The 57,395-nt window shown below is 56.8% G+C and carries 53 protein-coding genes and 1 pseudogene (2 of these 54 cut by a window edge); 27 read left to right on the top strand and 27 right to left on the bottom strand.

Annotated elements, in window-relative coordinates:
• The 5 genes from KZ772_RS05505 to KZ772_RS05485 form a co-directional block, all read left to right on the top strand.
• Positions 1–23, top strand: the final stretch of a protein-coding gene (locus KZ772_RS05505; RefSeq protein ID WP_290538828.1) for a hypothetical protein. 637 nt of this gene lie to the left of the window's left edge; only the last 23 of its 660 coding nucleotides appear in the window; its start codon lies off the left edge, out of view; its stop codon occupies positions 21–23.
• A 1-nt stretch (position 24) separates the two neighbouring features.
• Positions 25–978, top strand: a complete 954-nt coding sequence (locus KZ772_RS05500) for an SUMF1/EgtB/PvdO family nonheme iron enzyme (protein WP_290538827.1) — start codon at positions 25–27, stop codon at positions 976–978.
• Positions 979–1,411: 433 nt separating this feature from the next.
• Positions 1,412–2,389: a transposase gene (locus KZ772_RS05495; protein ID WP_290538817.1), complete on the top strand. Its 978-nt coding sequence runs from the start codon at positions 1,412–1,414 to the stop codon at positions 2,387–2,389.
• A gap of 3 nt (positions 2,390–2,392) precedes the next feature.
• Complete coding sequence (locus tag KZ772_RS05490) at positions 2,393–2,848, top strand: hypothetical protein (protein ID WP_290538826.1); 456 nt, start codon at positions 2,393–2,395, stop codon at positions 2,846–2,848.
• Positions 2,839–3,492 (top strand): hypothetical protein, encoded by a 654-nt coding sequence (locus KZ772_RS05485; protein WP_290538825.1) that lies wholly within the window; start codon positions 2,839–2,841, stop codon positions 3,490–3,492. Before KZ772_RS05490 ends, KZ772_RS05485 begins: the two co-directional genes overlap by 10 nt.
• Before the next feature lie 56 nt (positions 3,493–3,548).
• On the opposite strand, the gene KZ772_RS05480 is transcribed toward KZ772_RS05485, so the two are convergent.
• A complete protein-coding gene (locus KZ772_RS05480; protein ID WP_290538814.1) occupies positions 3,549–4,394 on the bottom strand; it encodes an SUMF1/EgtB/PvdO family nonheme iron enzyme in 846 nt (281 codons plus the stop codon).
• 192 nt (positions 4,395–4,586) lie between these two features.
• Positions 4,587–5,530, bottom strand: a protein-coding gene (locus KZ772_RS05475; protein WP_290538824.1) for an IS5 family transposase whose coding sequence is annotated in 2 segments (ribosomal slippage) — positions 4,587–4,973 and positions 4,976–5,530 — 942 coding nt in all. Because the reading frame shifts where the segments join, the coding sequence is not laid out codon by codon here.
• 189 nt (positions 5,531–5,719) lie between these two features.
• Between KZ772_RS05475 and KZ772_RS05470 the strand changes: the two genes are divergently transcribed.
• The 3 genes from KZ772_RS05470 (at position 5,720) to KZ772_RS05460 (ending at position 8,107) form a co-directional block, all read left to right on the top strand.
• Positions 5,720–6,622, top strand: a complete 903-nt coding sequence (locus KZ772_RS05470; RefSeq protein WP_290538813.1) for a PhzF family phenazine biosynthesis protein — start codon at positions 5,720–5,722, stop codon at positions 6,620–6,622.
• A 739-nt stretch (positions 6,623–7,361) separates the two neighbouring features.
• Positions 7,362–7,679, top strand: a complete 318-nt coding sequence (locus KZ772_RS05465; protein ID WP_290538823.1) for a hypothetical protein — start codon at positions 7,362–7,364, stop codon at positions 7,677–7,679.
• A 254-nt stretch (positions 7,680–7,933) separates the two neighbouring features.
• Complete coding sequence (locus tag KZ772_RS05460; protein ID WP_290538822.1) at positions 7,934–8,107, top strand: hypothetical protein; 174 nt, start codon at positions 7,934–7,936, stop codon at positions 8,105–8,107.
• 1,151 nt (positions 8,108–9,258) lie between these two features.
• Here KZ772_RS05460 and KZ772_RS18590 read toward each other — a convergent pair.
• Both KZ772_RS18590 and KZ772_RS05455 read right to left on the bottom strand, forming a co-directional pair.
• Positions 9,259–9,435 carry an SUMF1/EgtB/PvdO family nonheme iron enzyme gene (locus KZ772_RS18590; protein ID WP_365871176.1) on the bottom strand — a complete coding sequence of 59 codons (177 nt, stop codon included), beginning with the start codon at positions 9,433–9,435 and terminating at the stop codon, positions 9,259–9,261.
• Positions 9,436–9,801: 366 nt separating this feature from the next.
• On the bottom strand, positions 9,802–10,083 hold the full coding sequence (locus KZ772_RS05455) for a hypothetical protein (protein ID WP_290538821.1): 282 nt from the start codon (positions 10,081–10,083) through the stop codon (positions 9,802–9,804).
• Between the two features lie 393 nt (positions 10,084–10,476).
• Between KZ772_RS05455 and KZ772_RS05450 the strand changes: the two genes are divergently transcribed.
• From KZ772_RS05450 to KZ772_RS05425, 6 genes are all read left to right on the top strand, one after another.
• Entirely contained in the window at positions 10,477–10,758 is a 282-nt protein-coding gene (locus KZ772_RS05450) for a hypothetical protein (RefSeq protein WP_290538820.1), read from the top strand.
• 894 nt (positions 10,759–11,652) lie between these two features.
• The gene (locus tag KZ772_RS05445) at positions 11,653–11,925 is read left to right on the top strand and encodes a hypothetical protein (RefSeq protein ID WP_290538819.1); all 273 of its coding nucleotides are present in this window, start codon (positions 11,653–11,655) and stop codon (positions 11,923–11,925) included.
• The gene (locus KZ772_RS05440; RefSeq protein WP_290538818.1) at positions 11,922–12,845 is read left to right on the top strand and encodes an SUMF1/EgtB/PvdO family nonheme iron enzyme; all 924 of its coding nucleotides are present in this window, start codon (positions 11,922–11,924) and stop codon (positions 12,843–12,845) included. The genes KZ772_RS05445 and KZ772_RS05440 overlap by 4 nt, the downstream gene beginning before the upstream one ends.
• A gap of 464 nt (positions 12,846–13,309) precedes the next feature.
• Positions 13,310–14,287 carry a transposase gene (locus tag KZ772_RS05435; protein ID WP_290538817.1) on the top strand — a complete coding sequence of 326 codons (978 nt, stop codon included), beginning with the start codon at positions 13,310–13,312 and terminating at the stop codon, positions 14,285–14,287.
• A 3-nt stretch (positions 14,288–14,290) separates the two neighbouring features.
• Positions 14,291–14,776, top strand: coding sequence for a hypothetical protein (locus KZ772_RS05430; protein ID WP_290538816.1), 486 nt, complete (start codon positions 14,291–14,293; stop codon positions 14,774–14,776).
• Between the two features lie 208 nt (positions 14,777–14,984).
• Entirely contained in the window at positions 14,985–15,395 is a 411-nt protein-coding gene (locus KZ772_RS05425; RefSeq protein ID WP_290538815.1) for a hypothetical protein, read from the top strand.
• A gap of 56 nt (positions 15,396–15,451) precedes the next feature.
• Here KZ772_RS05425 and KZ772_RS05420 read toward each other — a convergent pair whose 3' ends face one another.
• Together KZ772_RS05420 and KZ772_RS05415 are read right to left on the bottom strand one after the other, a co-directional pair.
• Positions 15,452–16,297: an SUMF1/EgtB/PvdO family nonheme iron enzyme gene (locus tag KZ772_RS05420; RefSeq protein WP_290538814.1), complete on the bottom strand. Its 846-nt coding sequence runs from the start codon at positions 16,295–16,297 to the stop codon at positions 15,452–15,454.
• A 194-nt stretch (positions 16,298–16,491) separates the two neighbouring features.
• Positions 16,492–17,433, bottom strand: coding sequence for an IS5 family transposase (locus tag KZ772_RS05415; protein ID WP_064782570.1), 942 nt, complete (start codon positions 17,431–17,433; stop codon positions 16,492–16,494).
• Between the two features lie 189 nt (positions 17,434–17,622).
• On the opposite strand from KZ772_RS05415, the gene KZ772_RS05410 reads away from it, so the two are divergent.
• Positions 17,623–18,525, top strand: a complete 903-nt coding sequence (locus tag KZ772_RS05410) for a PhzF family phenazine biosynthesis protein (RefSeq protein WP_290538813.1) — start codon at positions 17,623–17,625, stop codon at positions 18,523–18,525.
• A 238-nt stretch (positions 18,526–18,763) separates the two neighbouring features.
• Here the strand turns inward: KZ772_RS05410 and KZ772_RS05405 are convergent.
• From KZ772_RS05405 to KZ772_RS05380, 6 genes and pseudogenes are all read right to left on the bottom strand, one after another.
• A pseudogene (locus tag KZ772_RS05405) lies at positions 18,764–19,807 on the bottom strand (3-deoxy-7-phosphoheptulonate synthase).
• Between the two features lie 547 nt (positions 19,808–20,354).
• The gene (locus KZ772_RS05400; protein WP_290538812.1) at positions 20,355–20,975 is read right to left on the bottom strand and encodes a hypothetical protein; all 621 of its coding nucleotides are present in this window, start codon (positions 20,973–20,975) and stop codon (positions 20,355–20,357) included.
• A 64-nt stretch (positions 20,976–21,039) separates the two neighbouring features.
• Positions 21,040–22,806 (bottom strand): DUF1302 domain-containing protein, encoded by a 1,767-nt coding sequence (locus tag KZ772_RS05395; protein ID WP_290538811.1) that lies wholly within the window; start codon positions 22,804–22,806, stop codon positions 21,040–21,042.
• Between the two features lie 526 nt (positions 22,807–23,332).
• Positions 23,333–24,535: an acetyl-CoA C-acyltransferase gene (locus KZ772_RS05390; RefSeq protein WP_290538810.1), complete on the bottom strand. Its 1,203-nt coding sequence runs from the start codon at positions 24,533–24,535 to the stop codon at positions 23,333–23,335.
• A gap of 127 nt (positions 24,536–24,662) precedes the next feature.
• Entirely contained in the window at positions 24,663–25,583 is a 921-nt protein-coding gene (locus KZ772_RS05385) for an SDR family oxidoreductase (RefSeq protein ID WP_290538809.1), read from the bottom strand.
• 109 nt (positions 25,584–25,692) lie between these two features.
• A complete protein-coding gene (locus KZ772_RS05380) occupies positions 25,693–26,160 on the bottom strand; it encodes a MaoC family dehydratase (protein WP_290538808.1) in 468 nt (155 codons plus the stop codon).
• Positions 26,161–26,375: 215 nt separating this feature from the next.
• Between KZ772_RS05380 and KZ772_RS05375 the strand changes: the two genes are divergently transcribed.
• Entirely contained in the window at positions 26,376–27,005 is a 630-nt protein-coding gene (locus tag KZ772_RS05375) for a TetR/AcrR family transcriptional regulator (protein ID WP_290538807.1), read from the top strand.
• Positions 27,006–27,159: 154 nt separating this feature from the next.
• Here the strand turns inward: KZ772_RS05375 and KZ772_RS05370 are convergent, their stop codons facing one another.
• Positions 27,160–27,936, bottom strand: a complete 777-nt coding sequence (locus KZ772_RS05370) for an enoyl-CoA hydratase-related protein (RefSeq protein ID WP_290538806.1) — start codon at positions 27,934–27,936, stop codon at positions 27,160–27,162.
• A 179-nt stretch (positions 27,937–28,115) separates the two neighbouring features.
• On the opposite strand from KZ772_RS05370, the gene KZ772_RS05365 reads away from it, so the two are divergent.
• From KZ772_RS05365 to KZ772_RS05345, 5 genes are all read left to right on the top strand, one after another.
• On the top strand, positions 28,116–28,793 hold the full coding sequence (locus tag KZ772_RS05365) for a histidine phosphatase family protein (protein ID WP_290538805.1): 678 nt from the start codon (positions 28,116–28,118) through the stop codon (positions 28,791–28,793).
• 51 nt (positions 28,794–28,844) lie between these two features.
• A complete protein-coding gene (locus KZ772_RS05360; protein WP_290538804.1) occupies positions 28,845–30,053 on the top strand; it encodes an acyl-CoA dehydrogenase family protein in 1,209 nt (402 codons plus the stop codon).
• An 81-nt stretch (positions 30,054–30,134) separates the two neighbouring features.
• Entirely contained in the window at positions 30,135–31,181 is a 1,047-nt protein-coding gene (locus tag KZ772_RS05355; protein ID WP_290538803.1) for a phosphotransferase family protein, read from the top strand.
• 146 nt (positions 31,182–31,327) lie between these two features.
• Complete coding sequence (locus KZ772_RS05350) at positions 31,328–32,092, top strand: SDR family oxidoreductase (protein WP_290538802.1); 765 nt, start codon at positions 31,328–31,330, stop codon at positions 32,090–32,092.
• Between the two features lie 242 nt (positions 32,093–32,334).
• Complete coding sequence (locus tag KZ772_RS05345; protein WP_290538801.1) at positions 32,335–33,105, top strand: SDR family NAD(P)-dependent oxidoreductase; 771 nt, start codon at positions 32,335–32,337, stop codon at positions 33,103–33,105.
• Between the two features lie 243 nt (positions 33,106–33,348).
• On the opposite strand, the gene KZ772_RS05340 is transcribed toward KZ772_RS05345, so the two are convergent.
• The 3 genes from KZ772_RS05340 to KZ772_RS05330 form a co-directional block, all read right to left on the bottom strand.
• Entirely contained in the window at positions 33,349–35,397 is a 2,049-nt protein-coding gene (locus tag KZ772_RS05340) for a TonB-dependent receptor (protein ID WP_290538800.1), read from the bottom strand.
• Between the two features lie 199 nt (positions 35,398–35,596).
• The gene (locus tag KZ772_RS05335; protein ID WP_290538799.1) at positions 35,597–36,535 is read right to left on the bottom strand and encodes a metal-dependent hydrolase; all 939 of its coding nucleotides are present in this window, start codon (positions 36,533–36,535) and stop codon (positions 35,597–35,599) included.
• A 193-nt stretch (positions 36,536–36,728) separates the two neighbouring features.
• The gene (locus tag KZ772_RS05330) at positions 36,729–38,153 is read right to left on the bottom strand and encodes an aldehyde dehydrogenase family protein (RefSeq protein WP_290538798.1); all 1,425 of its coding nucleotides are present in this window, start codon (positions 38,151–38,153) and stop codon (positions 36,729–36,731) included.
• Positions 38,154–38,441: 288 nt separating this feature from the next.
• On the opposite strand from KZ772_RS05330, the gene KZ772_RS05325 reads away from it, so the two are divergent.
• Together KZ772_RS05325 and KZ772_RS05320 are read left to right on the top strand one after the other, a co-directional pair.
• Entirely contained in the window at positions 38,442–39,242 is an 801-nt protein-coding gene (locus tag KZ772_RS05325; protein ID WP_035250286.1) for an IclR family transcriptional regulator, read from the top strand.
• Positions 39,243–39,267: 25 nt separating this feature from the next.
• Positions 39,268–39,723, top strand: coding sequence for a PaaI family thioesterase (locus KZ772_RS05320; protein WP_290538797.1), 456 nt, complete (start codon positions 39,268–39,270; stop codon positions 39,721–39,723).
• Positions 39,724–40,041: 318 nt separating this feature from the next.
• Here the strand turns inward: KZ772_RS05320 and KZ772_RS05315 are convergent, their stop codons facing one another.
• The 11 genes from KZ772_RS05315 to KZ772_RS05265 all read right to left on the bottom strand — a co-directional run bounded on the left by KZ772_RS05315 (position 40,042) and on the right by KZ772_RS05265 (position 52,809).
• Positions 40,042–40,488 carry a chemotaxis protein CheX gene (locus KZ772_RS05315; protein WP_290538796.1) on the bottom strand — a complete coding sequence of 149 codons (447 nt, stop codon included), beginning with the start codon at positions 40,486–40,488 and terminating at the stop codon, positions 40,042–40,044.
• Between the two features lie 10 nt (positions 40,489–40,498).
• Positions 40,499–41,323 (bottom strand): protein-glutamate O-methyltransferase CheR, encoded by an 825-nt coding sequence (locus KZ772_RS05310; protein ID WP_290538795.1) that lies wholly within the window; start codon positions 41,321–41,323, stop codon positions 40,499–40,501.
• Positions 41,320–42,435 (bottom strand): chemotaxis response regulator protein-glutamate methylesterase, encoded by a 1,116-nt coding sequence (locus KZ772_RS05305; protein ID WP_290538794.1) that lies wholly within the window; start codon positions 42,433–42,435, stop codon positions 41,320–41,322. Before KZ772_RS05305 ends, KZ772_RS05310 begins: the two co-directional genes overlap by 4 nt.
• A complete protein-coding gene (locus KZ772_RS05300; protein ID WP_290538793.1) occupies positions 42,432–42,824 on the bottom strand; it encodes a response regulator in 393 nt (130 codons plus the stop codon). Before KZ772_RS05300 ends, KZ772_RS05305 begins: the two co-directional genes overlap by 4 nt.
• A 15-nt stretch (positions 42,825–42,839) precedes the next feature.
• Positions 42,840–44,183: a methyl-accepting chemotaxis protein gene (locus tag KZ772_RS05295; RefSeq protein ID WP_290538792.1), complete on the bottom strand. Its 1,344-nt coding sequence runs from the start codon at positions 44,181–44,183 to the stop codon at positions 42,840–42,842.
• Positions 44,117–44,857, bottom strand: coding sequence for a group 1 truncated hemoglobin (locus KZ772_RS05290; RefSeq protein ID WP_290538791.1), 741 nt, complete (start codon positions 44,855–44,857; stop codon positions 44,117–44,119). The genes KZ772_RS05295 and KZ772_RS05290 overlap by 67 nt, the downstream gene beginning before the upstream one ends.
• Before the next feature lie 26 nt (positions 44,858–44,883).
• On the bottom strand, positions 44,884–45,357 hold the full coding sequence (locus KZ772_RS05285; RefSeq protein WP_290538790.1) for a chemotaxis protein CheW: 474 nt from the start codon (positions 45,355–45,357) through the stop codon (positions 44,884–44,886).
• Positions 45,347–47,578, bottom strand: coding sequence for a chemotaxis protein CheA (locus tag KZ772_RS05280; protein ID WP_290538789.1), 2,232 nt, complete (start codon positions 47,576–47,578; stop codon positions 45,347–45,349). Before KZ772_RS05280 ends, KZ772_RS05285 begins: the two co-directional genes overlap by 11 nt.
• Before the next feature lie 56 nt (positions 47,579–47,634).
• On the bottom strand, positions 47,635–48,030 hold the full coding sequence (locus tag KZ772_RS05275; RefSeq protein WP_290538788.1) for a response regulator: 396 nt from the start codon (positions 48,028–48,030) through the stop codon (positions 47,635–47,637).
• A 394-nt stretch (positions 48,031–48,424) separates the two neighbouring features.
• A complete protein-coding gene (locus KZ772_RS05270; RefSeq protein WP_290538787.1) occupies positions 48,425–51,556 on the bottom strand; it encodes an efflux RND transporter permease subunit in 3,132 nt (1,043 codons plus the stop codon).
• Between the two features lie 56 nt (positions 51,557–51,612).
• On the bottom strand, positions 51,613–52,809 hold the full coding sequence (locus tag KZ772_RS05265; RefSeq protein WP_290538786.1) for an efflux RND transporter periplasmic adaptor subunit: 1,197 nt from the start codon (positions 52,807–52,809) through the stop codon (positions 51,613–51,615).
• 159 nt (positions 52,810–52,968) lie between these two features.
• Between KZ772_RS05265 and KZ772_RS05260 the strand changes: the two genes are divergently transcribed.
• The 4 genes from KZ772_RS05260 to KZ772_RS05245 form a co-directional block, all read left to right on the top strand.
• On the top strand, positions 52,969–53,613 hold the full coding sequence (locus KZ772_RS05260) for a TetR family transcriptional regulator (protein WP_290538785.1): 645 nt from the start codon (positions 52,969–52,971) through the stop codon (positions 53,611–53,613).
• A 318-nt stretch (positions 53,614–53,931) separates the two neighbouring features.
• A complete protein-coding gene (locus KZ772_RS05255) occupies positions 53,932–55,623 on the top strand; it encodes a long-chain fatty acid--CoA ligase (protein ID WP_290538784.1) in 1,692 nt (563 codons plus the stop codon).
• A gap of 138 nt (positions 55,624–55,761) precedes the next feature.
• Positions 55,762–56,625: a branched-chain amino acid ABC transporter permease gene (locus KZ772_RS05250; RefSeq protein WP_290538783.1), complete on the top strand. Its 864-nt coding sequence runs from the start codon at positions 55,762–55,764 to the stop codon at positions 56,623–56,625.
• Positions 56,625–57,395 carry the 5' portion of a branched-chain amino acid ABC transporter permease gene (locus tag KZ772_RS05245; RefSeq protein ID WP_290538782.1) on the top strand. Its footprint extends 294 nt past the window's final position, so 771 of the gene's 1,065 nt are visible here — the first part of the coding sequence; it begins with the start codon at positions 56,625–56,627; its stop codon lies off the right edge, out of view. Before KZ772_RS05250 ends, KZ772_RS05245 begins: the two co-directional genes overlap by 1 nt.

The raw sequence follows: 57,395 nt of genomic DNA, 5'->3' as shown, positions 1-57,395 counted from the left end.
ACCCTTACGCACACAGGAGATAGCATGAAGTGCTCATTGATGGCCGTGCTGACGGCGTTACCGCTTGGCGCGTGCGCTGATGCCGGTCAACTCAAGACTGAAGTGACAATCAATGAAACGCTCCCGGAAGAGGTGCAAACGGTATTGCGTCGTTCCGTCGAAAATCTGGTTTTTGTGGAGGGGGGGGGCTTTCAGATGGGTGATGTTGGTGCCTACATTACGAATAAAAGTTTCAATGAGGGGCCATTAGGCTCTTATGAATTTGTTGATAAAAACCACCCCGATGCCATGTGGATGCCTTGGGTATTTCAGGCTGCAGGAGAAAAACGCACTGCAGAACCCGTCCACAAAGTCACCCTTTCCAGCTATTCCATGGGGAAGTATGAAGTGACGTTTGAAGAGTTTGATGTTTATACCCAATTTACAGAGAAGCCGCTGCTGGTCGAACGTAAGTTGGGAAAAAGAAGCCGAAAACCTGCAAAACCGGTTCGCTATATGACATGGCAGCAAGCCCGCGATTATTGCTTTTGGCTGGGAGAAAACACGGGCCTTAATATTGACCTCCCCACAGAAGCTCAGTGGGAATATGCGGCGCGCAGCCGGGGCAACAAGGTGGCGTATGGCACGGATACCGGCATGCCGAAAAAGGGAACCAATATCGGGTCTGGTCTCGGTGTGGAAAAAGTTGGATCTTATCCGCCGAATCCACTCGGCTTGTATGACATGAGTGCTAACGTCAAAGAGTGGGTTCTGGACTGGTTCGACCCGGATTATTACGCCAATTCTCCCGAAGTGGACCCACAGGGGCCGGAAAGCGGCACTGAGAAATCAGTACGAGGTGGCAAGGTGGTTTTGCAGCGCTACCACGAACCACCAAAAGCCGCCCCCAGAATCACCGAGGAATTTGGCTATGAAGGGCATCCCTATGTCGGCTTCCGCTGCGTGGTTAATGAAGACAAGCCTATTATCCTGAAATAATTGTCTGTGAAGGAAACATAATAGCGCTTCGAGTCACGTTAGCTTTTCCCGCCACAGAGGAATGCACTGAAACCTATGCCCAACAGGGCGGCCAGGGGCGCCTTGTCTTCGACCACAGAGAACAAACTCATGGCGAGGTCAGTCCTCCCCTGCGCGACAGTGCCCGCATCCTGCGCACCTGTCTGAACGAAGGGCCGGATCAAGCCCTTATCCTGGGCTAAGCTCCTGCCGTGAAGTCCGCTTCAAGGGTGACGTCAACATGCGGAAGAAAGCAGACAAAGGACACGCACCGAATAAACACAAACGCACCGAATAACGAATAAAGGACACGCACGACTTGGAGAATCTCTTACACTGAGCGGAGCAAATTGCTGATTTTGTACTGATTATTTGGTCAGTATTGTCGAGTCATGGATATGCAAGGAGGCAACCCATGACCCGTGCTCGTTATACCCAGGTATCCCTGGACTCTACCCCCTACTACCACTGTATCTGTCGCTGCGTACGACGGGCCTTTCTTTGCGGGAAGGACCACTACTCCGGCCAGGATTATGAGCATCGCCGCCAGTGGGTGGTGGATCGTCTGGCCGCCTTGGCGGAGGTCTTTGCTATCGATCTCTGTGCTTATGCCGTGATGTCCAATCACTACCATCTGGTTCTTCGCATCAATCAACAAAAGGCGCTGGCCTGGACAGATCAAGAGGTTGCGGAGCGCTGGATGCAGCTGTTCAGTGGTCCTCTTATCGTGAAGCGTTGGATCAACGGACAGACTGAGGAGGGGGAATCCCTCAAGGCGCTGGACATCATTGGTCAATGGCGTGAGCGGCTTCATGACCTGGGCTGGTTCATGAAATGCCTGAATGAGTATCTCGCTAGGCGAGCCAACGAGGAAGATTGCTGCAAAGGTCGCTTTTGGGAAAGTCGCTACAAGTGTCAGGCCCTTCTGGATGAAAAGGCTCTGCTGCAATGCATGGCGTATGTGGATCTTAATCCTGTACGGGCGGATATGGCGAGAACACCAGAAGATTCGGATTACACCTCAGTCCAGCAACGTGCCAAAAAGCTGGCAGGAGGTCAGTGCGCTAAACAACCGGCCCTTCTTCCGATGGTAGACGCAGAAACCGTCGACGCTGACGATGATGACACGCTTTGTCGGTTCCGGTTAATGGACTATCTGGAGCTTGTGGAGGGTACGGGCAGGGCGGTACGAGACAATAAACGAGGGTCAATACCCGAGCAAGCGATGAAAATACTGGATCGCTTGGGGATAGAAGAGAAAGCCTGGCTTTTTCATATGAGACCAAGAAAAAAACGCCAGCCTGTTGCAGTAGGGGCCTTGGCCAGGCTCCGTGAGTATGCCCAGGAAACTGGCAGGAAATGGGTAGCCGGGCAAAGCTTGGCGGGGTGGTAAGTCATGTCCTTCTTGGTTGAGTTTATGCGTGTCCCCTATATCCGCTCGGACGCCCCCTGGCCAGACGAAAAAAGCCAGCGTAGCGGCATGATCAACACTGAGGCGCTACCGGCACCCGCTGATAATGTGAAAGTGGCCAAGAGTACCCGCTCGCCATTTGACACCGAGCTGGATGACCAGCAAGGGGCTAACGTAAAGCTAGAAGCGTTCGTGGGGGTAAAAGCCACTCTGGGTATCAAGGGCGGACTAATGTGGCAGCAACCCCAGGCCAGTCAGTTCAAGGCGTTGGGCAGTGTGGGCTATACCGCCACCGGCATGGCCGGCATCGGCGCAGGGCTGGATTTTCAGGTCGGGTTTGATGTACGGACAGGGCGATTTGTAATCCACTGTAAGGCTGAGCTGGCTTTTAAGGTTGGGGTCGGTGGAGGTTTTCCTTCACGGTGGATGCAATGCATGTGAAAGACTTTCTGGAGCTTCTCTATAACGAACTGCGCGACTCTGAATTCAATGTTATTGACCTGTTCGATGACGAAGACGGTCGCAATCGTGCATTCGATGCCTTCTGCTCGTTCCAGTACGAATTGTTCAAGCGCGGTGGAGTAGTCGGTGTAGCCGCTGGAGCTGCTGCTACTGGTGGTTTGCTGGCTGTTAGTGCGGTCCAGGGAATATTTAATCTGGGGCGTGAATTGCTCTTGAGATGGGAGGAATGGGACGACGACAGCGAGGCGGCTCACCGACTGGCAGAAACATTACTGGATGAAGCTGAAGCACTGGAACTGCTGGGCTATGCCTTCCCGGAAACCAAGGGGCGGCTCCTCAATACACTGATTTCGACAGGCACTACCCACCGGGATATCAATCTGCTTTCCGGTGGGCTGGATGAACGTCGTGAAGAAGCGGTGATTGTGGTCCTTGAGAGTATTCAGCATGCCCGCGAATACCAGGAAGTGATGGAGCATATGGGGGTCAACATTCCCATCAACGATGGCCCTGCTGAGAAAATGGTTCGGGCTCTGGACAATGAATTGCGGTTGTTGACCTTTCTGGATGGGGAGGAACGAAATCGCTTCTTGAATATCTCAAATCGCTTTGCAGGTGAATGATGCTTCTTTTGCAAAAATACCTGGCACCCTTGAACAGCGTGCCAGGTGGGGATTTACTAGTTGCTGTTCTTTTTCTCCTTTTTTACAGAAGAAAAAGCAATGACCTTGGGTTGATTGACAACACAACGAACGCCGAATTGTTTATCATCAGGTTTACGGCCAGGGGAGCGGCGGTATAAGATATTGTAACGTTGTGTGCCAACAACGCTGCCTCCGCGGAATATTTTTGTTGTTCCAGTCTCAGGTCCTTGAGGGTTTATCCCCGGAGACGTTTCATAATAGTTTTTGTCGTGCCAATCCAGCACCCATTCCGCCACATTGCCGGTCATATCGTACATTCCCAATGGGTTGGGTGGATAAGTACCGGAGGGTTCCGGGTGCCAAGGGGATTCACTCCCGGGATAGTTGCGACCGTAATCCAGTGTGCCATCATCGGTGGCATAGAAGGCCCGGCTGGTTCCCCGGCTAGTGGCCGCATACTCCCATTGGGCTTCGGTGGGTAGCTCAAAGGGCAGGTCTGTCAACTCACCCAACCAGTGGCAATAGTTCTGGGCGTCATACCAGGTAAGTCCCCAGGCCGGATTTTCGGGCTGCCTGGATGGTTTGCCAAAAGATCTTTGACTGGGTTTTCGGGCTCCTGTGGCTTCGGCAAAGGTATCAAACTCCCAATAAGACACTTCGTAAGCTTGAATTGAATAGCTATCAAGGGTCACCTCGACAGTTTTGGTGACTTGCGGGTGCCCCATGGTAAAGGTGCCGCCTTCTACGAACACCAGAGAATCCAGCGTATGGTCAATTACCCGCTGTTCGGCTTCGCTCAGATCAGCGCCATTGCTGCACCCGACAAACAGGGAAAGGGGCAATATAGGGATGGTGTTGAGCAGTGAAAAAGGGCGTTTCATGTTTATCAGTTCCTTTGCTTGAAATCGGCGTCCAATGCCGCAAATACCCTAGGGAAGGTCTGAATAACTCGCTTTTTTCGCCTTTACGATGATCAACAGGCTTCTGCCATCAAATTCAGGCCACAATTCACTCTTGAGTGTTCATTTTTTCGCCTGATTGCCGCACTTTAGCGGCAATCAGGCGCACTGCCCCTAGGGCAGCAGCACCCGTTTCACCCTCAACAGGTTGTGCAGCCCCGCCAGGAGATAGAGCCGGTTGGTATTTTTCGCCAGACCCCGGTAGCGAACCTTGCTGTAACCGAACATGCCTTTGATCACTCGGAAGGGATGTTCCACTTTGGCACGTACGCTGGCTTTGATGGTTTCGCATTCCAGCGCAACCTTCGACATCGTGGAGCGCTTACCAGGACGCTCAGCGATAAACCAATCCACTTTACGGTTCTTGTGCTCTTCGCGTTTCTCGATACCGCAATAACCCGCGTCTCCCCAGACACGTTTCTCTTTGCCATGCAAAAGCTGGTCTGATGCCGTCAGGTCATGCTCATTCGCGGCGGTAGTGGCAAGGCTATGAATCAGACCCACCGTGTGTCATCGACGCCAATATGGCACTTCATGCCAAAGTGCCATTGATTGCCTTTCTTGGTCTGGTGCATCTCCGGATCACGAGCCTTACCTTTGTTCTTCGTCGAGCTGGGCGCTTCGATAATCGTCGCATCAACGATGCTGCCTTCCCGAACCATCAGGCCATGTCGTGCCAACTGACGGTTGATCTTCTTGAACAGCTTCTTGCCAAGAGTGTGCTGCTCCAGCAGGTGCCGGAAGTTCAGGATCGTTGTCTCATCAGGAACCCGAGAGAGCCGAATCCCTGCGAAACGGCGCATAGACTCGATCTCATACAAGGCATCTTCCATCGCCGGATCACTCAGGTTGTAGATGATCTGCATGACATGAATGCGCAGCATGCTGGAGAGCGGATACGGCGGCCGGCCAGTGCTACCGGAGGCGTAATAGACCGCAATCGTGGACTCCAGCGCCTTCCAGGGTAGCAACTGATCCAACTTCTCAAGGAACACTTCCCGCCGGGTCTTGCGCTTCTTGTGTTCATATTCGGCTTCGGCAAAAGTCAGCTGGCTCATGGCATTCCCGGAAAGTGGCTGATAGAAAGCCCTGATTATGGCAAAGTCGGGGAGTTTTTCAGAGGTTCCCTAGCAAATTGAGGTTTCCTTGTCTGTGTATAGAGTTCACGGTTAGTGATAATCCCACAATTGCATTCTCTTCCCCATCCGGCATAGTCGTAGTCATCACAACAAAACAGGGTGAAGACAATGGCTCTCGATTATGCGCTGCTTGATGTATTTGCCAATGCCCCATTTCAGGGCACACAGATTCCTGTGGTAAAGCTGGAAGGGTTGGACACCAGTGATGCCAGCAAGATGGCGATTGCCAGTGAGTTTCAGCAGACGGAAACGGTGTTTATCGAGCCGGGCAAGGACATGCCGGTGAGTGTGTTCAATGGCAAGGGGCAACAGTTGTTCGGGGCCCATACCATTCTGGCAGCGTCTTATGTGGCCCATGAGATGGGGCTTGCCAAGGATGAAGGGGCTTTTGCATCGTTTCTGTTCAGGCAGAATCAACAGTTGATCGAAAGCTTTATTGATACTGGAAACAGTGCATCAGGCTCGATTCAGTTTGCCCGGGTGCTGACGCCCACGATTGATCGCTATACCCCGGAAATTCCACGCCTGGCCGCGGCACTGAATATTGATGAAAAGCATATCTCGTTCAGCAAGTACAAGCCCATGGTGGTCAGCGTGGATACGCCTACCTTGATCATTCCGGTTACCAAGCCTGAGCATGTGCTGGCAGCGAGTTTGAATGCGGAGCGGTGGGCCGATCTGTTTGGTGGTGTCTATACCTCGGAATTGTTCCTGTTTGCGCCGGGGAGTATTACCGGCAGTTCCGAGTTTCACGGGCGCTTGCTGAACCCGGACCTGCCCGGGGATGTATTTCCGCCCATCGGTAATGTGATGCCGGAATTTATTGCTTATCTGGCGGAGCAGCAGGATACGGCTGCGGGGACCCACACACTGTCTATTGATCGCGGGAGCCCTGATACCCGCAAGAGTATTCTGCATGCGGAGTTCGACAAGAAGCCGGGCAAGGAAGTGAAATGCCGCATTGGCGGTAACGTGATCAAGATGGGGGTGGGCGAGCTGCTTTACAGCTGATTTCAGTGGTCTGCGATTTATCGTTTGTTGGACTGATTCTTCAGATAAACGATAAATGCCACCACGGCAATGCCGCAGAGAAACAACACGAAAGCGGTAATCAGTTGTTCCAGTGTCATGGTGCAGCCCTCCTGTCTGTTATGTGGACATTATCACGGTGCCGGCGCCTTTACCGAATAGGCGCCGGGTTCGTGATTTGTATCTGCACGACTTGGAGAATCTCTACACTGAGCGGAGCAAATTGGGTTGATTTTGTACTGATTATTTGTCAGTATTGTCGAGTCAGCGGATATGCAAGGAGGCACCCATGACCCGTGCTCGTTATACCCAGCAGTATCCCTGGATCCCCTCTACCCCCTACTACCACTGTATCTGTCGCTGCGTACGACGGCCTCTTCTTTGCGGAAGACCACCACCGGGCCGTGATTATGAGCATCGCCGCCAGTGGTGGTGGATCGTCTGGCCGCCTTGGCGGAGGCTCCCATCGATCTCTGTGCTTATGCCGTGATGTCCAATCACTACCATCTGGTTCTTCGCATCAATCAAACAAAAGGCGCTGGCCTGGACAGATCAAGAGGTTAGGAGCGCTGGATGCAGCTGTTCAGTGGTCCTCTTATCGTGAAGCGCGTTGATCAACGGACAGACCGAGGAGGGGGAATCCCTCAAGGCGCTGGACATCAGGCTACTGGTCAATGGCGTGAGCGGCTTCATGACCTGGGCTGGTTCATGAAATGCCTGAATGAGTATCTCGCCAGGCGAGCCAACGAGGAAGATTGCTGCAAAGGTCGCTTCTTTGGGAAGTCGCTACAGCGTCAGCCCTGATGAAAAGGCTCTGGCTGCAATGCATGGCGTATGTGATCTTAATCCTGTATTGGGCGGATATGGCGAGAACACCAGAAGATTCGATTACACCTCAGTCCAGCAACGTGCCAAAAGCTGGCAGGAGGTCAGTGCGCTAAACAATCGGCCCTTCTCTTCTCCGATGGTAGACGCAGAAACCGTCGACGCTGACGATGATGACACGCTTTGTCGGTTCCGGCTAATGGACTATCTTTGAGCTTGTGTGGAGGGTACGGGCAGGGCGGTACGAGACAATAAACGAGGGTCAATACCCGAGCAAGCGATGAAAATACTGGATCGCTTGGGATAGAAGAGAAAGCCTGGCTTTTCATATGAGACCAAGAAAAAACGCCAGCCTGTTGCAGGCCTTGGCCAGGCCTGTGAGTATGCCCAGGAAACTGGCAGGAAATGGGCAGCCGTGGGCAAAGCTTGGCGGGGTGGTAAGTCATGTCCTTCAGGTTGAGTTTATGCGTGTCCCCTACATTCAGCTCGGACCCCCTGGCCAGACGAAGCCAGCGTAGCGGCATGATCACCACTGAGGCGCTACCGGCACCCGCTGATAATGTGAAAGTGGCTCAAGAGTACCCGGGCTGCCATTTCTGGACACCGAGCTGGATGACCAAAGGCAAGGGGCTAACGTTGTAGCGTTCGTGGGGGTAAAAGCCACTCCTGGGTATCAAGGGCGGACCATCGTGGCAGCAACCCCAGGCCAGTCAGTTCAAGGCGCTGGGCAGTGTGGGCTATACCGCCACCGGCATGGCCGGCATCGGCGCAGTGGGGCTGATTTTCAGGTCGTGGTTTGATGTACGGACAGGGCGATTTGTAATCCACCTAAGGCTGAGCTGGCTTTTTAAGGTTGGGGTCGGTGGAGGTTTTTCCTTCACGGTGGATGCAATGCATGTGAAAGCACTTTCTGGAGCTTCTCTATAACGCACTGCGCGCACTCTGAATTAATGTTATTGACTCCTGTTCGATGACGAAGACGGTCGCAATCGTGCATTCGATGCCTTCGCTCGTTCCAGTACGAATTGTTCAAGCGCGGTGGAGAAGTCGGTGTAGCCGTTGGAGCTGCTGCTACTGGTGGTTTGTTGGCTGTTAGTGGTCCAGGGAATATTTAATCTGGGGCGTGAATTGCTCTGGAGATGGAGGAATGGGACGACGACAGCGAGGCGGCTCACCGACTGGCAGAAACATTACTGGATGAAGCTGAAGCACTGAACTGTTGGGCCCTTCCCGGAAACCAAGGGGCGGCTCCTCATCATACTGATTTCGACAGAGAGGCACTACCCACCGGGATATTAATCTGTTTTCCGCGGGCTGGATGAACGTCGTGAAGAAGCGGTGATTGTCCTTGAGAGATTCAGCATGCCCGCGAATACCAGGAAGTGATGGAGTATAGTCAACATTCCCATCAACGATGGCCCTGCTTTCGAGAAAATGGTTCGGGCTCTGGACAATGAATTGCGGCTGTTGACCTTTCTGGATGGGGGAGGAACGAAATCGCTTCTTGAATATCTCAAATCGCTTTGCAGGTGAATGATGCTTCTTTTTCGTAAATACCTGGCACCCTTGAACAGCGTGCCAGGTGGGGATTTACTAGTTGCTGTTCTTTTTCCTACAGAAGAAAAAGCAATGACCTCTTGGGTTGATTGACAACACAACGAACGCCGAATTGTTGTATCATCACCTGCGGTTTACGCCAGGGAGCGGCGGTAAGATATTGTAACGTTGTGTGCCAACAACGCCATGCCTCCGCGGAATATTTTTGTTGTTCCAGTCTCAGGGTCCTTGAGGGTTTATCCCCGAGACGTTTCATAATAGTTTTTGTCGTGCCAATCCAGCACCCATTCCGCCACATTGCCGGTCATATCGTACATTCCCAATGGGTGGGTGGATAAGTACCGGAGGGTTCCGGGTGCCAAGGGGATACCACCCCGGGATAGTTGGCAGGTGACCGTAATCCAGTGTGCCATCATCGGTGGCATAGGAAGGCTCCGGTTGGTTCCCCGGCTAGTGGCCGCATTACTCCCATTGGGCTTCGGTGGGTAGCCTCGTGGGCAGGTCTGTCAACTCACCCAACCAGTGGCAATAGTTCTGGGGCGTCACACCAGGTAAGTCCCCAGGCCGGATTTCGGGGCCGTGCCTGGATGGTTTGCCAAGATCTTTTGACTGGCTGGCTCCCGTGGCTTCGGCAAAGGTATCACTCCCAATAAGACACTTCGTAAGCTTGAATTGAATAGCTATCAAGGGTCACCTCGACAGTTTTGGTGACTTGGTGGGTGCCCCATGGTAAAGGTGCCGCCTTCTACGAACACCAGAGAATCCAGCGTATGTATCAATTAATACCCGCCGTTCGGCTTGCCTGCATCAGCGCCATTGCTGCACCCGACAAACAGGGAAAGGGGCAATATAGGGGGATGGTGTTGAGCAGTGAAGGGCGTTTCATGTTTATCAGTTCCTTTAGCTTGGAAATCGGCGTCCAATGCCGCAAAATACCCTAGGGAAGGTCTGCCATGAATAACTCGCTTTTTCGCCTTACGATGATCAACAGGCTTCGCATCAAATTCAGGCCACAATTCACCTTGAGGTTTTTCGCCTGATTGCCGCACTTTAAGCGGCAATCATATTGCTGCCCCCAGGGCAGCAGCACCCGTTTCCACCTCAACAGGTTGTAGCAGCCCCGTCAGGAGATAGAGCCGGTTGGTATTTTTCGCCAGACCCCGGTAGCGAACCTTGCTGTAACCGAACATGCCTTTGGATCACTGGAAGGGATGCAAGTTCCACTTGGACGTACGCTGGCTTTGATGGTTTCATTCCAGCGCAACCTTCGACATCGTGGAGCTTTACCAGACGCTCAGCGATAAACCAATCCACTTTACGGTTCTTGTGCTCTTCGCGTTTCTCGATACCGCAATAACCCGCGCCCCCCCGCATAATAATCACGTTTCTCTTCTTGCCATGCAAAGCTGGTCTGATGCCGTCAGGTCATGCTCACCTGTGGTAGTGGCAAGGCTATGAATCAGACCCACCGTGTCATCGACGCCAATATGGCACTTCATGCCAAAAGTGCCATTGATTGCCTCTCTTCTTGGTCTGGTGCATCTCCGGGATCACGAGCCTCTTTCTTACCTTTGTTCTTCGTCGAGCTGGGCGCTTCGATAATCGTCGCATCAACGATGCTGGCGTTCTTCCTCTTGAACCATCAGGCCATGTCGTGCCAACTGACGGTTGATCTTCTTGAACAGCTTCTTTGCCAGTTACAGGTGTTGCTCCAGCAGGTGCCGGAAGTCTGGTGATCGCCGTTGTCTCATCAGGAACTCCGAGAGAGCCGAATCCCTCTGCGAAACGGCGCATAGACTCGTGGATCTGCTGCACAAGCGCACCTTCTCCTGGTCGCCGGATCACTGTGTTCAGATGATCTGCATGACATGAATGCGCAGCAATGCTGGAGAGCGGACGCCATGGCCGGTCAGTGCGCCAACGTGGAGGCGTAATAGACCGCAATCGTGACCCAGCGCCTTCCAGGGTAGCAAACTGATCCAACTTCTCAAGGAACACTTCCCGCCGGGTCTTGCGCTTCTTGTGTTCATATTCGGCTTCGGCAAAAGTCAGCTGGCTCATGGCATTCTGGGAAAGTGGCTGATAGAAAGCCCTGATTATGGCAAAGTCGGGGAGCCAGAGGTTCCCTAGCAAATTGAGGTTTCCTTGTCTGTGTATAGAGTTCACGGTTAGTGATAATCCCACAATTGCATTCTTTCTCTCCCCATCCGGCAAGCTAGTCGTAGTCATCACAACAAAACAGGGGGTAAAGACAATGGCTCTCCTCGATTATGCGCTGCTTGATGTATTGCCAATGCCCCATTTCAGGGCACACAGATTCCTGTGGTAAAGCGGAAGGGTTAACCAGTGATGCGCCAGCAAGATGGCGATTGCCAGTGAGTTTCAGCAGACGGAAACGGTGTTTATCGAGCCGGGGCAAAGGACATGCCGGTGATTGTTCAATGGCAGGCAACAGTTGTTCGGGGCCCATACCATTCTGGCAGCGTCTTATGGCCCATGAGATGGGTTTGCCAAGGATGAAGCGTGGGCTTTTGCATCGTTTCTCGTTCAGGCAGTGAATCAACAGTTGACGAAAGCTTTTCTTTATTGATACTGGAAACAGCGCATCAGGCTCGATTCAGTTTGCCCGGGTGCCGACGCCCACGATTGATCGCTATACCCCGGAAATTCCACGCCTGGCCGCGGCACTGAATATTGATGAAAAGCATATCTCGTTCAGCAAGTACAAGCCCATGGTGGTCAGCGTGGATACGCCTACCTTGATCATTCCGGTTACCAAGCCTGAGCATGTGCTGGCAGCGAGTTTGAATGCGGAGCGGTGGGCCGATCTGTTTGGTGGTGTCTATATGCTGCCGGCCATTGCCCTGGCCGACCAACCCTTACGCACACAGGAGATAGCATGAAGTGCTCATTGATGGCCGTGCTGACGGCGTTACCGCTTGGCGCGTGCGCTGATGCCGGTCAACTCAAGACTGAAGTGACAATCAATGAAACGCTCCCGGAAGAGGTGCAAACGGTATTGCGTCGTTCCGTCGAAAATCTGGTTTTTGTGGAGGGGGGGGGCTTTCAGATGGGTGATGTTGGTGCCTACATTACGAATAAAAGTTTCAATGAGGGGCCATTAGGCTCTTATGAATTTGTTGATAAAAACCACCCCGATGCCATGTGGATGCCTTGGGTATTTCAGGCTGCAGGAGAAAAACGCACTGCAGAACCCGTCCACAAAGTCACCCTTTCCAGCTATTCCATGGGGAAGTATGAAGTGACGTTTGAAGAGTTTGATGTTTATACCCAATTTACAGAGAAGCCGCTGCTGGTCGAACGTAAGTTGGGAAAAAGAAGCCGAAAACCTGCAAAACCGGTTCGCTATATGACATGGCAGCAAGCCCGCGATTATTGCTTTTGGCTGGGAGAAAACACGGGCCTTAATATTGACCTCCCCACAGAAGCTCAGTGGGAATATGCGGCGCGCAGCCGGGGCAACAAGGTGGCGTATGGCACGGATACCGGCATGCCGAAAAAGGGAACCAATATCGGGTCTGGTCTCGGTGTGGAAAAAGTTGGATCTTATCCGCCGAATCCACTCGGCTTGTATGACATGAGTGCTAACGTCAAAGAGTGGGTTCTGGACTGGTTCGACCCGGATTATTACGCCAATTCTCCCGAAGTGGACCCACAGGGGCCGGAAAGCGGCACTGAGAAATCAGTACGAGGTGGCAAGGTGGTTTTGCAGCGCTACCACGAACCACCAAAAGCCGCCCCCAGAATCACCGAGGAATTTGGCTATGAAGGGCATCCCTATGTGCTTCCGCTGCGTGGTTAATGAAGACAAGCCTATTATCCTGAAATAATTGTCTGTGAAGGAAACATAATAGCGCTTCGAGTCACGTTAGCTTTTCCCGCCACCACAGAGGAATGCACTGAAACCTATGCCCAACGGGGCGGCCAGGGGCGCCTTGTCTTCGACCACAGAGAACAAACTCATGGCGAGGTCAGTCCTCCCCTGCGCGACAGTGCCCGCATCCTGCGCACCTGTCTGAACGAAGGGCCGGATCAAGCCCTTATCCTGGGCTAAGCTCCTGCCGTGAAGTCCGCTTCAAGGGTGACGTCAACATGCGGAAGAAAGCAGACAAAGGACACGCACCGAATAAACACAAACGCACCGAATAACGAATAAAGGACACGCACGACTTGGAGAATCTCTTACACTGAGCGGAGCAAATTGCTGATTTTGTACTGATTATTTGGTCAGTATTGTCGAGTCATGGATATGCAAGGAGGCAACCCATGACCCGTGCTCGTTATACCCAGGTATCCCTGGACTCTACCCCCTACTACCACTGTATCTGTCGCTGCGTACGACGGGCCTTTCTTTGCGGGAAGGACCACTACTCCGGCCAGGATTATGAGCATCGCCGCCAGTGGGTGGTGGATCGTCTGGCCGCCTTGGCGGAGGTCTTTGCTATCGATCTCTGTGCTTATGCCGTGATGTCCAATCACTACCATCTGGTTCTTCGCATCAATCAACAAAAGGCGCTGGCCTGGACAGATCAAGAGGTTGCGGAGCGCTGGATGCAGCTGTTCAGTGGTCCTCTTATCGTGAAGCGTTGGATCAACGGACAGACTGAGGAGGGGGAATCCCTCAAGGCGCTGGACATCATTGGTCAATGGCGTGAGCGGCTTCATGACCTGGGCTGGTTCATGAAATGCCTGAATGAGTATCTCGCTAGGCGAGCCAACGAGGAAGATTGCTGCAAAGGTCGCTTTTGGGAAAGTCGCTACAAGTGTCAGGCCCTTCTGGATGAAAAGGCTCTGCTGCAATGCATGGCGTATGTGGATCTTAATCCTGTACGGGCGGATATGGCGAGAACACCAGAAGATTCGGATTACACCTCAGTCCAGCAACGTGCCAAAAAGCTGGCAGGAGGTCAGTGCGCTAAACAACCGGCCCTTCTTCCGATGGTAGACGCAGAAACCGTCGACGCTGACGATGATGACACGCTTTGTCGGTTCCGGTTAATGGACTATCTGGAGCTTGTGGAGGGTACGGGCAGGGCGGTACGAGACAATAAACGAGGGTCAATACCCGAGCAAGCGATGAAAATACTGGATCGCTTGGGGATAGAAGAGAAAGCCTGGCTTTTTCATATGAGACCAAGAAAAAAACGCCAGCCTGTTGCAGTAGGGGCCTTGGCCAGGCTCCGTGAGTATGCCCAGGAAACTGGCAGGAAATGGGTAGCCGGGCAAAGCTTGGCGGGGTGGTAAGTCATGTCCTTCTTGGTTGAGTTTATGCGTGTCCCCTATATCCGCTCGGACGCCCCCTGGCCAGACGAAAAAAGCCAGCGTAGCGGCATGATCAACACTGAGGCGCTACCGGCACCCGCTGATAATGTGAAAGTGGCCAAGAGTACCCGCTCGCCATTTGACACCGAGCTGGATGACCAGCAAGGGGCTAACGTAAAGCTAGAAGCGTTCGTGGGGGTAAAAGCCACTCTGGGTATCAAGGGCGGACTAATGTGGCAGCAACCCCAGGCCAGTCAGTTCAAGGCGTTGGGCAGTGTGGGCTATACCGCCACCGGCATGGCCGGCATCGGCGCAGGGCTGGATTTTCAGGTCGGGTTTGATGTACGGACAGGGCGATTTGTAATCCACTGTAAGGCTGAGCTGGCTTTTAAGGTTGGGGTCGGTGGAGGTTTTTCCTTCACGGTGGATGCAATGCATGTGAAAGACTTTCTTTCTGGAGCTTCTCTATAACGAACTGCGCGACTCTGAATTCAATGTTATTGACCTGTTCGATGACGAAGACGGTCGCAATCGTGCATTCGATGCCTTCTGCTCGTTCCAGTACGAATTGTTCAAGCGCGGTGGAGTAGTCGGTGTAGCCGCTGGAGCTGCTGCTACTGGTGGTTTGCTGGCTGTTAGTGCGGTCCAGGGAATATTTAATCTGGGGCGTGAATTGCTCTTGAGATGGGAGGAATGGGACGACGACAGCGAGGCGGCTCACCGACTGGCAGAAACATTACTGGATGAAGCTGAAGCACTGGAACTGCTGGGCTATGCCTTCCCGGAAACCAAGGGGCGGCTCCTCAATACACTGATTTCGACAGGCACTACCCACCGGGATATCAATCTGCTTTCCGGTGGGCTGGATGAACGTCGTGAAGAAGCGGTGATTGTGGTCCTTGAGAGTATTCAGCATGCCCGCGAATACCAGGAAGTGATGGAGCATATGGGGGTCAACATTCCCATCAACGATGGCCCTGCTGAGAAAATGGTTCGGGCTCTGGACAATGAATTGCGGTTGTTGACCTTTCTGGATGGGGAGGAACGAAATCGCTTCTTGAATATCTCAAATCGCTTTGCAGGTGAATGATGCTTCTTTTGCAAAAATACCTGGCACCCTTGAACAGCGTGCCAGGTGGGGATTTACTAGTTGCTGTTCTTTTTCTCCTTTTTTACAGAAGAAAAAGCAATGACCTTGGGTTGATTGACAACACAACGAACGCCGAATTGTTTATCATCAGGTTTACGGCCAGGGGAGCGGCGGTATAAGATATTGTAACGTTGTGTGCCAACAACGCTGCCTCCGCGGAATATTTTTGTTGTTCCAGTCTCAGGTCCTTGAGGGTTTATCCCCGGAGACGTTTCATAATAGTTTTTGTCGTGCCAATCCAGCACCCATTCCGCCACATTGCCGGTCATATCGTACATTCCCAATGGGTTGGGTGGATAAGTACCGGAGGGTTCCGGGTGCCAAGGGGATTCACTCCCGGGATAGTTGCGACCGTAATCCAGTGTGCCATCATCGGTGGCATAGAAGGCCCGGCTGGTTCCCCGGCTAGTGGCCGCATACTCCCATTGGGCTTCGGTGGGTAGCTCAAAGGGCAGGTCTGTCAACTCACCCAACCAGTGGCAATAGTTCTGGGCGTCATACCAGGTAAGTCCCCAGGCCGGATTTTCGGGCTGCCTGGATGGTTTGCCAAAAGATCTTTGACTGGGTTTTCGGGCTCCTGTGGCTTCGGCAAAGGTATCAAACTCCCAATAAGACACTTCGTAAGCTTGAATTGAATAGCTATCAAGGGTCACCTCGACAGTTTTGGTGACTTGCGGGTGCCCCATGGTAAAGGTGCCGCCTTCTACGAACACCAGAGAATCCAGCGTATGGTCAATTACCCGCTGTTCGGCTTCGCTCAGATCAGCGCCATTGCTGCACCCGACAAACAGGGAAAGGGGCAATATAGGGATGGTGTTGAGCAGTGAAAAAGGGCGTTTCATGTTTATCAGTTCCTTTGCTTGAAATCGGCGTCCAATGCCGCAAATACCCTAGGGAAGGTCTGAATAACTCGCTTTTTTCGCCTTTACGATGATCAACAGGCTTCTGCCATCAAATTCAGGCCACAATTCACTCTTGAGTGTTCATTTTTTTTCGCCTGATTGCCGCACTTTAGCGGCAATCAGGCGCACTGCCCCTAGGGCAGCAGCACCCGTTTCACCCTCAACAGGTTGTGCAGCCCCGCCAGGAGATAGAGCCGGTTGGTATTTTTCGCCAGACCCCGGTAGCGAACCTTGCTGTAACCGAACATGCCTTTGATCACTCGGAAGGGATGTTCCACTTTGGCACGTACGCTGGCTTTGATGGTTTCGCATTCCAGCGCAACCTTCGACATCGTGGAGCGCTTACCAGGACGCTCAGCGATAAACCAATCCACTTTACGGTTCTTGTGCTCTTCGCGTTTCTCGATACCGCAATAACCCGCGTCTCCCCAGACACGTTTCTCTTTGCCATGCAAAAGCTGGTCTGATGCCGTCAGGTCATGCTCATTCGCGGCGGTAGTGGCAAGGCTATGAATCAGACCCACCGTGTCATCGACGCCAATATGGCACTTCATGCCAAAGTGCCATTGATTGCCTTTCTTGGTCTGGTGCATCTCCGGATCACGAGCCTTACCTTTGTTCTTCGTCGAGCTGGGCGCTTCGATAATCGTCGCATCAACGATGCTGCCTTCCCGAACCATCAGGCCATGTCGTGCCAACTGACGGTTGATCTTCTTGAACAGCTTCTTGCCAAGAGTGTGCTGCTCCAGCAGGTGCCGGAAGTTCAGGATCGTTGTCTCATCAGGAACCCGAGAGAGCCGAATCCCTGCGAAACGGCGCATAGACTCGATCTCATACAAGGCATCTTCCATCGCCGGATCACTCAGGTTGTAGATGATCTGCATGACATGAATGCGCAGCATGCTGGAGAGCGGATACGGCGGCCGGCCAGTGCTACCGGAGGCGTAATAGACCGCAATCGTGGACTCCAGCGCCTTCCAGGGTAGCAACTGATCCAACTTCTCAAGGAACACTTCCCGCCGGGTCTTGCGCTTCTTGTGTTCATATTCGGCTTCGGCAAAAGTCAGCTGGCTCATGGCATTCCCGGAAAGTGGCTGATAGAAAGCCCTGATTATGGCAAAGTCGGGGAGTTTTTCAGAGGTTCCCTAGCAAATTGAGGTTTCCTTGTCTGTGTATAGAGTTCACGGTTAGTGATAATCCCACAATTGCATTCTCTTCCCCATCCGGCATAGTCGTAGTCATCACAACAAAACAGGGTGAAGACAATGGCTCTCGATTATGCGCTGCTTGATGTATTTGCCAATGCCCCATTTCAGGGCACACAGATTCCTGTGGTAAAGCTGGAAGGGTTGGACACCAGTGATGCCAGCAAGATGGCGATTGCCAGTGAGTTTCAGCAGACGGAAACGGTGTTTATCGAGCCGGGCAAGGACATGCCGGTGAGTGTGTTCAATGGCAAGGGGCAACAGTTGTTCGGGGCCCATACCATTCTGGCAGCGTCTTATGTGGCCCATGAGATGGGGCTTGCCAAGGATGAAGGGGCTTTTGCATCGTTTCTGTTCAGGCAGAATCAACAGTTGATCGAAAGCTTTATTGATACTGGAAACAGTGCATCAGGCTCGATTCAGTTTGCCCGGGTGCTGACGCCCACGATTGATCGCTATACCCCGGAAATTCCACGCCTGGCCGCGGCACTGAATATTGATGAAAAGCATATCTCGTTCAGCAAGTACAAGCCCATGGTGGTCAGCGTGGATACGCCTACCTTGATCATTCCGGTTACCAAGCCTGAGCATGTGCTGGCAGCGAGTTTGAATGCGGAGCGGTGGGCCGATCTGTTTGGTGGTGTCTATACCTCGGAATTGTTCCTGTTTGCGCCGGGGAGTATTACCGGCAGTTCCGAGTTTCACGGGCGCTTGCTGAACCCGGACCTGCCCGGGGATGTATTTCCGCCCATCGGTAATGTGATGCCGGAATTTATTGCTTATCTGGCGGAGCAGCAGGATACGGCTGCGGGGACCCACACACTGTCTATTGATCGCGGGAGCCCTGATACCCGCAAGAGTATTCTGCATGCGGAGTTCGACAAGAAGCCGGGCAAGGAAGTGAAATGCCGCATTGGCGGTAACGTGATCAAGATGGGGGTGGGCGAGCTGCTTTACAGCTGATTTCAGTGGTCTGCGATTTATCGTTTGTTGGACTGATTCTTCAGATAAACGATAAATGCCACCACGGCAATGCCGCAGAGAAACAACACGAAAGCGGTAATCAGTTGTTCCAGTGTCATGGTGCAGCCCTCCTGTCTGTTATGTGGACATTATCACGGTGCCGGCGCCTTTACCGAATAGGCGCCGGGTTCGTGATTTGTATCAATCTTTTCCGGCAAAGTCGTCCCTCCGAACCGATCTAGTCGATGCCACAGAGTAACTGCTCTGTCCTGTCCCAGCCCAGGCAGCCATCGGTGATGGAGAGGCCGTATTGCAGCGGTTTCTGCAGGGGCTGTTTGCCATCTTGCAGGTGACTTTCCAGCATCACGCCGGCGATAGGGCTGTTTCACCTGGCCCGTTGTTCAAGCAGATCTTGCAGTACCTCCGGCTGTTTCAGCGGATCTTTGCCACTGTTGGCGTGGCTGCAGTCCACGATCACTCGCGTGTTACGGCCTTTGGTCTGCAGGGCGTCCACAGCTTGGTGAATGCTGTCGGCGTCGTAGTTGGGGCCATGATGCCCACCGCGGAGTACCAGATGGGTATCCGGGTTGCCGGCGGTCTGCAGCAGCGCACTGTGACCGTTGTCATCAATGCCCAGGTGCGTGTGGGGATGCTCTGTGGCTCCCATGGCGTCGCAGGCCACGTCGATGCTGCCGTCAGTGCCGTTCTTGAAGCCCACCGGCATGGGCAGGCCGCTTACCATTTCCCGGTGGATTTGGGATTCGGTAGTGCGGGCGCCGATGGCGGCCCAGCTGAGCAGGTCGCCCAGGTAATCGGCGGCCATGGGGTGCAACAGCTCGGTGGCAAGCGGCAGGCCCAACCGGGCCAGGTCCAGCAACAGGTGGCGAGACACGTTCAGGCCGGTGGCGATATCGTTGCTGCCGTCCAGGTGCGGGTCGTAGAGCATGCCTTTCCAGCCCACGGTGGTGCGGGGTTTTTCCACGTAGGCGCGCATTACCAGAAAGACTTTGTCGTCCAGCTGGCGGGATAATTCGCTCAGACGATGGCCGTATTCCAGTGCCGCTTTTGGGTCATGGAGCGAGCAGGGGCCGGTGATGACCAGCAGGCGGTCGTCTGTGCCGTTGAGAATATTTCGTACGGTCTGTCGATGGGCCTGGACCTGTGCTGCCAGCTCGGCGTCCACTGGCAGGCGTTCGCGCAGCACGGTGGGGGAGGGCAGCGGCAGGCTGCGTCGCGGGCTGATGTCGGCCTGGCTGGCGGTTGAGCTCTGTGTCTGTTGCATGGTCGTTCCTTACTGTTCGGTGCGCGGTTACCGTCGCGCGTGATTCGATCGTAGTGTTCGCTGTAGCGGGCGTTGCCAGGGGCTAAATCGGGTGTCTTTGTGGTGCTGGCCGTATCGATACATGGTGTTTGTCCTCTGTGGTGCGGTGTTTCGGTATTTATCGGGCAATAAAAAACCCCGGGCGGGATACCGACCGGGGTTTTCGTGATTCGGCAGGCGTCCCGTAGCGGGCGCGCCTGGGTAACGGTCAGGCGCGCGAGCGGCTAAACCAATACCCGTAGTAGAACGCAGCGGGCACAACCGTGCCGACCGGCTTGCGGTCTGACTGGATGGTGCTGTTTTGCAGGGCTGCGTTCATGATGAAATCTCTTTGGAGTCAGTTCTCAAGCCTAGCGATGGCACCCGAGAGAAGCAAGAGGGTGTGTCTCTCTGCTTGATAGGTGGTCAATATGCCGGGTTAGTATGACAGGATCGTGACGGTGCAAGGCAAAAAAAATGCCCACCGAAGTGGGCAAGGAAGGTGGAGACAATCAAGGAGAAAACGGTATTAGAAGATATCGGCCTTGCCGATGGCGTTGGTGATGACCTGGGCGAAGTGACCTGCGCCTTTTTCCAGGCCCTTGAAACCGCCGGTGTTGAAGCTGACGGTGTTGCCCTGCCAGATAATCGCTTGCTGGTCCACGTCCCACAGGTCCAGCCGAACCACATAGATATCCTCATTCACGAAGAAGTCGTCGCTGAACACCTCAGGGCGCATGGTCATGGTGCCAGCGACCGGTATTGCCGCTCCCGGGTCGCCTTTGACCTCAAGGGTTTCGCTGCGTTGTTCTTCCAGATGGATCGCCAGGGCGCTGTCGAAGCCGTTTTCCTTCATGCGCTCTGCCAGATAGTCGCGGCTTTTGCCTTCGATGCCTTTGTCACCAAAGACCGTATGGGCGGCGGTGGCCTTGATGCCCTTTTCGGCAAAGCTGGCGACGATGGTATTTTCCAGGTGGCCACGCAGCTCATGAGCTGCCAGAACGCCGACTACGACTGATTGATAGGGCCCCCTGGGATCTTTTTCCACACCGGTCTGGGTGCTGACCACGCGGGTGTCATGGTAGCCGCTGGCACAGGCGGCGAGCAGCGCAGCGAACAGGGCCACCATGGCAAATTGCAATTTTCTCATCGTTCCATCCTCATTCTGTTTGGCAGGCTCCCTTGGAGGGCAGCCTGCGGTGCTCGTTGCGATCTCAGAAGTTATAGGTGGTGCTCAGGGACAGATAATCCCGGTCGTTGACTACGCTAAAGCTGGCATCGTTATAGGTGGTGTAGGACAAGTCGGCGCTGAGTTTCTTGTAGTTCATGCCGATGCCCAGACCGAGGCTGCGTTGATCCTCCTGCAGCGCATCATCACTGGAGTAGCCTTCCACGCCATGCTTCATGGTCAGCGACGGGGTCAACGCCACCGGGCCAATGACGTTGGCATAGGTGGATTTGAGCGTGAGCTGGTAGCCCCAGCTAAAGTCAGTCACATAGCCATCCTCACCCAGCTCGCCAACCCCGAAGTTGGTGTGGCGGCGGAAGCGCATGTCTTCCTGATCCGGCAAGTCATCAATGAACTCGGAACCTAACTGGGCTGAGACAATGGTCTTCTGGGCGCCCAGCAGTTTGGGGATGACCGTGGTGAAGGTCACTTCGGCACGCTGAATATCGAATTCCTTGAAGCCGGTGACTTCATTGCCGGAACCGTAGACGTAGTCGATGGTCTCCTGGGGAACGGTGGCAAACCCCTGTGCGGCCGCTGCCGGCACACCATTGGCTTCCAGTACTCGGGCGGTGGTCATGTCCGGTGTATTGATCTGGATCGGCATATCCGGCAGGTAGCTCAGGTTCATGGCCAGGTTGCCGACCCCTTCAAAGGTCTTGTCGGCAGTCAGGCCGATCACCTGGATATCTTCCGGGTATTCATAGAAGTAGGCGATGTCGTTACCGGGGGTAATGCCTTGGGCCAGTGGGCTGTCTTCCTTGGTTACCGAGTAGATCGGCAGACGCATGTGGTAGTTCAGGAAGTAGGCACCGACCTTGGCCTTGGATTTCGGAAAGGCATAGTCGAACTTCAGCCCGTACTGGCCACCGTCATCGGGCTCCTTCTCGTCCCGGCGTGGAATATAGATGCCGTTTTCGTAGGCGGTTTTATTGGGGATCACCACGGCGCTGGAGAAGGTGGCATCACACCCCACTGCAGTGTTGTCCAGGGTGGAGAAGAAGGTGCCACAGCCATCCAGGTTCGCTGCCCGCCACTCGTACTGGTAGAAGGACTTCATGGAGAGCCGGTCGGTGAATTTGTAATCGGCAGTCACCATTCCCGCGGGCTTGAGGAACTCGGTGTACTCGGCGCCGGGGCGGTGCAGCGCTGCCAGGTCGATAGCGTTCAGCGCACTGAGGGAGCCCCGGGAATACAGACTGCGTCCCCACAGCAGCGTCTGACGACCCGCCTTCAGCTTCAGAGGTTGTTCGTTGACCTGGAAAGTGCCGTGGACAAAGACATCCTGAAAGCTGGCTCCCTGAAATTTGGAGTTGCGATCAAAGCCATCATCGCTGAGCGGCTCGCCGCCGACAAATTCATTGGGGAAGTTGCCGTGGGGAACATCCTTCTCTTTCTGCACGTAGTCGTACCAGCCCTTGGCTCGCACAAACAGGCCATAGTTCTTGTACTGCAGGTTGACGTCGCCTACTGCCTTGGCAACGGCAGACACCACTTCACCACCATCATAGTTCAGGTTGCCGTCGTCAGAGACGGCGGAACCGGACGTGCCGCCGGGGGTATCACCGGCAAACAGGTTTTCCTTGCGGGCAGACTCCATACGGGAAATAGCGCCCACGGAGGCTTTCAGGTTCCATTTGACGCTGACGTCTTCATTGAACTGTTTTTCGCCAGCCATGGCCGGGGCTGCGGCTGTCAGCAGGCCCAGAGCCAGGGCACTGCTGCAGCCAACAGCGATCGCTTTGCTTCGCATTATTTTGCTCTCCCACTACCCGGTGATGAGCCGGGCAGACATTCCGTTTGTTGTTGTGAACGTTGTTGTAGCGCACTTGTTGTCACGCCCGGTCCCATCGGGCGTTAAAATCCTGACCTCGTTTTCATTTTTTTGAATCATGATTTCAAAAAGCGATGCGTCGGATTCAATTCATACATACTGGTGGGTATGTGGTCAAGACGGACAAAAGTCGAAGTTGGGGCCTCAGGAGGGGGCGAAAGCCGATTCATGGAATAAGAGCGGGGATTTTTGTGGGTTTTTCGTGATTTGAGGCCGCAATAAAGAAACGATATTCGAGATGCTGTTTACTCTAAAGGGTAATTCGTTACTCAGGGTAACAAATAAAAGGAAGTTTCATTTTAATGTTATTTGTGAGCTTTGACACATTTGCTAAAGAATTCCATGGCAGAAAATCACTGTAAGGCTTTTGTCCACGGCAGACGTTGACCCTGAAAATAAAAAAGGGCGCCGAATGGCGCCCTGAAGGGGAAGTCAGAGACAGAAATCAGAACACTTCAAACAGGCCAGCGGCACCCATGCCGCCGCCGATACACATGGTCACTACTACATACTTCACACCCCGGCGCTTGCCTTCGATCAGGGCGTGGCCTGTCATGCGGGCACCGGACATGCCGTAGGGGTGGCCGATGGAAATGGCGCCGCCATTCACGTTGTATTTCTCCGGGTCGATGCCCAGGCGGTCGCGGCTGTACAGGCACTGGCTGGCAAAGGCTTCGTTAAGCTCCCAGATGCCGATGTCATCCACTGTTAGCCCGAAGCGCTTGAGCAGCTTGGGTACCGCAAACACCGGGCCAATACCCATCTCGTCCGGATCGCAGCCGGCTACGGCCATGCCGCGGTAGGCACCCAGCGGTTGCAGACCCAGGCGCTCGGCTTCCTTCGCTTCCATCAGTACGCAGGCGCTGGCGCCATCGGAGAGCTGGGAGGCGTTACCTGCAGTGATGAAGCCGCCTTCCTGAACCTGCTGGCCACCCTTGAAGACAGGCTGCAGGGATTGCAGGCCTTCCAGGGTGGTCTGCGGGCGATTACCTTCGTCTTTAGCCAGGGTGACTTCCTGATCGGAGATCTCTTTGGTTTCCTTGTTCATCACCTTCATGACGGTGGTCATGGGGACGATCTCATCGTCGAATTTGCCGGCTTCCTGGGCGGCGGCGGTACGCATCTGTGATTGATAGGCGTATTCGTCCTGGGCATCGCGGGAAACGCTGTAGCGGTCTGCGACGATTTCGGCGGTTTCCAACATGGACATGTAGATGTCCGGGCGGTGCTGTTTCAGCCAGGGGTCGGCGGCGCGGAAGGTGTTCATCTTGTCGTTCTGCACCAGGGAGATGGACTCCAACCCCCCGGCGACAGCCACATCCATGTTATCGACGATGATTTCCTTGGCGGCGGTGGCGATGGCCATCAGGCCGGAGGCGCACTGACGGTCCATGGACATGCCGGACACGCTGGTGGGCAGGCCGGCACGCAGGGCGCACTGGCGAGCTACGTTGCCACTGGTGCTACCCTGCTGCAGGGCAGCGCCCATGATCACGTCCTGAATGGATTCCGGGTCGATGCCGGCGCGCTCCACAGCGTGTTTGATGGCATGGCCGCCCAGCGCTTGGGCCTGGGTGTCGTTGAAGGCGCCCCGGTAGGCTTTGCCAATGGGGGTTCGGGCGGTGGAAACGATAACGGCTTCTCTCATGATGCCTCTCCAGATTGATATTCGGTCGATGTCTCACTGTAGGAGCTTGCCTGCAAGCGATGGGGCATGAGTGCGAGCACTATCGCCAGCAGGCTGGCTCCTACAGCCGGTTGATGAGCTGCTGCGGTTAACCCAGCTTGATGCCTTTGGCCTGGGCGGCCTTGGTAAGAATCTTGGTGACATGGTCGCCGCCGGCGAGAATTTCCCGGGCATTGTCCATGTTGCCGATCTGCTCGAAATGGGCGGCGACGCCATCCACATTTCGTTCGTTTTCATTCAGGTAGACGCCCTCGCTTTCCATCAAGCGAACCATGGCGTAGCAGCCGGCGCCTGCCAGTATGATGCGGTGGGTCGGCGCTTTGTTACTGCACAGGAACAGGACCGCCGGGGTGATTTCCTTCGGCTCCAGCATGGCCAGCACTTCCGGGGGCATCAGATCTTCGGTCATGCGTGTTGCCGCGGTGGGCGCGATGCAGTTGACCTTGATATCGTATTTTTCCCCTTCGATGCACAGGGTGTTCATCAACCCGGCCACGGCCATTTTGGCGGCCCCGTAGTTGGCCTGGCCGAAGTTGCCGTACAGGCCGGACGTGGAGGTGGTCATGACGATACGGCCGTAGCCCTGTTCGCGCATGATCGGCCAGACTGCCCTGGTGCAGATCTCGGAGCCGGTAAGGTGAACGGCGACCACCTTGTCCCAGTCGTCCTGGGTCATTTTCACAAAGCTCTTGTCGCGCAAAATACCGGCGTTGTTGATCAGCACATCAATGCGCCCCCAGGTATCCATGGCCTGTTTCATCATGGCGTCCACCTGTTCCGGACTGGACACATCGGCGCCGTTGGCAATGGCCTCGCCCCCGGCGGCCTGGATTTCCGCGACGACCTGCTCGGCCGCTTCGCTGGAGCCGCCGCTGCCATCACGGGCGCCACCGAAATCATTGACCACGACTTTGGCGCCGAGACGAGCCAGTTCCAGTGCATGGCATTTGCCCAGGCCATTACCGGCCCCGGTGACGATGGCCACCTGATTGTCAAAACGGATTGTCATTGTTGTTGCTCTCCTGAAGATAAGTTGCGAGTACCGAGTTACGAGGTGAGTAAAGAACACCGCACTCGGGTTTTGGTTGTCACTACGCGTAGCTCGTCACTCGCGACTGTTATTTGATGATCGCCAGGCTCAGCCATTCAGCGATCAGCGCAGGTTTGTCCTGGCCTTCGATTTCCACTTCCACGCCGTGGCGCAGTTGCCATTCGTTATCGGAGCGCTGTTTGACTTCCAGCAGGGTGAACTTGCCGCGCACCTTGCTGCCTTCACGCACCGGGTTCATGAAGCGCACCTTGTCGAAGCCGTAATTGATGCCCATCACCTGGCCCTGGATGGTGGGGAGCACATCCATGGCCATGGCGGACAACAGCGACAGGGACAGGAAACCGTGGGCGATGGTGGCACCGAAGGGGCTTTCCCTGGCGGCCCGCGCCGGGTCCGTGTGGATCCACTGGGGATCTTCGGTCAGGTCGGCAAAGCCGTCGATACGCTGCTGGTCTACGGTGCGCCACTGGGACGCGCCCACGGCTTCACCGGTTTTTGCCTGCAGCTCCTGAATAGTAGCCTGTGGTCTGCTCATGGGGCTCTCCCTGTTGGGCGCTGATGCGCCATGTTTTCAGAATATTATTTTGAAAATGACAGTATGAGGGTGGCGTAACTGGCCGTAAAGGGTGAAAAGCGCCATGAAGGGCGAGAATTCCGTCACCCCTGTGCGGGAGGGTCAATGGTGGGCGGGCCCGGTTATGTCACTATTTTCCGATAATATCGGCTTGCAGCCCGTGATTGAGGAGCACCATGTCAGAACAAAATGAAGCCCTGCTGACCGACCCCCGCGATGCCATTCTCGACGCGGCGGCTATGTGCTTTATGGAGCGGGGCTTCAATGCCACCAGCATTGACGACATTGCCCGGCGCCTGTCTGCCACCAAGGGGATGGTGTATCACTACTTCGATTCCAAGGCGCAGCTGTTCTTCGAGATCCATCACCGGGCCATGGATGCGCTTTTTGAAGAGCTGGAGCCAGTTGTCGACTCCGATCTGCCGGCCCCGGAGCGGTTTACCGAAATGGCCCGCTGCTATGTGCGCACGCTGATTCGTACCCAGCCTTACCAGCGTACCGTCTCGGAAGCGGTGCAAATGCTACTGCGCAGCAGCACCACCGAGGCCCAGCGGGCCCAGCTCGAGCGTTTGCAGGAACGTCGCAAACGCTGCGAAGGGCTGTTCCTGACGGTGCTGGAAGAGGGCATTGCCAACGGCTCCATGCGTGCCGCACGCCCGAAAATGTCCATCAAACCCGTCTTCGGCGCCATGAACTCGGTGATCAACTGGTATCAACCCCGCGATACGGAAACGCCGGCACAGCGGCAAGAGGTGGTGGATGAGGTGGTGCTGGTGGCGCTGCGTGGAGTGATGAAAGGCAGTTAACAGTTAACAGTGAATAGTTAACAGCGCCGCGAATCTTGTGTTGCTGTTATCAAATGTAAGAGGCCGCGCCCAGGGGATGGGCGCGGCCTCTTTGCGTTGAAACCATTACGCGCTGGCGCGCGGCGCTGTTAACTATTCACTGTTAACTGTTAACTTATTTCCCCCCTTTCAAGAACCCCGCAAACCGCTCCCTCGTATCCTCACTGAACATCCTCTCGGCAAACAGCACACTTTCCTTTTCGATCTGGGTCTTGATGGCAGTGTCGCTCTGGCGCAGTAGCTGCTTGGTCATGGCCATGGCGGCCGGGGATTTCCCGGCCAGTCGCTGTGCCAGGGTCAGGGCGGTGCCTTCCAGTTCCTCAGGGGGTACCCGGTAGGCCACCAGACCGCAGCGTTCGGCTTCCTGGGCACTCAGGGTATCGCCGGCCAACAGCAGACGGTTGGCATTCTGGCGGCCGATCAGGGCGGGCAGCAGCAGGCTGGAGCCGGCTTCGGGTACCAGGCCCAGATTGATAAAGGCGGTTTGGAAGCGGGCATCGTCGGCGGCCACCACCAGGTCCGCATGGAGCAGCAGGGTGGTGCCGATGCCGGTGGCGTTGCCCTGCACGCCAATCACCACGGGCTTGTCCAGGGCCATCAGGGCATGTACCAGTACCATGGCTGGGCTGAGCTTGCCGTTGTCCCGGCTGGCCGGGTCCGCATTGAGGAAATCGCCGATATCGTTGCCGGCACACCAGGCCCGGCCATTGCCGGTGAGCAGTAACACGTGCAGATCGTCCCTTTCTGCCAGATGTTCAACGCCACGGGTCAAGTCCTGGTACATGCTGGCGGTCATGGCATTGAGCTTGGCTGCCCGGTCCAGGGTCAGATGCAGGACCGCACCGGTTTCCCGGGCCTGAACACAGCCACTGTTGAGGGTCAGGTCTGTCATGAGGAGGCTCCAGCGGTTGGGGAAACAACTGAAGATATCGAAACAGTATTTCGAATAATAGCTAAATCGCCATGCAGCATATTCATTCTGCCGAATTCAAAATATCAATTTCACTAACTCAAGGGCCTGCACTAGGCTGGGTCTATTCACTGCACTCTTGCCAGCTGTAAGGAGTCGCCATGGCCCAGTTTTACCTTGTCCGCCACGGGCAAGCATCGTTCGGCACCGATAACTATGATCGCCTCTCCGAGCTTGGCCACCAGCAGGCCCGCTGGCTGGGCGAGTATTTTGCCGAACGGGATATGGGCTTCGATGCGCTGCTGTCTGGCGATCTGGTACGTCATCGGGAAACCGGTGCCGGCATCTGTGAAGGGCTGGGCGTGGCCTTACCGGAAGATATTCACGCCGGCCTCAACGAGTTCGATTTCCAGTCCATCGTCGATGCCTACCTGACTCAGTACCCAGAGCAGGCACCCGGTGAGGGTGCGCCAGTGGCGGCGTTCTACAAGGCGCTGAAGACGGCCATGAAGCATTGGCGCATGGACGAGCTCACCGGTGATCTGCCGGAAACCTGGCAGTCCTTTTCTGACCGGGTACTGGCCGCTCGTGATCATATTCAGCAGCAGTACAGTGACAGGGATCGCATCCTGATTGTCAGTTCCGGTGGTGCCATGGCCATGTTTCTCAAACATGCCCTGAATGCGGCCGATGACACCGTGGTTGAACTGAATCTGCAGATTCGCAACAGCAGCGTTACTCACGGTTTTTTTAATAACAAGGTGGTGCGCATGGCCAGTTTCAACAATGTGCCGCACCTGGATCGCCCGGATCGGTTCGAAGCCATTACCTATTTTTGATTTTTAACGCAGCACAAAGACTGTAACGAACAAGTGACAAGGGAGAGCTACATGGATTTTCAATACACAGAAAAAGTGCAGGACCTGATTACCCAGGTGCGTCATTTCATCGACACCGAGATCCGCCCGGTGGAAGGCCTGTACCACGAACAGCTGGAAAAAAGCCCGTGGGAAACCCCGCCGGTGATGGAAGAGCTGAAAGAGAAAGCCCGGGCAAAGGGGCTGTGGAACCTGTTTCTGCCAAAGGAATACGGGGATTACAGTGCCGGCCTGAGCAACCTGGAATACGCACCGCTGGCCGAGGAAATGGGCCGCAGCCGCATCGCTTCCGAAGCCTTCAACTGTGCCGCGCCGGATACCGGCAACATGGAAGTGCTGGCCAAGTACGGTAACGAGCAACAGAAGAAAGACTGGCTGCAGCCCTTGTTGGAAGGTCGTATCCGCAGTGCCTTTGCCATGACCGAGCCGGAAGTGGCGTCGTCCGATGCCACCAATATCGAGACCCGCATCGAGCGGGACGGTGACGACTACGTGATCAATGGCCGTAAGTTCTACATCAGCGGTGCCATGCGCAAGACCTGCGAGATCATGATCGTGATGGGCAAGACCGACCCGGACAACCCGAATCGTCACCAGCAGCAATCCCAGATTCTGGTGCCCACCAACACTCCGGGAGTGAATATCGTGCGTCCCATGCAGGTGTTTGGTTACAACGATGCGCCGGAAGGTCACGCGGAAGTGGTGTTCGACAACGTGCGGGTACCCAAGGAGAACATGATCCTGGGTGAAGGCCGTGGCTTTGAAATTGCTCAGGGCCGCCTGGGGCCGGGCCGTATTCATCACTGCATGCGTTTGATTGGTGCCGCCCAGGAATCCTTCGAACTGATGGCCAAGCGTGTCAATGAGCGTGTGGTGTTCGGCCAGCCCATGAGCAAGCAGGGCTCGGTGCGTGAAGATCTGGCGCGTTCCTACTGTGAAATCGAGCAGGCTCGCCTGATGACCTTGAAGGCGGCAGACACCATGGACCGCGAAGGTAACAAAGTCGCCAAGGATTTGATCGCTATGATCAAGGTGGTAGCGCCAAATATGGCGTTAAATGTGATTGATCGGGCGATTCAGGTCCACGGTGCGGTGGGCCTGAGCCAGGATACCCCGTTGGTCAACTTCTTCAGCTATGCCCGCACCCTGCGGCTGGCTGACGGTCCGGATCAGGTGCACATGATGCAACTGGGCCGCAACCTGGCCAAATATTTCGCCTGAGACGCGGTGTTTGCCCGGGGTGTGACACACACTCCGGGCTTTGCCTATTGCGCAGCAGACAGAGAATAACAGGAGAGCTCCATGTCCCAGGTGGATACGCTGGATACACAGAAACTGGCCGAATACCTTGAGCAGCATATCGATGGCTTCAAGGGGCCTATCGAGGCTGACAAGTTTGAAGGCGGCCAGTCCAACCCCACCTTCAAGATCACTACGCCGTCCGGTGCCTATGTGTTGCGCCGGCAGCCGCCGGGCAAGCTGCTCAAGTCTGCCCACGCGGTGGATCGGGAGTTCCGGGTGATGGCGGCCCTGAAAGACACCGATGTGCCGGTGCCACGGGTACTGCACCTGTGCGAAGACCGCGACGTGATCGGTTCCATGTTTTATGTGATGGAATTCTGTGAAGGGCGCATCCTGTGGGGCGCGTCCTTGCCGGAAGCGGGCGAGGGCGAAGCGGGTAATGCTACCCGCGCGGCCATGTACGAAGAAATGAACCGGGTGCTTGCGGCCTTGCACAGTGTGGACCTGGAAAAGGTCGGTCTGACTGATTACGGCAAGCCCGGCAACTACTTCGAGCGGCAACTGGGTCGCTGGACCCAGCAGTACGAAGCCTCAAAGTTGCAGGACATCCCGGCCATGGACGAGCTGATCGCCTGGCTGCAGGCCAACCAGCCGGAAGACGACGGCCAGGTATCCCTGGTACACGGCGACTTTCGTCTCGACAACATGATGTGGCACCCCAGTGAACCGAAGGTCATCGCGGTGCTGGACTGGGAGCTGTCCACCCTGGGGCATCCGCTGGCGGACCTGGCCTACCAGTGTATGGGTATGCGCATGCCACAGCGGGGCGCCAAGATGGCGGGGCTGCAGGGTGTTGATCGTAAGGCTCTGGGGATCCCAACTGAAAAAGAATATGTGGATCAGTACTGCCAGCGTCGCGGCATCGATCGTATCGACAACTGGGAATTCTATCTGGCCTTCAGCTTCTTCCGCCTTGCTGCCATCTGTCAGGGCGTGGCGAAACGGGCTGTAGACGGTAACGCCTCCAACAAGGAAGCGGCCCAGGTCGGCGCGCTGGTCGAGCCACTGGCGTCCATGGCTGTACAGATCATCAAAGAAGGGGCGTAAAGCAGCTCCAAGCTGCAAGCCTCAAGCTACAAGGAAAACCACGTTGACGTTGCGGCGCGGTTTTTCCGTTTTTCGAATGGCTACAGGGTCTGCTCGCGTTGAAGCTTGCGGCTTGTAGCTTGACGCTTTTTATCGGGAGAGTAGTAATGAGTACCGACCTTTTTAATCTTGAGGGCAAGATTGCCCTGGTAACCGGTGCCAGCCGGGGGATTGGTGAAGAGATCGCCAGACTGCTGGCGGAGCAGGGCGCTCACGTGATCGTCTCCAGTCGCAAGATCGATGGCTGTCAGGCGGTGGCGGATGCGATCAAGGCCGACGGCGGCAGTGCGGAAGCCTTTCCCTGCCATATCGGCGAGATGGCGCAGATCCAGGCGATCTTTTCCCATATCCGTGAGGTGCACGGCAAGCTGGATATTCTGGTCAACAACGCCGCGGCCAATCCTTTCTTCGGGCATATTCTGGATACCCCGGTGGATGCCTTCGACAAGACCGTGGATGTGAACCTGCGCGGCTATTTCTACATGTCCGTGGAAGGTGCCAAGCTGATGCGTGAGCATGGCGGTGGCGCCATTGTGAATACCGCTTCGGTGAATGGCCTTACTCCGGGCGACATGCAGGGTATCTATTCCATCTCCAAGGCGGCGGTGATCAGCATGACCAAATCCTTCGCCCAGGAATGCGCCCAGTTCAATGTGCGGGTGAATGCCTTGCTGCCAGGCCTGACCAAAACCAAGTTCGCCGGTGCCCTGTTCACCAACGAGGACATCTACGATTCCGCCATCAAGGAGATCCCCATGCGCCGTCATGCTGACCCGAAAGAGATGGCGGGAACCGTGCTGTACCTGGTATCCGATGCCTCCAGTTATGTGACCGGGGAATGCGTCGTGGTGGATGGTGGGATGACCATCTAATAGCTACGAGCACAATTCGGGCTTTCTACAAAGCCGCTGTAGGAGCGCCTCTCGAGGCGCGAACCGCGCGCAGCGCGGAAATCGACCGAAGGGCGATCAGGCATTTCAGAGCTCGACAGGTTTCTCCAGAAAACCGGAAGCTTGGTCCGAGCCTGAAATCGCGCCGCCAGCGACGCTCCTACAGCCAGTCCGGGCGAGCTGAATTTGGGCTCGTGGCGGCTTAATTATCAGGAGAACCTTTCATGGATCCGATTCTCGATTTTACCGGCAAGACGGCGCTGATTACCGGCGCGGCCAGTGGCTTTGGCAAGTTGCTGGCCGAAGAGCTCGGCAAGCGCGGGGCGGCGTTGGTGCTGGGGGATATCAATATGGACGCCCTTAACCCGCAAGCCGAGGCGCTGGCGGAGCAGGGCATTAAAGTGGCGGCGTTGCGGTGCGATGTCTCCAGCGAAGCGGACTGCAAGGCCATGGTGGAAACCGCGCTGGCGCAGTTCGGCCATCTGGATATGGCGGTGAACAATGCCGGTATTGCCCATGGTTTTATTCCTTTCGATCAGCTCACCGAGGAAGTGCTGGATCAGCAGGTGAACGTGAATGTGAAAGGGGTGATGTTTGGCATGAAGCACCAGATCGCTGCCATGAAGGAAAACGGTGGCAGCATCGTCAACGTGAGCTCTATGGCCGGGCTGGGTGGCGCGCCGAAAATTGGCGCCTACTCCGCGGCCAAGCATGCGGTGATCGGGCTGACCAAAACTGCTGCGGTGGAAGTGGCAAAGCGCAATATTCGCGTCAACGCGATCTGCCCGTTCTATACCCATACGCCCATGGTGGATGAAGGTAACCTGTCCGAAGACAAGGCCGCCATGCATGCCATGCTGGCGTCCGGTTGCCCCATGAAGCGCTTGGGCCAGCCGGAAGAAATCGTCACCGTGATGCTGATGATGCTGTCCCCGGCCAACAGCTACATGAATGGCCAGACCATCGCCGTGGATGGAGGCGTGTCCGCGTTCTGATTGTTGTCAGCGAGAAAAACCAAAGCCCCGGCCGCGCAAACGTGGCCGGGGCTTTTTTTATGTTCGTTAGAGCGTTCTGGATTTTGTAGGAGCGCCGCTTGAGGAGCGAATTGCGACAGTTTCGAGTTGTGAGAAACGAGTTTCGAAAAGACTAAACCGTCTTGCTTTTCGCTCCTTTCAACTCGCTTCTCGACACTCTGGTGTGTTCGCGCCTCAAGCGGCGCTCCTGCAAAAACGGGGGGGTTACCAATCCAGCGTGATGCCAGAGTAATAGGTTGTACCCGGGCCGGGCTCGAAGTAGCCGCGGTTTTCCACGGGCCGGTCGCTGTTGGCGTTGATTCTCAGGTTACTGTAATAGTCACGGTCCAGCAGATTGTTGATGCCGGCAAACAGGGTTAGCGTTTGTCGGTTCCGCTTCCATGCCTTGCCACCTCTCATGTTCACCAGCAGCTCGCTGCCGACCCGGGTGCGATTGGTGTTTTCCGCATATCGGTGGCTGCCGAGTAATGATTCCACTGACGCAAACAGACCGTTATCGGCCTGCCAGTCAACCTCTGCAAAGAGCTGGTGCTGCGGGATGCCGGGTAGCCGGTTGCCGCTCACATCGGCATTCTGCTGGGTGTCGTAGAATTCCCGGAAACGGAAGTCGGACCAGGTCCACGACAGGGCCAGGGTGAGCTGGTCTGTGGTGGCATGTTCCAGGCCCAGCTCCAGGCCATCGCGGCGGGTCTCGCCGGCGTTCTGGTAAAAGGTACGGCCGCCGATTTCGTAGGGGGTGATTTCATCATCCACGTCCACACGGAACAGGGCAGCTTCATAAAAGAGACGGTCTCCCAGCGCGCCACGGGCGCCCACTTCCCGGTTCAATGCGGTTTGCGGTTCCAGCTCCGGGTTGAAGCCGCCGGCCCCGGACGGGTTGGCCAGTTCGGTAAAGGTGGGGCTTTCAAAGGCGGAGCTGATCGAGGTGTAGAGGGTATGGGCCGGGGTGACTTGCCAACTCAGCCCGGCACTGTAGCTGCGTTCTGCAAACTCACGGCCACCGCTGTCGTCGCCATCCGTTAGCAATGCATCGTCGATGGTCATGCGCAGCCGGTCTGCCCGGCCCCCGGCCGTGAACATCAGACGCTCGGACAGATGGCTGTCCAGCTGCAGGAAAACGCCATCGGCGCTGGCATGCTGGTCTTCGTCGGCGGTTACTGCAGTGATGTTGCCGGTGGCGCTGACCGCACGACGACCACGGTCGTCTTCCTGCCGATCCAGGTCGACACCCAGCAGCAGCCGGTTAGGACGCGCCAATACGGTGAAGGGCAGGGTGTAATCCAGGCGGGCGCCGTAAAAGCGCCGTTGGTAATCAATCAGGCTGCTGCCGGGAAAGGGCAGTTGCTGGCGAAAGTCCCGCTGGCTGACAAAGGCGCGGGCATTGAGTAACCCGTTGGCGAAGGCTGCATCGCGATAATGCAGCCCCAGACGTTGCTGGTCGACTTGCTGGCCGGCATCCAGCTGGCTAGCAAAGCGACTGGCTTGCCGCCGGTCCTGGTGAGCCTGTTGCCGGGTCAGGCCGCCCGGGTCCTGGGCAACGGGGGTATCCATGGCGGTGAGGAAGAGCGTCATTGAGCGGGTGTCGGCAAGATCCCAGCCGGCCTGGCCGGTGAACTGGTATTTGCGCACCTCACTTTGTTCACGATAGCCGCGGTAATCCAGCGTGGTCAGGCTGAGGGCATGGTGGCCCTGGTCGTGGCGGCCGCTGGTCTGCACATTGGCCTGTTTCAGTCCGTGGCTGCCGCCGATCATGGATACGCTGGCGGCATCGTTGCGGGTTTTTCCGGATCGGGTGTTGATGTCCACCACGCCACCGGTGGCGTTGCCATATAGCAGGGAACTGGGGCCACGCAGTACCGTGAGTTGTTCCACCGCAAACAGGTCGATGCTGTCCAGTTGCGACTGGCCGTCCGGCAGGGTTTCCGGGAAACCGTCCACGTTGATGCGCAAGCCTCTGACCCCGAACGGCGCACGGGAACCAAAGCCCCGAGATGACAGGCGCAGCCCCTGGGCAAAGTTATAACGGTTCTGCAGATAAAGGCCGGGGACCCGGCTGAGGCTTTCATCCAGCTGCAGGCGGGACTGGCCCTGCTGTTTGCTGCCTGCATCTACCACCGTAACGGCGGCAGGCGTATCAGCGAGGGGCCTTTCCATACGGGTACTGGTAACGGTCACCGGCTCCAGGGTTGCCGGTTCGGCAAACAGTGACAGCGGAGCCAGTAGTGTTAAAGCGGTCAGGTACAGATACTTCATGAATGACATCCCATGGTTGCTACTGTTCTACAGGACGTCGTTACGGAAGCAAGTGAATAAGCGCAGAAAGCGATAGGCAGATAGTAGGGTGCAGTTCGCCTGAGGCTCAGTGCACCCTACATGTAATGACTTTCCAGCTGCGGTTCATAATAAAAAAGGGCCGCATAAAGCGGCCCTGAAAGGAGAGAAACAGGATCGATCAGTGGGCTTTCTGCTTGCCCTTGCGCTGGCTGGCCTGGGCGTGCTGCTCGGTGAGCAGGCCTTCGTCGCCGAACAGCTTTTCCCGCCACTCGTCCAGCAGTGCGTCGGTGTCGTGCTGGGAGGGGTGAAAATCGCGCTTGAAGAAGTCCAGGTATTGGGGCGCCAGCTTGGTGAACAGGCCCTTGCGCCCGAACAGGAACTTGATGCCGTTCCAGTTGTTTTTCACGTTCAGCAGGCGACCGTCGGAGGCCAGCATGCGCGCCTGGAAGGCAGCCAGTACGGCGAAGAAGATCACAGTAGTGGGAACCATGGCACCGGCGCGGATGGCATAGTTGCCACTGACTTTTTCGTACACGTCATAGGCAACGGTCTTGTGCTCGTTTTCTTCCAGCGCGTGCCACAACCACAGCTTGGCGGTGGCGTCGTCGAGAATGCGGGCCTGGTGTTCCGGCTCACGCAGCAGCTGCTCGGCAATGATGGCGGTGTAATGCTCCAGGCAAACGGTGGCGGCCAGCTGGAAGATTTTCGGAGTGCGTTTCTGCACCAGACCCAGCAGCTTGCCCAAGGTCTTGTCCAGCTTGTCGGTGGGGTAGCCGAATTTCGCACCCATTTCGTTCCAGGCTTCATGCTCCTTGCTGTGCATGGCTTCCTGGCCGATAAAGCCAGCCACCTGGGCCTTCAGTTTGGGCTCGGTGATGTCCTTGCGGTAGTGACGCACGGAGTCCACGAAGAAGGCTTCACCTTCCGGGAAGAGGGCAGACAAGCTCAGCCAGAACGCGCTCAGGAAGGGGTCATTGTCATAGAAGTAACGCGCCGTGGTTTTGTCGTCGAACTGGAAGTCCAGGCGACGGGGCGGAATGTTCACGGTGGCGCCCAGAGGCACCTTCTGTGCGCTCTGCTGACCGGCCTTGATGTTGCTGGATGCTGTTGTTGTCATGTGTCCTCCTGGTCCCGACCGGTTATTACCGGTGGATGTCAAACTGTGACATTAAAGAATGTAACGATACTCAGGGTTACAGCACAACAGGTAAATGGCACTGTCGCGCCCCGGCCGGGGCGCTAGTGCCAGTACACAAAACGGGCCATTTTGTGTCCGTAAATGACAGGTGAAGACGTTTGATCGAGGGGGATCAGTGAGGGAGGAACAATGACTGGGTCTCCAGAAACTCCTCCAGACCGAAGCGGCCCCATTCACGGCCATTGCCGGATTGCTTGTAGCCGCCGAAGGCCCCCTGCAGGTCCGGCCCGGCACCATTGATATGCACCATGCCGGTTCGCAACCGGGCCGCCACCGCGCGGGCTTCGCTGTCTTCCCCGAACACATAACCAGACAGGCCGTAGTCCGAGTCGTTGGCGATGGCCACCGCCTCGTCCACAGTCTGGTAGGGGATCATCACCAGTACCGGGCCGAAGATTTCCTCGCGGCCGATGGTCATGGTGTTGCTGACCTGGCTGAATACGGTAGGACGGGCGAAATAGCCGACTTCCAGTCCTTCAGGCTTGCCGGTGCCGCCGGCCACCAGTTTCGCCCCTTCTTCCACGCCTTTTTCGATCATGGATTGCACCCGCTGGTACTGGCGACCATTGGCAATGGGGCCGATGACGGTGCCTTCGTCCTGCGGGTCGCCTGCCACAATTGTGCTACAGGCTTCGGCGGCGATAGCCTCTGCCTCCGCCAGCTGATCGGCGTGCACCAGCATCCGCGAGGGCGCGTTACAGCTCTGGCCGGTGTTGTTCATCATGGCGCGCACCCCGTGGGTAACCGCCCTTTGCAGATCGCAACCGGGTAGCAGGATGTTGGCGGATTTGCCGCCCAGTTCCAGGGAGACCCGCTTGATGGTGGCGGCGGCCTCGCGGCTGACGGACTCACCGGCCCGGGTGGAGCCGGTCAGCGACACCACATCGATGCGTGGATCACTGGACAACAACGGGCCGACCTGGGCGCCATCGCCATGGACCATATTGAAAACCCCGGCTGGCAGGCCCGCTTCGTCAATGATCTCGGCCAGAATCTGTGCCGACAGCGGGGCAAACTCACTGGGCTTGAGCACCATGGTGCAGCCGGCAGCAATGGCCGGTGCCACCTTGCACATGACCTGGTTCATGGGCCAGTTCCAGGGAGTGATCAGGGCACAGACCCCGGCAGCGGCCCGACGAATCTGTGCCTGGCCGAGCTGTTCTTCGAAGGGGAAATCCCGGGCCACGGCCAGGGTCGTTTTCAGGTGGCCGAGTCCCATGGGGGCCTGCACCTTGCGAGCCAGGCTGATGGGGGCGCCCATTTCCTGGCTGATGGCCTGGGCAATCTCTTCCAGCCGTGCCTGGTAACCCTCGGCAATCCGTTCCAGGTAGCCCAGTCGGGTTTCCAGAGGCTCGGCGCTGAACGCCGGAAAAGCCGCCGCCGCCGCGCTGATGGCAGCATCGATATCCGCAGTGCCGCCCATGGCCAGCTCGCCAAGCGAGTCTTCGGTGGCAGGATTAATCACGGTATGGCTGCTGGCGCCATCGGCAGGGGCGACCCATTGACCATTGATGTAGAACTGTTGCAGCGAGCCCATGGGATAGGTCCTTTTGTCAGTTGTTTATTGAGTCAGAAGACTCACAATACAATAATGGAACAAAGTTTTAAAATATTGACCGGTTGGCCAAGGCCATGACAAAGTGGATCTGGCCTAAGGACGAAAACCATTGTGCTTCAGGTGTTATGCCATGGCCATGACTGGCTTATGCAGGTGAAACCGCTTTTTGCTATATTTGCTCGGTGAATACATAACTATAAGTGGAATCTATGCCCGCTGTGCCGGGGGAACGGTTCCCGATCCCGAAGCCTGAAAGGAAATACAACAATGCGCAGAGCTGTTGCCGACGTGGGCACCAACGACAAAGATCGGAATTTCGTCACCGCCCTGGCGCGGGGGCTGGATATTCTTCGCTGTTTCGGCCCTTCTGATGAATACCTGGGCAACGCGGAGCTGGCCAAGCGCACCAATATTCCCCGTCCTACGGTATCGCGGATGACAGCTACCCTGACGCAGCTCGGTTACCTGCGTTATGTGCCGCAACTGGAAAAATACCGTCTGGGCCCCGGGGTGCTGGATCTGGGCTACCGTTATCTGGCCAGCGAAGGGGTACGGGAACTGGCCCGGCCCTTCATGCAGGAGCTGGCCGATGCCACCGATTGCATGGTGGCCATCGGTGCCCCGGATGGCGCCCAGGTGACCTACATCCAGGTATGCCAGGGCAATGGCCCGCTGGTGCTGCGCCTGAACATCGGCTCCCGTGTGCCCATGGCCACCTCGGCGCTGGGCCGTGCCTTTCTGGCGGCGACTCCGGAATCCGAGCGCGAGCAATATTACGAACAGATCCGCCGGCAGGACCCGGCGGCCTGGCCGGAACTGGAGCGCAGCCTGCAGTCCGCCTATGAGGAATATCAGGAGTACGGTTTCTGCATTTCTGACGGCGAGTGGAACCGGGATGTGAGCGGCGTTGCTGTGCCGTTGATTCTGGATGGTGGTGCCCAGGTGGTGCCGTTCAACTGCGGTGGTTCTTCACTGCGTCTCAGCCGCCGTACCCTGATAGAAAACCTGGGGCCACGACTCAAGGATGTGGTGGCCCAAGTTGAACAGATGGTGCAGGGACGGGCCTGATTCCCGCCTCTGCCGAGGACAATACATGCCAGCAGCACCGCCGTCCGCGTTTTCCATGGAAGACGCCAATGCGCGTTTCAATAATGGTTTTCCCGCCCTGGTCGGGCTGCATTTTCTGGAGTGGCAAGAAGGCCGGGCGGTACTGGGTCTTCAGGTGCGCCAGGAGCATCTGAACCTGGGCGGCGTGATTCACGGTGGCGTGCTTGCCACTTTGATGGATGTGGCCGGCGCCTGTGCCGGCACCTACTGTCCCCACCCTGACCGCATCCGCAAAGCGGTGACCCTGTCCATGACCACCACCTTTACCGGCCAAGCTGGGGAAGGTTTGATCCGTGCCATCGGCACCCGCCGTGCCGGAGGGGCCAGAATCTATAACAGCACCATGGAAGTGTTTGACCAGCAGGGGCAGCTACTGGCCATCGGCGAGGGCACGTTTCGGTTACGGTCCAGTAGCGCGGGGCCGGAGGGCGAACCGGTCTGAGGCGAGCTACGCTCGTTGTATAGGGAACGACTGAGCGGTTCTCTGGATTTCTACGAAGCCGCTGTAGGAGCACCTCTTGAGGTGCGAACCTCGCGGAGCGAGGAAATCGTCCGTAGGGCGATCAGGAGCGCCAGGTGCCGCCAGAGTGATCTGGTGCCACCTGCATAACCTGCGTCCTCGCCCAGGCTTGGATTCGTCCCTCAAGAGGAACTCCTACAGTGGCTTTGTATATGTCACGGATAGCGCCCAAGCTCCCTGCTACGCGTGGTTGCTAGAAGCTCGTAGCTAGCCACTAGTCGCTTATTTTGATTCTTCGCTTCAATGCTCCGCCGGCTGCAGGCTGATTCGCAGCATCCCCTGACGATCATCGAACAACTGCACATCTACATTGTTGCGATGTTCGCTGGGGAGTACTGCCAGTGGCACCGGCAGGGAAAGCTGGCTGGGGCCGGGGAGGATGGCCTTGATGTTGCCGGCAATGATGTTGGTCAGCTCGGTGAGAGCGTCGACCACGTCTTCACCGGTGACTGCGTCATCCTCTTTGCGAAACATCTGGCCGGCGATCCGTTGCGCCAGGGTTTCGCAGGTGCTGACGGTCACATTGCCTTTCCACTTTCCGGAAATTGAAATTTCTGCCCCATGGTGAACCATCGGTGGTGGGCCATTTTGTGCGCGTACCGGAATTTTCAGGAAGTCGCTGAGCACATTGGCGCCGATACGGGCAATTTTTTGTGACAGCATGGCGGGTTGTAACGACATATCCATGTGAGCACCTTCAAGCGGGTTGGTAAAAGGGGCGGTGGCTGCCGGAAATGGCCGGCACGAACCCGGCGGATTTTTCCAGGCTTTCGGTGGAGCCTAGCAGCAGGTAGCCGTCATTGGCGGTCTGCTTGCGAATACGTTTTAGTACCCGCTGACGATCCTCTATGGAAAAGTACAGAAGCACATTGCGCAGCAAGACGATGTCGAATACTGGCAGGTCCTCCGGCCATTCCCGGACCAGATTGATTTTCTCGAAGCGGATTCGTTCGCGAATGGCCGGTTTTACCTGCCAGTCCAGACCCTGTTGCTCGAAGTAGAGCGCCATGTTGCGGGCAGGAAGACCCCGGTTCATCTCGTTCAGGCCATAACAGCCCCGTTGAGCCTTGTTCAGTGCAGACTGGGAGAAATCACTGGCGACCAGTGTCACTTCCCAGTCTTTCAGTTGTGGGAAGTGTTCATCCAGCAGCATGGCAACGCTATAGGCTTCCTGGCCGGTGCTGCAGGCGGCGCTCCAGATACGCAGAGTTCTGTCTGCCCGCCGTTTCTCCAGCAGAGAGGGGATCATGGTGTCCAGAAAACTCTGGCCTAGAATCGGGTCACGGAAAAAAAAGGTTTCATGTATGGCCATGGCTTCCACCAGCTCGGTTCGCAATGCGTCGTCAGCGATAGAGGAGGCTTTTTCTATCAGCGCATTGATGTCGCCCTGGGTGTGCTGTCGGGCCAGGTTTTGCAGTCGGGCTTCGGCCAGATAAACCTTATCCGGCGGTAAGCTGAGCGCGATCTGGTCACAGAGGAGATTGCACAGGGTGAGGTAGCTGTGTTCATTGATACAACTCATCCGTGTACCTCGGGATTCATGGCGGCTCGCTGCCGTGCACGAAACGTGGGCCGGCCCCGGTTAACCCGTCGCATAATCTCCGCAGCCATGTCCTGCAATGGAAGCTCCGCGCAGGCAAGACCGGCCCGTGATACGACTCCCGGCATTCCCCATACCGCGCTGGTGGGTTGATCCTGCACCAGTATTTGTGCGCCGGCTCTGGCCAGTTGGCGACAGCCTTCCAGGCCATCCTGGCCCATACCCGTTAACACTACGGCCAGCACATTGGGACCATAGGCTTTGGCGGCGCTGGCAAACAGAATATCCACGGCTGGTCGGCAGAAGTTCACCGGCTCACTGCGCTGGGGTGCGACCAGGGTGTTGTCTCCAACCTTGTCCACGGTCATGTGATAGTCACCGGCTGCCAGCCAGACCTGGCCTGGCTCGGCCCGCTGACTACTGTCGCATTCAGCCACGCTTAACGATGCGTTCTGATCCAGGCGTGTGGCCAGGGCGCGGGTGAACACTGCCGGCATGTGTTGGACCACCAGAATGGGCACCGGAAAATCACCGGGCAGGGCAGGGATCAGTTGGCCCAAGGCCCGTGGCCCGCCCATGGAAGCTCCGATTACTACCAGATCTACCCGCGATGGAATGCGCTGATGCTGGAGTTGTGATGCCACCGGGCGAGGGCGTGCTGCTGGCGTGGCTGAGGGCTTGCTGTCCCGTCGCAGCAGGGTTTTGATTTTCCCCAGCAGGCTGTTCTTGATGTAGTCCCGGGCTTCGGCGGCGGTGCCCACCATGGCGGGTTTTGGTACATAATCGCTGGCGCCAAGGGACAGGGCCTCGATGGTTACCATGGCGCCGCGCTCGGTAATGGAGCTGAAAACCAGCACCGGAAGTTCCGGGCGGCTTACTTTCAGTTCCTTGAGCATTTCCAGCCCGCCCATGCCGGGCATTTCTACATCCAGTATCAGCAGATCTGCTTCCACGCGCTGCAGGCGATCCAGGCCCTGGCGTCCATCCGAGGCGGTGCCCACCACCACGATGTCCGGATCTTCCTCCAGAATCTGGGTGAGGATATGCCGCACGGCGGCGGTATCATCCACCAGAAAGACACGAATGTTGCTCATGCTCTCTCTGCTCGCTTCAGACCCATCATTTCCAGCTTGCAGGCAAGTGCTTCCGAGGAAAACGGCTTCATCAGGTATTCATCGGCACCGGCGGTCAGGGCTTCCACCATCTGGCCCACTTCCGCTTCACTGGTGACCACCAGTAATTTCATGTCGCTATAGCAATGCTTTTGCCGAACCGCGCGGATAAATTCCAGGCCGTTCATGACCGGCATGTTCCAGTCCACCAGGGCCAGAGTGGGGATGGTGTCATCCCCCTCCAGGAGGGTGATGGCCTGCTGGCCATCACCGGCTTCTGTGGTTTCATAACCCAATTGCTGGAGCAGGTCGCCCAGTATCAGGCGCATGGCCCGGGAGTCATCGATGACCAGTGCTTGTGTGGTAGCCATGATTATGGTCCCTCATTATTTCTGGTTGTCCGCGCGTCCGGTGCGCTCTGCATCCACTACCAGGGTCTGCAGATCTGCAGCCAGCTTGGCCAGATCAGTGGCTGCCTGACGCATGCTGTCCACGCCGGCATTGGTGCTCTTCGCCGCTTCGGCAACGCCGCCGATGTTACCGGCCACTTCGTTGGTGCCCTTGGCGGCATCGGCAACCCGACGACCCATTTCGTTAGTGGTAATGGTTTGTTCTTCCACCGCGGAGGCAATGGAGCCCTGAACCTGGCTGATGTGGTGAATTACCTCGCTGATGCGGGCGATGCCTTCGATGGCGCCTTTCACATCCACCTGGATGGCCTCGATCTTCTGACCGATGTCCTCGGTGGCCCGGCCGGTTTCCTTGGCCAGTTCCTTCACTTCATTGGCCACTACGGCAAAGCCGCGACCGGCATCCCCGGCTCGGGCAGCCTCAATGGTGGCGTTGAGTGCCAACAGGTTGGTTTGCTGGGCAATACCGGTAATCACCTTGATCACCTTGCCGATCTCCGCACTGCTGGTGCCCAGACTGCTGATGGTGGTGTTGGTGCCTTCGGCAATGCTCACCGCCTCGTCGGCCACGCGGGCGGCGTCGGTGGCGTTCTTGGCGATTTCCTTGATGCTGGCACCCATTTCCTCGATGCCGCTGGATACTGCCTGTACGTTTTCGTTGATGTCTTCGGCGGTGCGCACCGCAGAGTTGGCCTGGCTGCTGGTGACACCGGCGTTGGAGCCCATCTGGTCACTGGTGGCAATCATTTCTTCGGAGGAGGTGGCCAGCACTTCCACGGTGCCGCGAATACGCTCTTCGAGCAGCACTTTCTCGGTGATGATTTCCCAGGTAAGCATGGGGCCAACGTAGTTGCCTTCCGCGTCGTAGATCGCGTTTACCAGCAGGTCAGCCTTCTCGTCACCAATATTGATGCGTGCGCGATAAGGAAGATTGGTGGGATCGGAAAGAATGCGGCGCTGATGCTCTGGATGTTTGTGGAAAACATCAATGTTGGCGCCCAGCAGTTCGCTGGCCTTGATGGGCAGATAGGATTCCAGCTTTTCCATGGTGGCAGTGGCGGCCGGGTTCAGATAGATGATTTTCAGATCCCGGTCACAGAGGAAAACATTGGTGGGCATCTGGTCCACCATGTTCATTACACGCCGGAATTCGTTCTCCTGGCGCAGCTCTGTGGTTACGTCTTCCCAGCAAACGGTGTAGCCGATGATTTTTTCTTCCGAGCTGATTACCGCATTGATGCGAGTGCGCAGGGTCACGCCACCGAAGTTGAAGTCGGCAGAGTGAGGCATGGCCTTGGGGTCACGGAGAATGGTCTCCACCCGTTCGGATCGCGGTGAAAGCGGTGGATATGGCCGTTGAGGATGTCCTCAATCTTGACCCCGAAGGTCTTGAAGATTGGTTGTGCAATTGTCGACAGGGTTTCTGCGGCACGGGGGTTGATGTAGACGATGTTGAGGTTGGTATCAGCGACAAACACATTGGCCTGTAGGCTGGCCATTGTACTTTTTACGCCTTCAAGGCTGTCGGTGACGGACTTGCTGGTGTCCACATCGCGAAGGGCGCTGTCGTTATGGGTCGGCTGGCTGCTGCCGTTGGTTGTGTCTGTGGCTTTTTCGTTCACGATGTCCCCCTTCAATGGCGCAACGGTATTCATGATGGTGTCGATGTGGCCGGACTCCACACCCAGAGACTCCAGGGTCTCTTTCAGGTGAACGGCTACCCGGTCGAAGTTTCTGGCTGTGATATGCAGGTTCTTGTGGGCGTCGGCCATGGATGGACCCTGATAAATCTTCGGCCCGCCCAGAGCCTGGGTGAAAAACTGCACTTGGGATTCTTCCAGGCCTTTGCGCTGTTTGTGGCGGAAGTAGGGTGCCAAGGCCTGGTCACTCAGTACCCGGTTGTAAAACTCGGTTACCACGGCTCGGACAGCGGCTTCGCCACCAACCTGGCTATAGAGAGAGTCGTCGTTTGCGTGATCCAGATTATCTGTCATTGCTGTTTATCCCCGTGTTGTCCTTGTTATTGCAATACTGAGTGTGAAGCGCGACTGGCTGAACGGCTGCACAGTTCGTCAGCCAGCAGAGTGTCCAGGTCCAGTAATAGGTAAAGCGTGCCCTGGACCGGGAAGACGCCGCGCATGAATTTGCGTGGTGCCCCCTTGAGTGTTTCCGGTGGTGGTTCGATCTCTTCTGGGTGCACGCTGACAATGTCCCCGATGCGGTCCACCATCAGACCCACCTGTTCGCCACCGTGATTGATGACGATGTTGATGGTGTCTTCTTCATCGCTTTCACCGGGCAAACGCAGCACCTTGCGCAGGGCGATGGCCGGCACGATACGTCCGCGGATATTCATCAGCCCGAGTACCCCGGGAGGTGCCAGCGGAATATCGGTAATCTGGTGGTTGGCGAGCACTTCCTGAACATTGTCGACCACCACGCCGTAATGCTTTCCCGCAACGGAAAACGTGCAGATCAGTTGTTTAGTTTCCATTGCTGTCCTCACTTCTGTGCTTGCCATGGAAGCGGCTGAACAAGGCTTCACAGTCGATAAAGTCCGTCACATGGCCTTGCAGGATGCCTGCTCCAAGGATGCCTTCGGTCTGGGCACTCTGTTGTATGGCGGCTTCGTCGTCACTGACGATGTCGATGATGTCGTTGACCACCAGACCCACTTCGCCGAAGTCGGTGGGTTGCACCACAATGCGGATAATGTCTTGGTCAGCTGGAGTACTTTGGTTGGCGTCGCCAAGACGAATCAGTGGGAGAATGCCACCCCGATACTGAATCACTTCCCGGCCGGCGGAGTATTCGATCAGATCGGTACTGATTTCCTCCAGGCGTGACACTCTCGACAGGGCGATGGCGGAGCGGCCAGTGCTGCCATCCGGGCGGACCAGCAGGTAGCTCTCGGCGGCGCGAATGGGTTGGGTTTCGGCGTCTAGCGGATTTTCCAGTTGGCGCAGTTTCCGCTCGTGGCGGGTAACGCCGGCAAAGTCGGCAGTGGACTTAACATCCAGAATCAACGCTACCCGGCCATCGCCCATGATGGTGGCGCCGGCAAAGCAGGGGTTGTCCTTGAGGAGTCTGCCCAGGGGTTTGACCACGATTTCTTCAGTATCGCGAACGTCATCCACCAGCAGCCCGAATTCCTGCTGGTCGGCGGTGAGCACCAGAATGAACTGATCTTTATTGGTTTCCTTGTCGCCCATCTGCATCAGAGAGCGCATGTCAACCAGTGGCAGCAATCTGCCGCGAAGCCGATAGACCAAGGCGTCGTGGACTGTCTCGATATCCTTTTCAAGACGGTCGGCATCCACGTAGACCACTTCCATCAGGTTGACCTGGGGAATGGCGAAACGCTGATGGAGGCAGCGCACGATCAAAGCAGGGACAATGGCGAGGGTGAGCGGGATTTTCAGTTTCAGTGTGGTGCCACGGCCGGGGATACTCTTGATGTCAATGGACCCGCCGATGCGTTCCACATTGGTTCGTACCACATCCAGGCCCACGCCACGGCCGGAAAGATCGCTGACGGTTTCTGCGGTGGAAAACCCGGGTTCGAAGATATAGCGGATCTTTTCCTGCTCGGTGAGCTGTTCCGCCTGCTCCGGTCGAACCAGCCCGGCTTCCATGGCGCGACGGATAATTCGGTCACTGTCCAGTCCGGCGCCGTCGTCACTGACTTCCACGGTGACATTGCCGCTTTCGTGGTAGGCGCTCATGGTCAGGGTGCCGGACTCCGGCTTGCCTTTGGCGCGACGCTTTTCAGGGCTTTCGATGCCATGGTCCACGGCGTTGCGGACCAGGTGAATGAGGGGATCGCGGATCGCTTCCAGCAGGCTGCGGTCCAGCTCGGTATCTCCACCCTTGAGAACGGGGGTAACCCGTTTCCCGGTTTTTCTTTCCAGATCCAGAAGCAGGCGAGGGTAGGTGGACCACGCATTACGGATGGGCTGCATGCGAGTCTGCATCAGACCTTCCTGCAGCTCACTGGTGACCATATTCAGACGCTGGGACAGGTTAACCAGTTGAGCGTCGTTCTGGCTGGCGGTGTGCTGCAGCAGCTGGTTGCGGGTGAGTACCAGCTCGCCTACCACATTCATCAGCTTGTCCAGCAGCACCACATCCACGCGTACTGTGGTGTCGGACTTTCCGGTTTGTTGCGGGCTGCTGGTTTCCGGCTCTGTTTTTTCCGGCGAGGTGTGGTCGCTTGCCGGCATGACATCTTGTTCGCTGGCTGCGGCTGTTTCTGTTTGCTCAGACTTCGTCGCTTCAGGGGTTTCCTGTGCGATTTCAGGTGAGCTGGCGGCAGCGTCATTTTGCGTGCGGGTGGGGATCAGTGCATGTAACCGGTCAATCAAGTCCTGTGGTGCCGGCTCACCATCTTTACCATCGTTGTGAATACGCTTGAGGAAAACACGGATTTCATCCACCCCGTCCAGCAGGGCGGTGGCATGTGGCAGGTCCATGTGCAGATCGCCGTCGCGCATGGCGCCGAGGATATCTTCCAGGGCATGACTCAGGGTTTCCAGCTGAGTGAAGCCAAAGAAGCCGCAGGTTCCCTTGATGGTATGAATTGCCCGGAAGGCGCTAGCGATACGATCACTGTCCTGCGGTGAGCGTTCCAGCGCCACAATATCCTGTTCCAGTTGCCCCAGATTTTCGTCACTTTCGATCAGAAAACTTTGCAGTGCCTTGTCGTTTTCCTGCATTGGGCTTTCTCCCCCTTGAACCTGTCATGCGTTGTTATTGGTATCGACGTTGCTGTTCAGCCAGCGGCGAGTTTGCGCAATGAAGCCAGTCGTAAGATGGAACGCAGATCGGCGTCATGCGGGGGTTTGACAAGATAGTTGTCACACCCGGCCTGACGACCGGCCAGATGAGCTTCTGCGGAGGTCTTGCTGGAGAGCATGGCGATGCGTGCAGGGCTGCCTTTCTGGCGCAGGGCGCTGCAGGCCTCCAGGCCTCCCATGACCGGCATTTCCACATCGAGGAAGATCAGATCAAAGGGGCGCTTTTCGGCGCATGCCAGTGCCTGGCTGCCGTCGGCGGCCTGGACAATGTCCAGGTCATAGCTGCCGGTGGCCAGTTCGTGCAATTTGGCGGTGATAAGGCTTCGTATGGCGGTGCTGTCATCCACCACCAGGATATTGAGTCTTTCCATGACCCTTCCCTGTGTCGCTGCTACTTCCATTCCGTTCCCCGGATCTCGGTTGAGATCTGTGAAGCAGTGTGAACTGCTTCCCCTATTTAGGCAGGGCGCAGCTATTTTTATATGTGCAGAAGATGGAAATGAAAGTGTGGGTGGACGAACGGTGCCCTTTCGTCGATGTTCGCCCGATACCTTATTGGTATGCCTTTTTCCAAATCTGCTTCACAAAAATGGCCATGCCCTCGTTAGGGGAATAAGTACCATGGTTCGATTCACGCAAGCTTCACGCGCGGGATAAACGAAAACCGGGGGGCGACGAACGGGCGTCGGAGGAGAAGAAATAGTGTTGTAGGGAAGGAAAAAAAGCTGCCAGGCCCACCCGGGGCCCGGCAGATTGAAGGCCGGGTCAGTGGCCTCCTGTTTCCTTCGGCTTCCCGTTCAGGGGAACGCCGGCGAGCTTGCGGACGACCACATAGAACAGCGGAATAAAGAAAATCGCCAGTACGGTGGCGGTGAGCATGCCACCGAACACCCCGGTACCGATGGCGTTACGGGCGCCGGCGCCAGCGCCGGTGCTGATCATCAGCGGGGTAACCCCAAGCATGAAGGCCAGTGAGGTCATCAGGATGGGCCGTAGCCTCATGCGTACCGCTTCCAGCGTGGCCTTGACCAGGTGCTCGCCTTTCTGCTCCAGCTCCAGGGCAAATTCCGCAATCAGAATGGCGTTCTTTGCGGATAGCCCGATGGTGGTCAACAGGCCAACCTGAAAGAACACATCGTTCTCCAGCCCCCGGAACGTGGCAGCCAGCACGGCACCGATCACACCCAGTGGTACCACCAGCATGACGGCGAAGGGAATGGACCAGCTCTCGTAGAGCGCCGCCAGGCACAGGAATACCACCAGCAGGGAAATCGCGTACAGGGCCGGCGCCTGATCACCGGATTGGCGCTCCTGATAGGACAGGCCGGTCCATTCGGAGCCGAAGCCAGGGGGCAGCTTGGCAGTCAGTTCTTCCATGGCATCCATGGCATCACCGGTACTGTAACCGGGGGCGGCATTACCCTGGATGTTCACCGAGGAAACGCCGTTGTAGCGCTCCAGTTTGGGCGACCCATAGGTCCAGTGGCCGGTGGCAAAGGCCGAGAAAGGCACCATTTCGCCCTGGTTGTTGCGCACATACCAGTCATCAATGTTTTCCGGCAGCATGCGATAGGGCGCGTCGGCCTGCACATACACCCGTTTTACCCGGCCCCGGTCGACAAAGTTGTTCACATAGCTTGAGCCCCAGGCAATCTGCAGGGTGCTGTTGATGTCGCTGATGCTGAGCCCCAACGCCTTGGCTTTCTGCTGGTCAATATCCAGTTGATATTGCGGGCTGTCTTCCAGCCCGTTGGGGCGGACGCCGGCCAGGCGAGGGTCCTGGCTGGCCATACCCAGTAACTGGTTACGGGCCTGTATCAGTGCCTCGTGCCCTCGACCGGCCTGGTCCAGCAGCTGAAAGTCAAAGCCACTGGCGTTACCCAGCTCGGGGATTGAGGGTGGGTTAAGAGCAAAGATCATGGCTTCGCGAATGCTGGCGAAGAAGCCCATGGAGCGGCCCACCACCTGATTGACGCCATCCACGGACAGATCCCGCTCGTTCCAGTCTTTCAGGTTCACAAATGCCAGGCCGGCATTCTGGCCCTGTCCGGTAAAGCTGAAGCCAGCCACAGTAAACAGGCCATCCACGGCGGAGGTTTCCTCGTTGAGATAGTAGTCCTCCATTTTCTTCAGCACGTCCACGGTCTGCTCCTGGGTGGAGCCGGCCGGCAGCGTGACCAGAGTGAACATCATGCCCTGGTCTTCTTCCGGCAAGAAGCTGGAGGGCAGACGCATGAAGGAAAAGCCGAGCACCCCGACGATCACCACATAGATCGCCAGATAACGGCCGCGGCGGCCGAGAATTTTTTCCACCCGGCCCTGGTAGGCCCTGCTGCTGCGATCAAAGGTACGGTTAAACCAGCCGAAAAAACCCTTGTCGGTCTGATGCTCTGCGTCCTTGGCCTTGAGCATGGTGGAACACAGGGCCGGTGTCAGAATCAGCGCCACCAGCACAGACAGCACCATGGCAGAGACGATGGTGATCGAGAACTGCCGGTAGATTGCCCCGGTGGAGCCGGGGAAGAACGCCATGGGTACGAAGACCGCCGACAGCACCAGGGCGATACCCACCAGGGCACCGGTGATCTGGCCCATGGATTTACGGGTGGCCTCCTTGGGTGGCAAGCCTTCCTCGTGCATGACCCGTTCCACGTTTTCCACCACCACGATGGCATCGTCCACCAGCAGACCGATGGCCAGCACCATGCCGAACATGGTCAGGGTGTTGATGGAAAAGCCGAAGGCGGCCAGCACACCGAAGGTGCCGAGCAGCACCACCGGTACCGCGATGGTGGGGATCAGGGTGGCCCGGAAGTTCTGCAGGAACAGGTACATCACCAGGAAGACCAGCACGATGGCCTCGAACAGGGTATGTACCACTTCCTCAATGGAGATCTCCACGAACGGGGTGGTGTCGTAGGGATAGTCCATTTCCATCTTGTCAGGGAAGAAAGGCTTCAGTTCTTCCAGACGGGCGCGAACCGCATCAGCAGTATCCAGCGCGTTGGCGCCGGAGGCCAGGCTGATCGCCAGGCCGGCGGCGGGCTGGCCGTTATAGCGACCCACCACATCGTAGTTCTGGGCAGCCAGTTCCACCCGGGCCACATCCCGTAGAAACACCTGGGAGCCATCCGGGTTCACCTTGAGCAATATGTTCTGGAATTGCTCGGTATTTTCCAGACGGGTCTGGGCGATGATGTTGGCGTTGAGCTGCTGGCCTTCCACCGCCGGGGCGCCACCCAGCTGGCCACTGGCCACCTGGTTGTTCTGCACCCGGATGGTCTGGGTGATGTCCTGGGGGGTCAGGTCATACTTGTTGAGTTTGTTCGGGTCCAGCCAGATACGCATGGCGTAGGGAGAGCCGAACAGCTGGATCTTGCCGACACCGGGTACCCGGCTGATCGGGTCCTGCACATTGGAGGCCACGTAGTCGGCCAGATCGGCCCGGCTGAGGCTGCCGTCCTCGGAGGAAAATGACACCACCATCAGGAACGAATCCGAGGATTTGCTGACCTGCAGACCCTGCTGCTGCACTTCCTGGGGCAGTAGCGGGGTGGCCAGTTGCAACTTGTTCTGCACCTGAACCTGAGCAATATCTGCGTCGGTGCCCGGGGCAAATGTCAGCGTGATCTGGGCGTTACCGAAGGAGTCGCTGCTGGAGCCGATGTAGAGCAGGTTATCGATACCACTCATCTGTTGCTCAATCACCTGGGTGACCGAGTCTTCCACGGTTTTTGCCGAGGCACCGGGGTAGTTGCCGGCAATGGTTACCGCGGGTGGGGCTACTGCCGGGTACTGCTCCACGGGCAGGGTATAAATGGCCAGGGCACCGGCCATCATCATGATGATGGCGATAACCCAGGCAAAAATCGGGCGGTCAATAAAGAATCTGGCCATGGTTTTCCCGTTTCTCGTTACGTCGAGTTAGTGTGCGCCAAGTGGGCCGCGAGGCGTTATTGCGCTGCGCCTTGATCCCCGCCCTGAGCGGCGGGGGCCTGGGATGGTTGTGCCTGCTGTTCGGTATCCACGGGGTTGACCGGGATGCCCGGCTGGATTTTCTGCAGCCCATCCACGATCAGGCGATCCCCGTCTTGCAGACCGCTGGCGATCAACCACTCGCTACCCACGGCGCGTTCGGTGACAACGTTCACTTTTTTCACCGTATTATTCTCGTCGATGAGCATGGCGCTGGCCTGGCCGGTGGGGTCACGGGTAATGCCTTTCTGGGGAACCAGGATGGCGTCTTCGCGCTGGCCTTCAGGGAGCCGACCGCGAACGAACATGCCTGGCAGCAAGTCGCTATCAGGGTTGGGGAAGAGCGCGCGCAGGGTCACTGAGCCGGTGCTTTCGTCCACTGCGTATTCGGAAAACTGCAGGGCGCCGGGTTTGCTGTACTCGCTGCCATCTTCCAGGATCAGGGTGATACGTGCTTCATCGTCGCTGACCTGCTGCAGTTCGCCGCCTTCCATAGCCTGGCGCAGTCGGCGCAGCTCGATGCTGGATTGGGTCAGATCCACATAGATAGGGTCCAGCTGGCGGATGGTCGCCAGGGCAGTGGGCTGGTTGGCTGTCACCAGGGCACCCGCTGTCACTGTGGAGCGCCCGATGCGGCCGCTGATGGGTGCCTTGATAGTGGCGTAATCCAGATTGATCTGCGCACTTTGCAGATTGGCGCGGGCGGCGGCCACAGCGGCCTTGTTTTCATCCAGAGCCGCTTTGGCTTCGTCGTATTCCTGTTGGCTGACGGAGCGGCGTTCCAGCAGGGTCTTGATACGGTCAACGCGCAGGCTGTTGGAATTCAGGGTGGCCTGAGCTCGGGCCAGTTCCGCGCGGGCGGAGGCTACGGCGGCCTGGTAGGTGCGCGAATCGATCTTGTAGAGGGGTTGGCCGGCTTCCACCTTCTGGCCTTCCTCGAACAGACGTTCCTCGATGACGCCACTGACCTGCGGCCGCACTTCAGCAATCTGGTGGGCGGTGGTGCGCCCGGGCAGCTCCCGGCTCAAAGTGGTGGACTGGGCCTTGACCGTAATAAAGCCAACCTGTGGGGCTTGTTGCTGTTGTTGCTGGCCGGCCTGGTCAGCGTCACTGCAACCGGCAAGCTGCAGGGCAAGAGCGCCCGCCAGAAGGGAGAGAATCAAACCGCTGCGCATAATCACCTCTGTTCTCAATACACGCCGTCAGGCACCGGCTCGACGAACGGGCGGTGCTTGCAGGAAATATGAATCAGGTTCAGTATATACATTCAGTGGTGTATGTATAGACCAGAAAACGGAATCCACTTGATTTTTTCACGCCCATAAGAGTCTCCCATGGTCAGGCGAACGAAGGCAGAAGCGTTGCAAACCCGGGCTATGATCCTGGATGCTGCCGAGCAGGTTTTTCACCGTAAAGGAGTACTTGCCGCCTCTTTAAAGGATATTGCCAGCGAGGCCGGGGTGACGCGAGGGGCGATCTACTGGCATTTCAAAAACAAGCATGATGTGTTCATGGCCATGGTGGATCGTAGCCGCTTGCCGTTCGACAGTCTGGCGGAGCGAGCAGAGGATGCCGGTGAGCCGGATCCGCTGGGTCGCCTGCGGGAGTTTATGGTCTATCTGTTACAGCAAGCTGTGTGCGATCCGAGCCAGCGCCGGCTTTTCGAGATCATGTTCCAGAAATGCGAGTTCAGCGGTGAAAATGCCGATTTGCTTGATCGTCAGCGCGATGCCTGCCGGGATTCCTTCGGGAGGCTGACGCGGACATTTGCCAACGCCATCGCTCGTGGGCAACTCCCGAAAAACCTGGATATGGTGAAATCTGTTACCTGGCTACACAGCCAGCTCACCGGCGTGATCATGTACTGGTTGCTTGATCCGCAGGTGCTGGATTTGGAGCGGGCGGCCACGGATCTTGTCGATACCTGCCTGTTTGCCCTGCAGCATTCTCCTTCGCTGCGAACATCTCCCGGACTGTGATTTCAAGCCACTGAATTGGCAACTGAAATGCCGCTCCGCGTTTCCGATAACTGGTCTGTGCAGAGCACATACTCAGTGGTATGTTTCTGGTCATTCCTCGAAAAAATCCTCTCTCAAGCCTTTGTTAGGTTTTGTTTCAAAAAACGAAACGTCATTCCAAAATAGTATTGACGACCCTCCCGAGCCATGTCAGATTGACTGGCGAGTCAACATCTTGTTTCCGCTGAAGGGCGGTGGGACCGCCGATTCCCTTCAGCATTCGCTACAGCAGCAACACAAATAAAAGGCGTTCATTGAAACGCCGCGGGAGAGCTCAACATGTTTGATCGGCACTATGCGGTCTGGCCGGAGAATATGCCGCGCCACCTCAGCCTGCCGCAGACCAGCCTCTATACCAATCTGGAGGTCTCGGCCCTGCGTTATCCCCACCGGGATGCAATTAACTATTACGACAGCCCTATCACCTTTGCCGAACTCAAGCAGCAGGTGGATGCCCTGGCGGGTTATCTGCAATCGCTGGGGGTAGAGAAGGGCGACCGGGTGCTGTTGTTCATGCAGAACGCACCCCAGTTCATCATCGGCTACTACGCCATCCTCCGTGCCAATGCCATCGTGGTGCCGGTGAACCCCATGAACCGGGCTGCCGAACTGGAGCATTACCTGGAGGACACCGAAGCCGCCGTGGCCATCTGTGGCCAGGAACTGTTGCCGGCCGTGGCGCCGGTGGTGGGCATGGTGAATCTGCGCCATGTGATCGTGGCGGCCTACAGCGATTACATCACCCGTGACACCGACCTGCCGCTGCCCGCCGAGGTGGAAGCGCCGGCGGTGGCGCTGACCAATCCGGCGCACATTGCCTGGAAAGATGCCATTGGTGCCGGTGAAACGCCCAGTGAATTGCTCGTGGGCCCGGACGACCTGGCGGTATTTCCTTATAGCTCTGGTACCACCGGTGCTCCCAAGGGGTGTATGCATACCCATCGCTCGGTGATGGCCACCTGTGTGCAGGGCGGTGTCTGGAGCCACGGCACCACTGAATCGGTAACCCTGGCCACGCTGCCGTATTTCCACGTCACCGGCATGCAGGGCTCCATGAATTCGCCGATCTACGGTGGTTCGCTGATCGTACTGATGACCCGCTGGGATCGTCGTGTGGCGGCAAAACTGATCGAACGCTACAAGGTCAGCCGCTGGGTGAACATCGTCACCATGGCCATCGATCTGCTCTCCGATCCGGACGTTGAGAAGTACGATCTGTCTTCCCTGGAAAATATCGGTGGCGGCGGGGCGGCTATGCCGGCGGCAGTCTCCGACAAGCTCTTCCAGCTCACCGGCCTGCGTTACATGGAAGGCTATGGCCTGTCCGAAACCATCGCCGGTACCCATATCAATCCCACCGACAAGCCCAAGTCCCAGTGTCTGGGGATTCCGGTGTTCGATATCGATTCGCGCATTGTGGCGATTGAAGACGACGGCCAGACCGGTAAGGAACTGGGCCCCGGCGCGGTGGGTGAAATCCTTATCCATGGCCCGCAGGTGTTTCAGGGCTACTGGAAGCGCCCCCAGGAAACGCAAAAGGCGTTTATCGAGCTGGATGGCAAGCGTTTCTTCCGCACTGGTGATCTGGGCTACTACGACGAAGAGGGCTATTTCTTCATCGTCGATCGGGTCAAACGCATGATCAATGCGTCCGGGTTCAAGGTCTGGCCGGCGGAGGTGGAAAGCCTGATGTACCGCCATCCGGCCATCCAGGAAAGCTGCGTGATTTCCACTCCCCACCCGCGTCGCGGTGAAACCGTGAAAGCTTGCGTGGTCCTGCGTAACGAGATGAAAGGCACGCTCACCGAGCAGGCCATCATCGACTGGTGCAAGGAAGAAATGGCCGCCTACAAGGTGCCGCAGGTGGTGGATTTTCGCGACGAGCTGCCCCGTTCGCCCACCGGCAAGGTGATGTGGCGAGCCCTGCAGGAGCAGGAATGGGCCAGCGAACAGGAACAGCAGGCTTGTTAGAAAAACTGCACAGAGCTCAGTCAGCACCACAATAAATCATAGGCGGCAGCGCTACGTCGCAGGGGCTGACATAACAAAGGAAAAACGGGAAACGCGATTGCCGCTGGGCAACCGTTCCCACACACAGGAGGCTTTGCCTTGGACTTATTCATGCAGCAAGTGCTTAACGGCCTGACGCTGGGTAGTATCTACGGGCTGGTGGCCCTGGGGCTGACCCTGGTGTACGGCATTTTGCACGTACCGAACTTCGCCCACGGGGCGCTCTATATGGTGGGCGCCTATGTGTCCTACGTGATCATGGTCGACTTTGGCGCCAACTACTGGCTGGCCATGCTTGGCGCCGCTGGTGCGGTGGCGTTGCTGGCGGTGTTGTGCGAACGACTGGTGTTCAACCCGTTGCGTGATGCGCCGCCGATTCACGACAAGATTGCTGCCATCGGCATCATGCTGTTTCTGGAAGCACTGGTGCAGATGCACTGGGGCGCGGAATTCCGCCGCATGCCCACGCCTTATACCGGTATCGTCGAATTTGCCGGCCTGACCATGCCAGCCCAACGGGTGCTGATTATCGTCGGTGCTTTCACGCTGATGGCGGTATTGCACCTGTTCCTGAAAAAGACCATGACCGGCTCCACCATTGTGGCCATGGCCCAGAACCGGGAAGGGGCCTTCCTGGTAGGGATCGATGCCAACCGGGTGGCGATGATGACCTTTGCCATCTCCGGGGTGCTGGCGGCGGTGGGTGCCACCCTGTTCGCGCCGATTAACCTGGTGTATCCGGCCATGGGGCATCTGCTGATCATGAAAGCCTTTGTGATCATCATCCTTGGTGGCATGGGCTCCATTCCCGGTGCCATCGTTGGCGGCTTGATCATCGGTTTTGCGGAAGCCTTTGGTGGCTTCTACATCTCCACCGACTACAAGGACATCATCGCCTTTGCCTTGCTGGTGGTGATTCTCTCCATCAAGCCCACCGGTCTGTTCACCAAGGGGGTGCGCTAATGAACGCCCTGAACAAGATTTCCGAGTTCTTTATGACGCCGGCGATGAAGATCGTGATGATCCTGGCGGCACTGTTGTTCCCCTTTGTGGCGAGCAATGAATACCAGATCTATGTGATGGCGCTGGCGTTTGTCTGGGCCATTGCGGTCTACGGCATGAACATCATCACCGGCCTGTGCGGCCAGTTGAATCTGGCCCATGGCGGCTTCTTTGCCATCGGTGCCTATACGCTGGCCATTCTCACCGTGGATCACGGCTGGAGTTTCTGGTGGGCCTTTGTGGCGGCGGGTATTGCCGGTTCCTTGCTGGGGTTCCTGGCCGGGGTGGTGTCGCTGCGCCTGAAGGAGCATTACTTCGCCATTTTCACCTTGTGTGTGGGCTTCATCATTTATCTGCTGATCGATAAATGGGAAGAGCTGACCCATGGTGCGCTGGGCATTATCAATATTCCGGCACCGCAAGGCTTTGGTCTGGTGGATTTCACCGAAACCACACCGTTCTACTACCTGGCGCTGGTATTCATGGTGCTGTCCATCTGGCTGGCGGCGCGGATTGCTAATTCCCTGCTGGGACGCAGCTTCCGGGCCATTCGCATCAGTGACGAGCTGGCTGCCTCCCTGGGCATCAACCTGATGCGCAACAAGGTACTGGCGTTCGTGCTGTCCACCACCTATGCCAGCGTGGCCGGTGCGTTGTATGCCGGCATGGTGCGCTTTATCGGCCCGGCGGAAGCCGACGTGGTGCATACCTTCGACATGATTACCTTCCTG

Origin of the sequence: Alcanivorax sp., from assembly GCF_019431375.1 — a bacterium.
GTDB classification, from domain to species: domain Bacteria; phylum Pseudomonadota; class Gammaproteobacteria; order Pseudomonadales; family Alcanivoracaceae; genus Alcanivorax; species Alcanivorax jadensis_A.
The sequence above is the reverse complement of the archived record's forward strand: the minus strand, read 5'-3'. Positions and strand labels throughout refer to the sequence as shown.

Excerpts from the sequence above, each read along its gene's own strand:
- KZ772_RS05500 (WP_290538827.1), top strand. The coding sequence starts at position 25 with ATGAAGTGCTCATTGATGGCCGTGCTGACGGCGTTACCGCTTGGCGCG.
- KZ772_RS05495 (WP_290538817.1), top strand. The coding sequence starts at position 1,412 with ATGACCCGTGCTCGTTATACCCAGGTATCCCTGGACTCTACCCCCTAC.
- KZ772_RS05490 (WP_290538826.1), top strand. The coding sequence starts at position 2,393 with ATGTCCTTCTTGGTTGAGTTTATGCGTGTCCCCTATATCCGCTCGGAC.
- KZ772_RS05485 (WP_290538825.1), top strand. The coding sequence starts at position 2,839 with ATGCATGTGAAAGACTTTCTGGAGCTTCTCTATAACGAACTGCGCGAC.
- KZ772_RS05480 (WP_290538814.1), bottom strand. The coding sequence starts at position 4,394 with ATGAAACGCCCTTTTTCACTGCTCAACACCATCCCTATATTGCCCCTT.
- KZ772_RS05470 (WP_290538813.1), top strand. The coding sequence starts at position 5,720 with ATGGCTCTCGATTATGCGCTGCTTGATGTATTTGCCAATGCCCCATTT.
- KZ772_RS05465 (WP_290538823.1), top strand. The coding sequence starts at position 7,362 with ATGAGTATCTCGCCAGGCGAGCCAACGAGGAAGATTGCTGCAAAGGTC.
- KZ772_RS18590 (WP_365871176.1), bottom strand. The coding sequence starts at position 9,435 with ATGGCACACTGGATTACGGTCACCTGCCAACTATCCCGGGGTGGTATC.
- KZ772_RS05450 (WP_290538820.1), top strand. The coding sequence starts at position 10,477 with ATGAATCAGACCCACCGTGTCATCGACGCCAATATGGCACTTCATGCC.
- KZ772_RS05440 (WP_290538818.1), top strand. The coding sequence starts at position 11,922 with ATGAAGTGCTCATTGATGGCCGTGCTGACGGCGTTACCGCTTGGCGCG.
- KZ772_RS05435 (WP_290538817.1), top strand. The coding sequence starts at position 13,310 with ATGACCCGTGCTCGTTATACCCAGGTATCCCTGGACTCTACCCCCTAC.
- KZ772_RS05430 (WP_290538816.1), top strand. The coding sequence starts at position 14,291 with ATGTCCTTCTTGGTTGAGTTTATGCGTGTCCCCTATATCCGCTCGGAC.
- KZ772_RS05420 (WP_290538814.1), bottom strand. The coding sequence starts at position 16,297 with ATGAAACGCCCTTTTTCACTGCTCAACACCATCCCTATATTGCCCCTT.
- KZ772_RS05415 (WP_064782570.1), bottom strand. The coding sequence starts at position 17,433 with ATGAGCCAGCTGACTTTTGCCGAAGCCGAATATGAACACAAGAAGCGC.
- KZ772_RS05410 (WP_290538813.1), top strand. The coding sequence starts at position 17,623 with ATGGCTCTCGATTATGCGCTGCTTGATGTATTTGCCAATGCCCCATTT.
- KZ772_RS05400 (WP_290538812.1), bottom strand. The coding sequence starts at position 20,975 with ATGAGAAAATTGCAATTTGCCATGGTGGCCCTGTTCGCTGCGCTGCTC.
- KZ772_RS05395 (WP_290538811.1), bottom strand. The coding sequence starts at position 22,806 with ATGCGAAGCAAAGCGATCGCTGTTGGCTGCAGCAGTGCCCTGGCTCTG.
- KZ772_RS05390 (WP_290538810.1), bottom strand. The coding sequence starts at position 24,535 with ATGAGAGAAGCCGTTATCGTTTCCACCGCCCGAACCCCCATTGGCAAA.
- KZ772_RS05385 (WP_290538809.1), bottom strand. The coding sequence starts at position 25,583 with ATGACAATCCGTTTTGACAATCAGGTGGCCATCGTCACCGGGGCCGGT.
- KZ772_RS05380 (WP_290538808.1), bottom strand. The coding sequence starts at position 26,160 with ATGAGCAGACCACAGGCTACTATTCAGGAGCTGCAGGCAAAAACCGGT.
- KZ772_RS05375 (WP_290538807.1), top strand. The coding sequence starts at position 26,376 with ATGTCAGAACAAAATGAAGCCCTGCTGACCGACCCCCGCGATGCCATT.
- KZ772_RS05370 (WP_290538806.1), bottom strand. The coding sequence starts at position 27,936 with ATGACAGACCTGACCCTCAACAGTGGCTGTGTTCAGGCCCGGGAAACC.
- KZ772_RS05365 (WP_290538805.1), top strand. The coding sequence starts at position 28,116 with ATGGCCCAGTTTTACCTTGTCCGCCACGGGCAAGCATCGTTCGGCACC.
- KZ772_RS05360 (WP_290538804.1), top strand. The coding sequence starts at position 28,845 with ATGGATTTTCAATACACAGAAAAAGTGCAGGACCTGATTACCCAGGTG.
- KZ772_RS05355 (WP_290538803.1), top strand. The coding sequence starts at position 30,135 with ATGTCCCAGGTGGATACGCTGGATACACAGAAACTGGCCGAATACCTT.
- KZ772_RS05350 (WP_290538802.1), top strand. The coding sequence starts at position 31,328 with ATGAGTACCGACCTTTTTAATCTTGAGGGCAAGATTGCCCTGGTAACC.
- KZ772_RS05345 (WP_290538801.1), top strand. The coding sequence starts at position 32,335 with ATGGATCCGATTCTCGATTTTACCGGCAAGACGGCGCTGATTACCGGC.
- KZ772_RS05340 (WP_290538800.1), bottom strand. The coding sequence starts at position 35,397 with ATGAAGTATCTGTACCTGACCGCTTTAACACTACTGGCTCCGCTGTCA.
- KZ772_RS05335 (WP_290538799.1), bottom strand. The coding sequence starts at position 36,535 with ATGACAACAACAGCATCCAGCAACATCAAGGCCGGTCAGCAGAGCGCA.
- KZ772_RS05330 (WP_290538798.1), bottom strand. The coding sequence starts at position 38,153 with ATGGGCTCGCTGCAACAGTTCTACATCAATGGTCAATGGGTCGCCCCT.
- KZ772_RS05325 (WP_035250286.1), top strand. The coding sequence starts at position 38,442 with ATGCGCAGAGCTGTTGCCGACGTGGGCACCAACGACAAAGATCGGAAT.
- KZ772_RS05320 (WP_290538797.1), top strand. The coding sequence starts at position 39,268 with ATGCCAGCAGCACCGCCGTCCGCGTTTTCCATGGAAGACGCCAATGCG.
- KZ772_RS05315 (WP_290538796.1), bottom strand. The coding sequence starts at position 40,488 with ATGGATATGTCGTTACAACCCGCCATGCTGTCACAAAAAATTGCCCGT.
- KZ772_RS05310 (WP_290538795.1), bottom strand. The coding sequence starts at position 41,323 with ATGAGTTGTATCAATGAACACAGCTACCTCACCCTGTGCAATCTCCTC.
- KZ772_RS05305 (WP_290538794.1), bottom strand. The coding sequence starts at position 42,435 with ATGAGCAACATTCGTGTCTTTCTGGTGGATGATACCGCCGCCGTGCGG.
- KZ772_RS05300 (WP_290538793.1), bottom strand. The coding sequence starts at position 42,824 with ATGGCTACCACACAAGCACTGGTCATCGATGACTCCCGGGCCATGCGC.
- KZ772_RS05290 (WP_290538791.1), bottom strand. The coding sequence starts at position 44,857 with ATGACAGATAATCTGGATCACGCAAACGACGACTCTCTCTATAGCCAG.
- KZ772_RS05285 (WP_290538790.1), bottom strand. The coding sequence starts at position 45,357 with ATGGAAACTAAACAACTGATCTGCACGTTTTCCGTTGCGGGAAAGCAT.
- KZ772_RS05280 (WP_290538789.1), bottom strand. The coding sequence starts at position 47,578 with ATGCAGGAAAACGACAAGGCACTGCAAAGTTTTCTGATCGAAAGTGAC.
- KZ772_RS05275 (WP_290538788.1), bottom strand. The coding sequence starts at position 48,030 with ATGGAAAGACTCAATATCCTGGTGGTGGATGACAGCACCGCCATACGA.
- KZ772_RS05270 (WP_290538787.1), bottom strand. The coding sequence starts at position 51,556 with ATGGCCAGATTCTTTATTGACCGCCCGATTTTTGCCTGGGTTATCGCC.
- KZ772_RS05265 (WP_290538786.1), bottom strand. The coding sequence starts at position 52,809 with ATGCGCAGCGGTTTGATTCTCTCCCTTCTGGCGGGCGCTCTTGCCCTG.
- KZ772_RS05260 (WP_290538785.1), top strand. The coding sequence starts at position 52,969 with ATGGTCAGGCGAACGAAGGCAGAAGCGTTGCAAACCCGGGCTATGATC.
- KZ772_RS05255 (WP_290538784.1), top strand. The coding sequence starts at position 53,932 with ATGTTTGATCGGCACTATGCGGTCTGGCCGGAGAATATGCCGCGCCAC.